This window comes from Lysobacter sp. N42 (assembly GCF_004344885.1).
Window position 1 is genome coordinate 1 of the sequence record NZ_SKFB01000022.1, and the last position, 54,000, is coordinate 54,000.

The 54,000-nt window shown below is 71.5% G+C and carries 58 protein-coding genes (1 of these 58 only partly in view); 40 read left to right on the forward strand and 18 right to left on the reverse strand.

Going from position 1 to position 54,000, the window contains the following annotated elements:
• Window positions 1-102: 102 nt before the first annotated feature.
• Window positions 103-1,047: a DMT family transporter gene (locus EYQ95_RS19070; RefSeq protein ID WP_132329328.1), complete on the reverse strand. Its 945-nt coding sequence runs from the start codon at window positions 1,045-1,047 to the stop codon at window positions 103-105.
• Between the two features lie 7 nt (window positions 1,048-1,054).
• A complete protein-coding gene (locus tag EYQ95_RS19075; protein WP_132329331.1) occupies window positions 1,055-1,966 on the reverse strand; it encodes a LysR substrate-binding domain-containing protein in 912 nt (303 codons plus the stop codon).
• 177 nt (window positions 1,967-2,143) lie between these two features.
• On the opposite strand from EYQ95_RS19075, the gene EYQ95_RS19080 reads away from it, so the two are divergent.
• Window positions 2,144-3,040, forward strand: coding sequence for a DMT family transporter (locus EYQ95_RS19080; RefSeq protein ID WP_132329334.1), 897 nt, complete (start codon window positions 2,144-2,146; stop codon window positions 3,038-3,040).
• A gap of 55 nt (window positions 3,041-3,095) precedes the next feature.
• Here the strand turns inward: EYQ95_RS19080 and EYQ95_RS19085 are convergent, their stop codons facing one another.
• From EYQ95_RS19085 to EYQ95_RS19095, 3 genes are all read right to left on the reverse strand, one after another.
• Window positions 3,096-3,998, reverse strand: coding sequence for a DUF72 domain-containing protein (locus tag EYQ95_RS19085; protein WP_132329337.1), 903 nt, complete (start codon window positions 3,996-3,998; stop codon window positions 3,096-3,098).
• Between the two features lie 94 nt (window positions 3,999-4,092).
• Window positions 4,093-4,395, reverse strand: a complete 303-nt coding sequence (locus tag EYQ95_RS19090) for a hypothetical protein (RefSeq protein ID WP_132329340.1) — start codon at window positions 4,393-4,395, stop codon at window positions 4,093-4,095.
• 145 nt (window positions 4,396-4,540) lie between these two features.
• The gene (locus tag EYQ95_RS19095; RefSeq protein WP_132329343.1) at window positions 4,541-5,134 is read right to left on the reverse strand and encodes a BON domain-containing protein; all 594 of its coding nucleotides are present in this window, start codon (window positions 5,132-5,134) and stop codon (window positions 4,541-4,543) included.
• Between the two features lie 181 nt (window positions 5,135-5,315).
• Here EYQ95_RS19095 and motA point away from each other — a divergent pair, with 181 nt between their 5' ends.
• The 3 genes from motA to EYQ95_RS19110 all read left to right on the forward strand — a co-directional run bounded on the left by motA (window position 5,316) and on the right by EYQ95_RS19110 (window position 10,399).
• On the forward strand, window positions 5,316-6,176 hold the full coding sequence (gene motA, locus EYQ95_RS19100; RefSeq protein WP_132329346.1) for a flagellar motor stator protein MotA: 861 nt from the start codon (window positions 5,316-5,318) through the stop codon (window positions 6,174-6,176).
• 10 nt (window positions 6,177-6,186) lie between these two features.
• The gene (motB, locus tag EYQ95_RS19105; RefSeq protein WP_165924791.1) at window positions 6,187-7,173 is read left to right on the forward strand and encodes a flagellar motor protein MotB; all 987 of its coding nucleotides are present in this window, start codon (window positions 6,187-6,189) and stop codon (window positions 7,171-7,173) included.
• A gap of 61 nt (window positions 7,174-7,234) precedes the next feature.
• Window positions 7,235-10,399 carry a PAS domain-containing protein gene (locus tag EYQ95_RS19110; protein ID WP_165924792.1) on the forward strand — a complete coding sequence of 1,055 codons (3,165 nt, stop codon included), beginning with the start codon at window positions 7,235-7,237 and terminating at the stop codon, window positions 10,397-10,399.
• An 88-nt stretch (window positions 10,400-10,487) separates the two neighbouring features.
• Here EYQ95_RS19110 and EYQ95_RS19115 read toward each other — a convergent pair whose 3' ends face one another.
• A complete protein-coding gene (locus EYQ95_RS19115) occupies window positions 10,488-11,417 on the reverse strand; it encodes a peptidylprolyl isomerase (RefSeq protein WP_132329355.1) in 930 nt (309 codons plus the stop codon).
• 186 nt (window positions 11,418-11,603) lie between these two features.
• Here EYQ95_RS19115 and EYQ95_RS19120 point away from each other — a divergent pair, with 186 nt between their 5' ends.
• Window positions 11,604-12,014 (forward strand): PadR family transcriptional regulator, encoded by a 411-nt coding sequence (locus tag EYQ95_RS19120; protein WP_132329358.1) that lies wholly within the window; start codon window positions 11,604-11,606, stop codon window positions 12,012-12,014.
• Window positions 12,011-12,943, forward strand: a complete 933-nt coding sequence (locus tag EYQ95_RS19125) for a sensor domain-containing protein (RefSeq protein ID WP_132329361.1) — start codon at window positions 12,011-12,013, stop codon at window positions 12,941-12,943. Before EYQ95_RS19120 ends, EYQ95_RS19125 begins: the two co-directional genes overlap by 4 nt.
• A gap of 75 nt (window positions 12,944-13,018) precedes the next feature.
• Here EYQ95_RS19125 and EYQ95_RS19130 read toward each other — a convergent pair whose 3' ends face one another.
• The 3 genes from EYQ95_RS19130 to EYQ95_RS27005 form a co-directional block, all read right to left on the reverse strand.
• On the reverse strand, window positions 13,019-14,296 hold the full coding sequence (locus tag EYQ95_RS19130; RefSeq protein WP_207916539.1) for a polyhydroxyalkanoate depolymerase: 1,278 nt from the start codon (window positions 14,294-14,296) through the stop codon (window positions 13,019-13,021).
• A gap of 44 nt (window positions 14,297-14,340) precedes the next feature.
• Entirely contained in the window at window positions 14,341-14,949 is a 609-nt protein-coding gene (locus tag EYQ95_RS19135) for a trans-aconitate 2-methyltransferase (RefSeq protein ID WP_132329367.1), read from the reverse strand.
• Between the two features lie 79 nt (window positions 14,950-15,028).
• Window positions 15,029-15,160: a hypothetical protein gene (locus tag EYQ95_RS27005; RefSeq protein WP_256432845.1), complete on the reverse strand. Its 132-nt coding sequence runs from the start codon at window positions 15,158-15,160 to the stop codon at window positions 15,029-15,031.
• A 198-nt stretch (window positions 15,161-15,358) separates the two neighbouring features.
• Between EYQ95_RS27005 and EYQ95_RS19140 the strand changes: the two genes are divergently transcribed.
• Window positions 15,359-15,547, forward strand: a complete 189-nt coding sequence (locus tag EYQ95_RS19140; RefSeq protein WP_132329370.1) for a hypothetical protein — start codon at window positions 15,359-15,361, stop codon at window positions 15,545-15,547.
• A gap of 48 nt (window positions 15,548-15,595) precedes the next feature.
• On the opposite strand, the gene EYQ95_RS19145 is transcribed toward EYQ95_RS19140, so the two are convergent.
• A complete protein-coding gene (locus tag EYQ95_RS19145; RefSeq protein WP_132329373.1) occupies window positions 15,596-15,820 on the reverse strand; it encodes a hypothetical protein in 225 nt (74 codons plus the stop codon).
• Window positions 15,821-16,036: 216 nt separating this feature from the next.
• Between EYQ95_RS19145 and EYQ95_RS19150 the strand changes: the two genes are divergently transcribed.
• Window positions 16,037-16,486, forward strand: coding sequence for a CopD family protein (locus EYQ95_RS19150; protein WP_132329376.1), 450 nt, complete (start codon window positions 16,037-16,039; stop codon window positions 16,484-16,486).
• A gap of 6 nt (window positions 16,487-16,492) precedes the next feature.
• On the opposite strand, the gene EYQ95_RS19155 is transcribed toward EYQ95_RS19150, so the two are convergent.
• Complete coding sequence (locus EYQ95_RS19155; protein ID WP_132329491.1) at window positions 16,493-18,184, reverse strand: alkaline phosphatase; 1,692 nt, start codon at window positions 18,182-18,184, stop codon at window positions 16,493-16,495.
• A gap of 157 nt (window positions 18,185-18,341) precedes the next feature.
• On the opposite strand from EYQ95_RS19155, the gene EYQ95_RS19160 reads away from it, so the two are divergent.
• Window positions 18,342-19,667, forward strand: a complete 1,326-nt coding sequence (locus tag EYQ95_RS19160) for a dicarboxylate/amino acid:cation symporter (RefSeq protein WP_132329379.1) — start codon at window positions 18,342-18,344, stop codon at window positions 19,665-19,667.
• 2 nt (window positions 19,668-19,669) lie between these two features.
• Window positions 19,670-20,158, forward strand: a complete 489-nt coding sequence (locus tag EYQ95_RS19165; RefSeq protein WP_207916541.1) for an acyl-CoA thioesterase — start codon at window positions 19,670-19,672, stop codon at window positions 20,156-20,158.
• Window positions 20,159-20,250: 92 nt separating this feature from the next.
• On the opposite strand, the gene EYQ95_RS19170 is transcribed toward EYQ95_RS19165, so the two are convergent.
• On the reverse strand, window positions 20,251-20,871 hold the full coding sequence (locus EYQ95_RS19170; protein ID WP_132329382.1) for a C40 family peptidase: 621 nt from the start codon (window positions 20,869-20,871) through the stop codon (window positions 20,251-20,253).
• Window positions 20,872-21,004: 133 nt separating this feature from the next.
• Entirely contained in the window at window positions 21,005-21,565 is a 561-nt protein-coding gene (locus EYQ95_RS19175) for a C40 family peptidase (protein WP_132329385.1), read from the reverse strand.
• Window positions 21,566-21,664: 99 nt separating this feature from the next.
• Here EYQ95_RS19175 and EYQ95_RS19180 point away from each other — a divergent pair, with 99 nt between their 5' ends.
• From EYQ95_RS19180 to hutG, 5 genes are all read left to right on the forward strand, one after another.
• Window positions 21,665-22,144, forward strand: coding sequence for a peptidylprolyl isomerase (locus EYQ95_RS19180; protein WP_132329388.1), 480 nt, complete (start codon window positions 21,665-21,667; stop codon window positions 22,142-22,144).
• 144 nt (window positions 22,145-22,288) lie between these two features.
• The gene (locus tag EYQ95_RS19185; RefSeq protein ID WP_132329391.1) at window positions 22,289-23,551 is read left to right on the forward strand and encodes a DUF418 domain-containing protein; all 1,263 of its coding nucleotides are present in this window, start codon (window positions 22,289-22,291) and stop codon (window positions 23,549-23,551) included.
• Window positions 23,552-23,645: 94 nt separating this feature from the next.
• Window positions 23,646-24,911, forward strand: coding sequence for an FAD-binding oxidoreductase (locus EYQ95_RS19190; RefSeq protein WP_132329394.1), 1,266 nt, complete (start codon window positions 23,646-23,648; stop codon window positions 24,909-24,911).
• 67 nt (window positions 24,912-24,978) lie between these two features.
• Window positions 24,979-26,328, forward strand: coding sequence for a glutathione-disulfide reductase (gorA, locus tag EYQ95_RS19195; RefSeq protein ID WP_132329397.1), 1,350 nt, complete (start codon window positions 24,979-24,981; stop codon window positions 26,326-26,328).
• Between the two features lie 27 nt (window positions 26,329-26,355).
• Window positions 26,356-27,168, forward strand: a complete 813-nt coding sequence (gene hutG / locus EYQ95_RS19200; RefSeq protein ID WP_132329400.1) for an N-formylglutamate deformylase — start codon at window positions 26,356-26,358, stop codon at window positions 27,166-27,168.
• Between the two features lie 114 nt (window positions 27,169-27,282).
• Here hutG and EYQ95_RS19205 read toward each other — a convergent pair whose 3' ends face one another.
• Complete coding sequence (locus EYQ95_RS19205; protein WP_132329403.1) at window positions 27,283-27,930, reverse strand: methyltransferase domain-containing protein; 648 nt, start codon at window positions 27,928-27,930, stop codon at window positions 27,283-27,285.
• 113 nt (window positions 27,931-28,043) lie between these two features.
• Window positions 28,044-29,954, reverse strand: a complete 1,911-nt coding sequence (parE, locus tag EYQ95_RS19210) for a DNA topoisomerase IV subunit B (RefSeq protein ID WP_132329406.1) — start codon at window positions 29,952-29,954, stop codon at window positions 28,044-28,046.
• A 188-nt stretch (window positions 29,955-30,142) separates the two neighbouring features.
• Between parE and EYQ95_RS19215 the strand changes: the two genes are divergently transcribed.
• The 9 genes from EYQ95_RS19215 (at window position 30,143) to EYQ95_RS19255 (ending at window position 37,711) form a co-directional block, all read left to right on the forward strand.
• Window positions 30,143-30,730 (forward strand): hypothetical protein, encoded by a 588-nt coding sequence (locus tag EYQ95_RS19215; protein ID WP_132329409.1) that lies wholly within the window; start codon window positions 30,143-30,145, stop codon window positions 30,728-30,730.
• Window positions 30,731-30,858: 128 nt separating this feature from the next.
• Complete coding sequence (locus EYQ95_RS19220; protein ID WP_132329412.1) at window positions 30,859-32,541, forward strand: CTP synthase; 1,683 nt, start codon at window positions 30,859-30,861, stop codon at window positions 32,539-32,541.
• A 67-nt stretch (window positions 32,542-32,608) separates the two neighbouring features.
• Window positions 32,609-33,442 carry a 3-deoxy-8-phosphooctulonate synthase gene (gene kdsA / locus EYQ95_RS19225; protein WP_132329415.1) on the forward strand — a complete coding sequence of 278 codons (834 nt, stop codon included), beginning with the start codon at window positions 32,609-32,611 and terminating at the stop codon, window positions 33,440-33,442.
• A 105-nt stretch (window positions 33,443-33,547) separates the two neighbouring features.
• Window positions 33,548-34,831, forward strand: a complete 1,284-nt coding sequence (gene eno, locus EYQ95_RS19230; protein ID WP_132329418.1) for a phosphopyruvate hydratase — start codon at window positions 33,548-33,550, stop codon at window positions 34,829-34,831.
• Window positions 34,832-34,837: 6 nt separating this feature from the next.
• The gene (ftsB, locus tag EYQ95_RS19235; RefSeq protein WP_132329421.1) at window positions 34,838-35,173 is read left to right on the forward strand and encodes a cell division protein FtsB; all 336 of its coding nucleotides are present in this window, start codon (window positions 34,838-34,840) and stop codon (window positions 35,171-35,173) included.
• Window positions 35,170-35,871 carry a 2-C-methyl-D-erythritol 4-phosphate cytidylyltransferase gene (gene ispD, locus EYQ95_RS19240; RefSeq protein ID WP_132329424.1) on the forward strand — a complete coding sequence of 234 codons (702 nt, stop codon included), beginning with the start codon at window positions 35,170-35,172 and terminating at the stop codon, window positions 35,869-35,871. The genes ftsB and ispD overlap by 4 nt, the downstream gene beginning before the upstream one ends.
• Window positions 35,868-36,347 (forward strand): 2-C-methyl-D-erythritol 2,4-cyclodiphosphate synthase, encoded by a 480-nt coding sequence (gene ispF, locus EYQ95_RS19245; protein ID WP_132329427.1) that lies wholly within the window; start codon window positions 35,868-35,870, stop codon window positions 36,345-36,347. The genes ispD and ispF overlap by 4 nt, the downstream gene beginning before the upstream one ends.
• Window positions 36,344-37,387: a tRNA pseudouridine(13) synthase TruD gene (gene truD, locus EYQ95_RS19250; protein ID WP_132329430.1), complete on the forward strand. Its 1,044-nt coding sequence runs from the start codon at window positions 36,344-36,346 to the stop codon at window positions 37,385-37,387. The genes ispF and truD overlap by 4 nt, the downstream gene beginning before the upstream one ends.
• A gap of 96 nt (window positions 37,388-37,483) precedes the next feature.
• Window positions 37,484-37,711 carry a hypothetical protein gene (locus tag EYQ95_RS19255; RefSeq protein WP_132329433.1) on the forward strand — a complete coding sequence of 76 codons (228 nt, stop codon included), beginning with the start codon at window positions 37,484-37,486 and terminating at the stop codon, window positions 37,709-37,711.
• Here EYQ95_RS19255 and EYQ95_RS19260 read toward each other — a convergent pair.
• Window positions 37,708-38,250: a Smr/MutS family protein gene (locus EYQ95_RS19260; protein ID WP_132329436.1), complete on the reverse strand. Its 543-nt coding sequence runs from the start codon at window positions 38,248-38,250 to the stop codon at window positions 37,708-37,710. The two genes, EYQ95_RS19255 and EYQ95_RS19260, sit on opposite strands and share 4 nt — an antisense overlap.
• Window positions 38,251-38,384: 134 nt before the next feature.
• On the opposite strand from EYQ95_RS19260, the gene surE reads away from it, so the two are divergent.
• The 4 genes from surE to EYQ95_RS19280 are packed head-to-tail and all read left to right on the forward strand — an operon-like array spanning window position 38,385 to window position 41,284.
• Entirely contained in the window at window positions 38,385-39,167 is a 783-nt protein-coding gene (gene surE, locus EYQ95_RS19265) for a 5'/3'-nucleotidase SurE (protein ID WP_132329439.1), read from the forward strand.
• On the forward strand, window positions 39,164-39,841 hold the full coding sequence (locus tag EYQ95_RS19270) for a protein-L-isoaspartate(D-aspartate) O-methyltransferase (protein WP_132329442.1): 678 nt from the start codon (window positions 39,164-39,166) through the stop codon (window positions 39,839-39,841). The genes surE and EYQ95_RS19270 overlap by 4 nt, the downstream gene beginning before the upstream one ends.
• Window positions 39,838-40,494, forward strand: a complete 657-nt coding sequence (locus EYQ95_RS19275; RefSeq protein ID WP_132329445.1) for an exopolysaccharide biosynthesis protein — start codon at window positions 39,838-39,840, stop codon at window positions 40,492-40,494. The genes EYQ95_RS19270 and EYQ95_RS19275 overlap by 4 nt, the downstream gene beginning before the upstream one ends.
• A gap of 19 nt (window positions 40,495-40,513) precedes the next feature.
• Complete coding sequence (locus EYQ95_RS19280) at window positions 40,514-41,284, forward strand: peptidoglycan DD-metalloendopeptidase family protein (protein ID WP_132329448.1); 771 nt, start codon at window positions 40,514-40,516, stop codon at window positions 41,282-41,284.
• 61 nt (window positions 41,285-41,345) lie between these two features.
• Here EYQ95_RS19280 and EYQ95_RS19285 read toward each other — a convergent pair whose 3' ends face one another.
• On the reverse strand, window positions 41,346-41,726 hold the full coding sequence (locus tag EYQ95_RS19285) for an Mth938-like domain-containing protein (RefSeq protein ID WP_132329451.1): 381 nt from the start codon (window positions 41,724-41,726) through the stop codon (window positions 41,346-41,348).
• Window positions 41,727-41,778: 52 nt separating this feature from the next.
• Window positions 41,779-42,087 (reverse strand): ribosome assembly RNA-binding protein YhbY, encoded by a 309-nt coding sequence (yhbY, locus tag EYQ95_RS19290; protein ID WP_243699988.1) that lies wholly within the window; start codon window positions 42,085-42,087, stop codon window positions 41,779-41,781.
• A gap of 77 nt (window positions 42,088-42,164) precedes the next feature.
• Between yhbY and rlmE the strand changes: the two genes are divergently transcribed.
• The 12 genes from rlmE to EYQ95_RS19345 form a co-directional block, all read left to right on the forward strand.
• The gene (gene rlmE / locus EYQ95_RS19295) at window positions 42,165-42,797 is read left to right on the forward strand and encodes a 23S rRNA (uridine(2552)-2'-O)-methyltransferase RlmE (RefSeq protein WP_132329457.1); all 633 of its coding nucleotides are present in this window, start codon (window positions 42,165-42,167) and stop codon (window positions 42,795-42,797) included.
• 69 nt (window positions 42,798-42,866) lie between these two features.
• Complete coding sequence (gene ftsH, locus EYQ95_RS19300) at window positions 42,867-44,759, forward strand: ATP-dependent zinc metalloprotease FtsH (RefSeq protein WP_132329460.1); 1,893 nt, start codon at window positions 42,867-42,869, stop codon at window positions 44,757-44,759.
• A 77-nt stretch (window positions 44,760-44,836) separates the two neighbouring features.
• The gene (locus EYQ95_RS26415) at window positions 44,837-44,995 is read left to right on the forward strand and encodes a hypothetical protein (RefSeq protein ID WP_165924793.1); all 159 of its coding nucleotides are present in this window, start codon (window positions 44,837-44,839) and stop codon (window positions 44,993-44,995) included.
• Complete coding sequence (folP, locus tag EYQ95_RS19305) at window positions 44,995-45,900, forward strand: dihydropteroate synthase (RefSeq protein WP_132329462.1); 906 nt, start codon at window positions 44,995-44,997, stop codon at window positions 45,898-45,900. Before EYQ95_RS26415 ends, folP begins: the two co-directional genes overlap by 1 nt.
• 360 nt (window positions 45,901-46,260) lie before the next feature.
• Window positions 46,261-47,760, forward strand: a complete 1,500-nt coding sequence (gene putP, locus EYQ95_RS19310; RefSeq protein WP_132329465.1) for a sodium/proline symporter PutP — start codon at window positions 46,261-46,263, stop codon at window positions 47,758-47,760.
• Window positions 47,761-47,767: 7 nt separating this feature from the next.
• Window positions 47,768-48,727, forward strand: a complete 960-nt coding sequence (gene miaA / locus EYQ95_RS19315) for a tRNA (adenosine(37)-N6)-dimethylallyltransferase MiaA (protein ID WP_132329468.1) — start codon at window positions 47,768-47,770, stop codon at window positions 48,725-48,727.
• A 149-nt stretch (window positions 48,728-48,876) separates the two neighbouring features.
• Window positions 48,877-49,152 carry an RNA chaperone Hfq gene (gene hfq / locus EYQ95_RS19320; protein ID WP_132329470.1) on the forward strand — a complete coding sequence of 92 codons (276 nt, stop codon included), beginning with the start codon at window positions 48,877-48,879 and terminating at the stop codon, window positions 49,150-49,152.
• Window positions 49,153-49,173: 21 nt separating this feature from the next.
• Entirely contained in the window at window positions 49,174-50,478 is a 1,305-nt protein-coding gene (gene hflX / locus EYQ95_RS19325) for a ribosome rescue GTPase HflX (protein WP_132329473.1), read from the forward strand.
• A gap of 117 nt (window positions 50,479-50,595) precedes the next feature.
• Entirely contained in the window at window positions 50,596-51,693 is a 1,098-nt protein-coding gene (gene hflK / locus EYQ95_RS19330; RefSeq protein ID WP_132329476.1) for an FtsH protease activity modulator HflK, read from the forward strand.
• Window positions 51,690-52,553 carry a protease modulator HflC gene (gene hflC / locus EYQ95_RS19335; RefSeq protein WP_132329479.1) on the forward strand — a complete coding sequence of 288 codons (864 nt, stop codon included), beginning with the start codon at window positions 51,690-51,692 and terminating at the stop codon, window positions 52,551-52,553. Before hflK ends, hflC begins: the two co-directional genes overlap by 4 nt.
• Window positions 52,550-52,738: a DUF2065 domain-containing protein gene (locus tag EYQ95_RS19340; protein ID WP_132329482.1), complete on the forward strand. Its 189-nt coding sequence runs from the start codon at window positions 52,550-52,552 to the stop codon at window positions 52,736-52,738. The genes hflC and EYQ95_RS19340 overlap by 4 nt, the downstream gene beginning before the upstream one ends.
• 294 nt (window positions 52,739-53,032) lie before the next feature.
• On the forward strand, window positions 53,033-54,000 hold the 5' portion of the coding sequence (locus tag EYQ95_RS19345) for an adenylosuccinate synthase (RefSeq protein WP_132329485.1). Its footprint extends 325 nt past the window's final position; only the first 968 of its 1,293 coding nucleotides appear in the window; it begins with the start codon at window positions 53,033-53,035; its stop codon lies off the right edge, out of view.

Sequence of the window (54,000 nt, forward strand, 5' to 3'; positions counted from 1 at the left end):
AACGACAGCTGCATCGCACTCACCCCGATCACGGTGAGGCATTGTCGCGCAATCGGGCGGAGTTGTTCAGACCTTCCCTAGGGTGCAAGGCGCCGAGCGCGTTCAGTCCACCATGCCCTTGGACTCGGACGCGGCCAGCATTTCCGGGTGGTCGAAGCGCCTGAGCCTGTGCAGCAGCGGATACGCCGCCACGGCGCCGAGGATGATCGCCACGCCGGCGTAGAACTGCACCGACAGCTCGCGCTGCTCGCCCAGCAGCAGGATCGCGAGCACGATCGCGTAGACCGGCTCGAGGTTCACCGCGAGCTGCGCCGCGAACGCGCTCATGTGACGCAGCGCCACCAGCGACAGGGCATACGGAAGCAGCGTGCAGCCCAGCGCGAGGGCGAGCAGGTACAGGCCGTCGCGGAGGGAGGGCAGCTCGAACGACAGGCCTTCGCCCGGCCACAGCAGCGCGAGCGCGGGCGCGAGCAACGTCAGCGCCAGCGTGCCCGCGCCGAGTTCGATCGCGGTCACCGTGAGCGCGTCGCCGTGCTCCACCAAACGCTTGTTGAGCGAGCCGAACAGGGCCACCAGCAGCGCCGAGAGTGTGCCCATCGCGATGCCCGCGCGCATGCCCTCGGGCACGCCACCCACCACCAGCGCCACGCCCGGCAGCACGGCGATGCCCAGGATCAGGTCGCGGGGCTGGAACCGCGTGCGCGCGAGCCAGGGCTCGACGAGCGCGGTGAAGACGGTGCCGAGCGCGATGCAGGTCGCGCCCACCGAGGCGTTCGAGAGCTTGATCGATGCATAGAACGTGAGCCAGTGCAGGGCCACCAGCACGCCGATGCCCGAATACGCCAGCACCAGGCGCGCCGGCATCGCGCGCAGCGCACGCCAGACCGAGGGAACCAGCGCCAGCACGGCGACCACGATCAGCATGCGCCACCACACCAGCGGCAGCGCGGGCAGCGTGATCAGCTTGCCCAGGATGGCGGTGAAGCCCCAGAGGACGACGCAGACGTGGATCTGCAGGAAGGCGCGGCGCGTTTCGGGTGTCGACATCCACCCATTATCGATCGTGCCAGGGGCTGCCAGGCGCTGGCGGGCGCGAAGCGAGAAGCCAGTCGACGAACAGGCGCGCGGGCTCGCGCAGGCGGCGGTGCGCGGGGTGCACGACGTGGTAGGCCCATCGCGCCGGCACCTCCGGGCCGGGCAGGCGGGCGAGCGAGCCCGCCGCCAGGAAGGGCTGCACGATGTGCTCGCGCGCGAGCGCCGGCCCGAGCCCGAGCGTCGCCGCGGTGAGCGCGCCCATCGAGTCGGTGAAGCGGTAGCGCTCGTCCAGGGCGATGCCCCGTACTTTCGCGGCGCGGAACCAGTCGGGCCAGCCCTGGCGCGCGTTGTCGGCCACCAGGGGCAGGCGCGCGATGTCGCGCGGGGTTTCGATCCCGCGAAAGCCCGGCATCGCCGGGGAGGCGACCGGGAACAGGGTCTCTCCCATCAGGTACTGGGCATTGAGCCCCGGCCACTGGCCGGGGCCGAGCCGGATGCCGAGGTCGGGGCCGCCCTCGTCGAAGCGCGTGAGCGCAAAGCCGGTCTCGATGGAGATGCGGATGCGCGGATGCGCGGCGGTGAACTCCGGCAGGCGTGGCAGCAGCCAGCCGCAGGTCAGCGAATGCAGCGTGGCGACCCGCACGAGGTCGCGGTCCTGGCTGGCGGCGCGCAGCGCGCCCATGACGTCGTCCAGGTCGGCCAGCGAGCTGCTGGCGGCGTCGGCGAGCTGGCGCCCCGCGGGCGTGAGCGCGACCCCGCGGGCGTGCCGCTGGAACAGGGCGAGGCCGAGCCGCGATTCGAGCTTGCGCACATGGTGGCTCACGGCGCTGGCGGTGAGGTGCAGCTCCTCCGCGGCATGCGCGAAGTTCTGGTGGCGGGCCGCCGCTTCGAAAGCGGCCAGGGCCGGGAGCCATTCGGCGCGCGTTCCCATGCAAGCCTCAAACGGGATTTGTGGCTGGGTCGCAAAGTATGCGCTTGTGCGGGCTCCCGTCCCGCGGACAATGCCCTCCAGGACGCAAGCCCCGCTTTCGACGAGCGCAGGATCCGGATGGCGCCGGCGCACGGGCGCGCCGAGGCTTGCCACGCCGCCGCTGCCTGGAGTTCCCGCATGGCCGTACAGCCGAGCCTCGCCACCCCGATCCCCGCACCCGCCGCCGCCCGCTGGCTCACGCCGCTGGAAATAGGCCTGCTGGGGGCCATCTGGGGCGCATCCTTCATGTTCATGCGGGTGGCGGCCGGGCAGTTCGGGCCGTTCGCGTTGGTGGAGGTGCGGCTGGCGCTGGGCGCGCTCGTGCTGCTTCCCTTCCTCTGGCGTGCGCGCGCCAGTTTCCCGCTGCGGCTGTGGCCGAAGCTCGCCCTGATCGGCGCGATCAATTCCGCGGTGCCCTTCCTGCTGTTCGCCTGGGCCGCCGAGCGCGCGCCGGCAGGCGTGGGTGCCATCTGCAATGCCATGACGGTGCTGTTCACCGCGCTGGTGGGTGCTGTGTTCTTCGGCGAGCGCATCGGCCTGGGGCGCAGCCTGACGCTGGTGGCGGGCTTCGCGGGCGTGGTCGTGCTGGCGAGCGCGCGCATCGCGGGTGCGGACGTCGGGGCGGCGGTCGCCGCGGGCGCGGGGGCGGCGCTGCTGTACGGAGTGGGCATCAACCTGGTGCGCCGCCACCTGTCGGGGCTGCCGGCCGCGGCCGTGGCGGCGGCCACGCTGTCCTGCGCCGCGCTGCTGGTGCTGCCGTTCGCGATCGGCGACTGGCCCTCGCGCGCGCCGGACATGCGGGCATGGAGTTCGGCGGCGCTGCTGGGCGTCGTCTGCACCGGCCTGGCTTTCGTCATGTACTACCGCCTGATCGCGCGCATCGGCGCGGGCCGGGCGTCGACCGTCACCTACCTCGTGCCGCTGTTCGGCGTGGCCTGGGCCTGGTGGCTGCTGGGCGAGCAGCCCACGCTGCGCATGGCGATCGCGGGGGCGCTCATCCTCGGAAGCGTGGCGATGAGCCAGCGGGCCAGGTGAGCGTGCACCGGCGCGGCGCCGCGCGAACCCCGTGGCGCGCGCCGGGCCGAAGCGGTCAGTGCGCGCGCAGCAGCCGGGCGATCATGGCCATCGCCGCCGCGGGGTTGCGCTGCTTCGCCCCGCCGATGAAGTAGACGTAGACCTCGCGCTCGCCCCGCGGCGGTGCCGGCTCGGCGGTCCGGGGCAGGTCGTCCGGCTCGCCGCCTGCGGCCCAGACACGCACGCGGTCCAGCCAGGCCTCGATCTCCGCCGTCGGATAGCCTTCGGCCACGTCCACGCGGGTCCGCATCAGCCGCAGGTAGACCACGCGCCCGGTGACGTCGGCGATCGCCGGCTGGTCGGGCGCGTCGGTGTAGGCGGTGCCCACCCCGAAGGCGCGCGCGACCTCCACGTAGCGGGGATCGACGAAACTGGGATGGGTCGGCTCGATCACGTGGCGCAGCGGCCGGCCGTCGAGCGTGCGCGGCAGCAGGTCGAGGAAGGCCGCCAGATCCTCGGCATCGAAGATGCGGCTGGGCGGCATGTGCCAGAGCACGGGGCCGAGCCGGTCGCCCAGCTCGGCCAGCCCGCCGTTGAGGAAGGCCCAGGCGGCCTTGCCGCAGCGGGCGAGCGGCCCGCGCTGGGTGATGTGCTGCGGCGCCTTGACCGAGAAGACGAACCCCGGCGGGGTCTGCTCGCGCCATTGCGCATATTCCGATGCGCGCCGCGCGCCGTAGAAGGTGCCGTTGATCTCGATGCTGGAGAAGCGCCGGCTCGCGTACTCGAGCTCGCGGCGCGCGACCAGGCCTTCGGGGTAGAAGGCATGCCGCCAGGGCGCGTAGGTCCAGCCGCCGACCCCGATGCGGATGCCGTCCACCGCGGGGACGCCCGAGCCGAACACCGGGCGTACCGACTGCCATGCGCCGCCGGCGAAAACGCCGCGGTCCGCCACGACGGTTTCGCGCGGTCGACGCTCCATCCTCAGGCCCCCCGGTCGGTCCCGCGCGTGACCACACCGGGTCCGGCCAGGGGCGTGCTGCGGCGCGGGCGGCGTGCGGAGCGCATGGGCGGCCTCAGCTGTTCCAATCCTCGTCGTGCTCGAACTCGACCAGCACGTCGAGGTCGTGGGCCAGGGCTTCCACGGCATCGCGCACCCGGCGCACGGTGTAGTCGTTCGGCGCCTCGACCTCGAGCTCGTGCACGCCGGGGCCCTGGTCGTCGGGCAGGCCCGCCGAGCTGGAGTCGTCGTCGTCGGCATGCGGCATGAGGTCGGCGACCTCCTCGACGTGTTCGATGCCGTCGATGCTCTGCAGCAGGTTGCCGATGGCGCGGGCGTCGTGGTCGCTGCCGGTCACTCGCATTCGCATCACGGGCATGGCGTTCTTCCGGTGTTCGTCGGGACGATTCGAGGCTAGGCAGCGCGCGGCAAAGGACGCGTGATGGGCAGGGCCTGCCGGGGCCGGAAATGACGACGCCCGCGGCATGCGCGGGCGTCGTCGATCCGCAAGGCGTGGAAGGGGCCTAGTCGACCCGGTCGTCCCGCGCGCGCCAGTCGGCGTTGGCCGGCGAGCTGGAGAACCCGCTGCCCTGCTGGCCGAGCCCGCTGCGCACGGCGCCACCGGTGCCGAACGAGCTGGAGCCGTCGTCCACGCGGATGCGGTTCTCGATGTCCTTCACCCCTCGCACGCCGTCGGCGATGTCCTCGGCGCGGTGCTTCATCCAGCGCTCGGGCACCTCGCCTGTGAGCAGCACGTGGCCGTCCTCCACGCGCACGAGGATTTCGGACGCATCCAGCAGTTCGTCCTCCATGAACCGCTCGTTGAGCTCCTCGGCGATCAGCGAATCGGAGCGTCCGGCGTTTTTCGGGCCGCGGCGGCGCTGCAGGGCGCGGTCGACCATGCGTCCGATCGCGCGGCCGCCTGCCACGTGCTCGAGGCCTTCGGGACCGGCGAAGTTGCCGTAGCCGCCGAGGCCGGCGGGGCCGAAGGAGTCGTCGCGGACGGTGTCGTCGCCCCAGCGGCGGTCGGTCACCGAGGGCATGTTCTCGTAGGCGCGGGCGCCGTAGTCGCGATTGGGGCCGCCATGCCGGCCCGCCTGGGTGTCCTGGTGCTTCATCGAAGGTGCCTCCTCTGGCCATGCGCAGGAGGCCATGCTGGGCGGTGGGCCGTTACCTTCGCGCCAATGGCGGGTGACCCGCGCCGACCGGTCGCTTAACGCCTGCTTCGTGACGCGCGTCTAAAGGCGGCCCGGCGCCGGCCGATACCGGACCCAGCCCCCGCCCCCTGGAGCCGCACGGATGTATCTGATCATCGGAGCCGTTGTCGTGATCGGCAGCGTGCTCGGCGGATTCATGATGGTCGGCGGCCAGGTGATGGCGCTGTGGCATCTCAACGAGGTCATCGTGATCTGCGGATCCGCGCTGGGCGCGTGGATCATCGCCACCCCCATGAAGGTCATCAAGGCGGCGCTGGCGGGCATCAAGGGCGTGCTGGGTGGCCCCAAGTACAAGCGGGCGGACTACGTCGACCTGCTCAAGCTCATCTACGAGCTGCTGGTGAAGATGCGCCGCGAAGGCATGATGGCCATCGAGGCACACATCGAGAACCCGAAGGAAAGCAGCATCTTCCAGAAGTATCCGAAGGTGCTGGCCGATCACCACATGCTCGACTTCATCACCGACTGCCTGCGCCTGATCGTGGGCGGCAGCATGGCGCCGCACGAGCTGGAGTCGCTGCTGGAGTACGAGCTGGAGACGCACCACCACGAGGCGCTGGAGCCGGCGCATTCGGTGCAGAAGGTGGGCGATGCGCTGCCGGGCTTCGGCATCGTGGCCGCCGTGCTGGGCATCATCAACACGATGTCCATCGTGGGCAGCGCGCCGCCGGCGGAGATCGGCATGAAGGTGGCGTCCGCGCTGGTGGGCACCTTCCTCGGCATCCTGATTTCCTACGGCTTCGTCGGGCCGATCGCGAGCGCGATGGAGAACCGCGCGCACGAGGACGGCAAGGCCTTCGAGGTGGTGAAGATGGCGCTGGTGGCATCCCTGCGCGGCTATGCGCCCAGCGTGGCCATCGAGTTCGCGCGCAAGCTGCTGTTCTCCGACGTGCGGCCGAGCTTCCAGGACCTCGAGGCCGACCTCAAGGCCGCCAAGGGCTGAGGACGCCGACATGGCCGCGCAGCAGCAGCCGATCATCCTCATCAAGAAAAAGAAGAAGGCGGGCGGCGGCCACCACGGCGGGTCCTGGAAGGTCGCCTATGCGGACTTCGTCACCGCGATGATGGCCTTCTTCCTCGTGATGTGGCTGGTGACCAGCACGCCGGAGGAGAAGCTCGGCGGCATCGCCGACTACTTCAAGAACCCCAGCGCGGTGAAGGGTTCGACCAGCACCGCGGTCCCCGGCCGCATGGGGCCGGGCGGGGCGGGCGACTCGCCGATCCGCATGTTCAATCAGGTGCGAAATCCGCCCGGCGCCGGGGACGCGAAGATCCCCGGCATCGGCAGCGGCAAGGACGGGCAGCACCGCAGCGACGCCGAGAAGGAGAAGCAGGACCGGCAGAAGCTCGAGGAGCTGCGCCGCGTGCTGCACAAGGCCATCGCCGCGAGCCAGGCCATGGCGCCGTTCAAGGACCAGCTGCTGATCGACATCACCCCCGAAGGCCTGCGCATCCAGATCATCGACGCGCACAACCGGCCGATGTTCGATCTCGGCTCGCCGGAGCTCAAGCCCTACACGCGGGCGCTGCTGGTGGAGCTGGCGCGATACCTCAACGAGGTGCCCAACCGCGTCGCGATCACCGGCCATACGGACACGACGCCGTATCGCGCGAAGGACGGGTACAGCAACTGGGAGCTCTCGGCCGAGCGGGCGGGCGCCGCGCGGCGTGCGCTCGTCCAGGGCGGGCTGGCCGAGGAGAAACTGGCGCGCGTTGTCGGCCTGTCCTCCTCGGTGCCGTTCAACAGGAACGACCCGGCGGACCCGAAGAACCGCCGCATCAGCCTGGTCGTCCTGAGCCAGGAGGCCGAACGCGCCGCCGCGCGCGTGGATGCGCCGCGCGCGCCGGGGGATGGCCGCGCGGCCGATCCCGAGCCGATTCCGAAGGCAGGCGCGCTGCCGGCATCCGCCCCCGCGCCCAACGCGCGCCCGGCGTCCTGATGCCGCAGCGCCCGTGCGGCGGCAGTGCGCCTGCCGCGTCCGCATGGGCCACAATCGGCCCATGCTGACCGACCGACTCCACTTCCTCGGCGGTGGCGGCGTCATGGGCGAGCGCGTGCGCTCGTTCGACTGGGCCGCCACCCCGTTGGGCCCGCCCGGGCGCTGGCCATCCGCGCTCAAGACCATCGTCTCGGTGCTGCTGGCCTCCAACCAGCCGATGTTCGTGGCGTGGGGGGCACAGCGCACGCTGATCTACAACGATCAGTACGCGGCCATCCTCGGTGCCAAGCGCGATGCGCTCGGTCGCGACTTCCTCGACGTGTGGGACGAGATCCGCGCCGACCTCGAGCCGCTGGTGGCGGCCACCCTGCGCGGCGAGCCCGTGTACAACCCGGACATCACCCTGGTGATGCACCGCCACGGATATCCCGAGGAAACGCACTTCTCCTTCTTCTATTCGCCCCTGCGCGACGATGCAGGCGAGGTCGCGGGCCTGTTCTGTGCCTGCACCGAAATCACCGCGCAGGTGAACGCCGAGCGTCGCCTCAAGGCCAGCGAGGCGCGCTACCGCGGCGTTCTCGCCAACATGGGCGAGGCCTTCGCGCTGTTCGACCGCGACTTCCGCTTTCTCGAGGTGAACGACGAGGCGGTGCGCCTGCTCGGGCGCACGCGCGAGTCGCTGATCGGGCGCACGAACTGGGAGCTCTACCCCGACACCGTCGACTCGCCGGTCGGCTGCCTGTACCGGGAAGTGGCGGCCACCGGGCGCGCCGCCACGCTGGAGCATTCCTACACCTTCGACGACGGCCGCCGCCTGTGGCTGGAACTGCGGGCCTATCCGGTCGAGGACGGCATGGCCGCCTTCTTCCACGACATCACCGCCCGCCGCGAGGCCGCCGAGGCCGCCTCGCTGGCGGCCGAGCGCGTGCAGCTGGCACTGGACGCGGGTGCGATCGTCGGCACCTGGGTCTGGTCGATTCCCGAGAACCAGTTCATCGCCGACGCCCGCTTCGCGCGCAGCTTCGGCCTGGACCAGGAGGAGTGCCGGACCGGGCTCGCGCTGCAGGCCGTGATGGATTCCATCCATCCCGACGACATGGCGCGCGTCCAGGCGGCGATCGCCGAGGCCATGGCGCGCGGCGGTGCCTACCGCTGCCAGTACCGCGTCCGCCAGGACGACGATGTCTACCGCTGGGTGGAGGCCAACGGCCGCGTGGAGATGGACGCCGACGGCAGGCCGGTGCGCTTTCCCGGTGTGCTGCTGGACATCGAGGAGCGGCGCCGTACCGAGGCCGAACGCGATCGCGCCGACGCGCTGCTGCGGGCTTTCATCGACGCCGTCCCCGGCGTGGTGTACGCCAAGGACCTGGAAGGAAGGCTGCTGGTGGCCAACCGCGGCACCGCCGAGCTGGTCGGCCGCCCGGTGGACGCCATCGTCGGCCTGACCGACCGCGAATTCCTCGCCGACCCGGACACGGCCGCGACGGTGATGGCCAACGACCGCCGCATCATGGAGTCCGGCCGCGCCGAGTGCATCGAGGAACTGGTGCAGCTGCCCGACGGCACGCCGGCCTGGTGGCTGTCGACGAAGGCGCCGATGCTCGACGGCGAGGGCCGCGTGGTGGGCCTGATCGGGTCGTCGGTCGACATCACCGACCGCAAGCGCATCGAGGACGCCCTGCGCCATTCCGAGCAGCTCGGGGCCCTCGCGCTCGAGGTGGCGCAGCTGGGAACCTGGGTCTGGGACATCGACTCCGACCGGGTGCGCCTGGACGCGCGGTCACGCCAGATCACCGGCCTGCCGCAGGAGCAATGCAGCCTGGACGCGGTGGTCGCCCGCATCCACCCCGAGGACCGTGCGCGCGTGGAGGCCGCGCTGCGCGGCGCGGCCTCTGGCACGGGCGACGGCGCCTATGCTGAGGAGTTCCGCTGGCTGCATGCGGACGGGCAGGTGGTGTGGACCATGTCGCGCGGGCAGGTGGCGTTCGCGGGCGAAGGCGATGCGCGCGGCGCGGTGTCGATGACGGGCTCGATGATCGACGTCACCGAGCGCCGCCGCATGATCGAGACACTGCGCCAGGCCGATCGCCGCAAGGACGAGTTCCTGGCCATGCTCGCCCACGAACTGCGCAATCCGCTCGCGCCCATCGGCACCGCGGCGCAGCTGCTGAAGATGGCGGCCGACGACGGCGCGCGCGTGCGCCAGGCGGCGACGATCATCGAGCGCCAGGTGGCGCACATGACCGAGATGGTCGACGACCTGCTGGACGTGTCGCGGGTCACGCGCGGGCTGGTGGAACTCGAGCGCGAGCGTGTCGACGTGCGCGCCGTGGTCGCCGCGGCCATCGAGCAGGCCGAGCCGCTGGTGCGGGCGCGTGGCCATCGCCTGGTCACGGAAGCCGGCACCGGGCCGGCGGTGGTGCTGGGCGACCGCAACCGCCTTGTCCAGGTGCTGTCGAACCTGCTCAACAACGCCGCCAAGTACACGCCGCCGGGAGGACGCATCGACCTGTCGGTGCGGCCCGATGGCGCGCAGGTCGAGATCCGCGTCAGCGACACCGGCATCGGCATGGACGAGAAGCTGCTGCCGCACGTCTTCGACCTGTTCACCCAGGCCGAACGCACGCCCGACCGCTCCCAGGGCGGGCTGGGCATCGGGCTTGCCCTGGTGCGTTCCATCGTCCAGCTGCATGGAGGCGCGGTGAGCGCGCGCAGCGACGGGCCGGGGCGCGGCAGCACCTTCGTGGTCGCCCTGCCACTGGCTGCGGCCGAGCCGGCGCCGGTCGCCGAACCCACGCGCATCCTCGCGTCGCCCCGGCCGCGGCGGGTCCTGGTGGTCGACGACAACCGCGACGCCGCCGAGACGCTGGCCGCGGTGCTGGCCCTGCTGGGCCACGAGGTCGAGGTCGCCGACAACGGCCCGTCCGCGCTCGCCGCCGTCGCCCGCCGTCGCGACTGGGATGCCTTCATCGTCGACATCGGCATGCCCGACATGACCGGCCACGAACTGGTGGGCTGCCTGCGCGGGGCGATGGGCGCGCAGCCGGCGCGCTACGTCGCGCTCACCGGCTATGGCCATCCGCAGGACCGCGCGCTTTCACGCTCGGCGGGCTTCGACGAGCACCTGGTCAAGCCCGCGGACGTCGAGCACATCCAGCGCCTGCTGGATGCGCCGCTGCCCGGCGTCGGGGCCGACGCGCCGGACCGGGCGTCGACCATCGCGTAGGCGCCTCCACGCCACTGCACGGGCCCGCCCCGACACCCGCGTTGCGGCTGTCGGGGCGGGCCGGCATCCGAACGGCCCGTGCCTCGCGTCAGCGCGTGACCGGCCTCACGGGCAGCGGGACGTTGCAGAGGTCGATGTGGCCGGCCGGCACCTTGTAGAAGTCGTCGCGGCGGTTGCGGCGCGCTTCGACAAGTTCGGCGAACAGGGGCGTGTCGGTGCGCATGGCTTCCAGCTCGATGCGCTCGGGCGCGGGGACGTCGCGCATCAGCCGCACCGAGCGGATCGGAACGCGCTGGCCCGGCTTTTCGAAGAAGCCCAGCGGCCCGCTGCCGCGCGGGATGGTCGACAGCCATTCCATGCCGTGCACGACGCGGCCGACGGTGGTGATGTTGCGGTCGAGCTGGCGGGGCGACTGGCCGATCACCACGTAGAGCTCGGCGCCGGTGCTCGAATCGAGCGCGATGTCGCGGCCGGCGCCCACCATGCCGTAGCAGTGCGCGGGCCAGTACATGCTCCGCTTCGGGTCGCGCGCGGCATAGAAGCCGTCGACGAAGCCCACCTCCGGCGCCCAGCCGTCCACGTCGGGCAGGCGCGTCCAGGCCTTGGCCAGCGCGGGCGTCCCCGGCGCCTCGGCCTCCGCCGGCAGCTTCGCCTTCGCGCTGCCCAGCGGCCTGCGCTGCGTGTCCTCCTCGGTCGGATCGCCCCACTGCACGACGAAGCCATCCTGCGAGCGGTTGATGCTCAGCCCGTTCCAGAAGCCCTCCTTCGCGAGCGTACGGATGTTGGCCACGTGTTGCGGCGCGAACTGCGGGGCGAGCTCGATGACGATGCGTCGGGTGTCGTCCAGTTCCATCAGCAGCGTGTTGCCCGGGTCCAGCGCGCGCCAGTGCTCCGCGGTCGAGGCATCCAGGATCTGCTGGGTGGTGCGTGGCTTGGCGGGGGCGGGCGTGTCGGCGGCATGCGCGATCGCGCCGGCGAGGACGAGTGACAGCGCGAGGGCAGGGCGCGAGGCGGGCATGGCGGGCTCCGGTGTTGACCGGCCGATTCTGGACCAGCGGCCGGCCGTTGGGGCGGTCGCCGGCGTGCCCCGGCCGCTCGGCCCGGGGGACGGCGGCCGGATCGGAGCCGGCGCCATGACTTCTGGCAGCTTCGCTATATCGAAGTCGCCACTAGCATGGCCTCCAACCTAGGACGAGCACCGCCCATGTCCGATCCCGACGTCCACCTGCGCAAGTTCCAGAAGGAACTCAGCGCCGGCACCGTCTCGCTGGCCCTGCTGGCCGTGCTGGGCGAGGCCGACGAGCCCATGTACGGCTACCAGATCGCCAAGCGCCTGGAGCGCCTGGAAGGCGTGCTGGCCGGCAAGCAGAGCGCGCTCTATCCCGTGCTGCGCGGCCTGGAGGGCGCCGGCCTGCTCGACAGCTTCGTCGAGCCCTCCGTCTCTGGCCCGCCGCGCCGCTACTACCGCATCACGCCGGCCGGCCGCGGCGTGCTCTCGCACTGGGCCGCGGCCTGGCGCGCCACCCGCGATTCCGTCGACGCCGTGCTCGGCCCGCTGGCCGAAGGCGCTCCGCTTTCCACCGACTCCGTCACCGACCCGGGGACTTCCGCATGAACGCCCACTTCCACGCCGACCCCCTGCGGCCGCCGGCCACCATCGCCGAGTACCTGGACCGCCTGCGCGCGGCGCTCGCCGGCGCCGACCCGGCGCTGGTGCAGGACGCGCTCTACGACGCGGAGGACTACCTGCGCTCGGAGATGGCCGCCAACCCCGGCCGTTCCGAGGCCGAGGTCATCGCCGCGGTGGCGGGCAGCTATGGCGCACCGGACGAGGTCGCCGACATCTACCGCGACACCGAGGTACGGGTGCAGACGGCCCTGCAGCCGCCGAAGCGCCGCAAGCCGCGCACCACGCTCGGCCAGTTCTTCGGCGTCGCGCTGGAGCCGCGCACGTACGCAGCGCTCTTCTACATGCTGCTCTCGCTCGCCACCGGCATCTTCTACTTCACCTGGGTGGTCACCGGTGCCTCGCTCTCGCTCGGCCTGTCGGTGCTGATCATCGGCGTTCCCTTCGCGATCCTCTTCTTCGGATCCGTGCGCGTGCTTTCGCTGGTGGAGGGGCGGCTCGTCGAGGCCATGCTCGGCGAGCGCATGCCGCGACGGCCGCTCTATGCGTCGACCAACGCCACGCTGATGGGTCGCATCGCGGAGATGTTCACCGACCCGCGCACCTGGGCCACGATGCTCTACATGCTGCTGATGCTGCCGCTGGGCATCCTCTACTTCACCCTCGCGGTGACGCTGCTTTCGGTCTCGTTGGCCTTCATCTTCGCGCCCGTGGTCGTGCTGCTCGAATCGGTGGGGCTCCTGGTCTTCAGCAGCGACATCGAGGTCGTGGGCCAGCCCTACCAGATGCCGTTCCTGTTCCTCGGCGGGGTGCTGCTGTTCTTCGGCACGCTGCACATGGCGCGCGGCATCGGACGCCTGCATGCGCAGCTGGCCAAGCACATGCTGGTGCAGGCGGGCAGCCGCCACGTCGGCTGACCGGGCGCACATCGGCAACGCGAAAGGGCGCCCCGGGGCGCCCTTTCGTCGTGTGGCTGCCGGCGACCGCGGGGTCTACGTCGCCGCGTGCCTTGCGAAGAACTCGCGCAGCTTCGGATACACCTGGGTGCGCCAGCGGCGCCCGCTGAAGATGCCGTAGTGGCCCGCGCCGTCGACCACCAGGTGCTGGCGGTCCTTCGCGTCGATGCCGGTGCACAGCGCATGCGCCGCGCGCGTCTGGCCCTGTCCCGAGATGTCGTCGAGCTCGCCCTCGATGGTGAGCAGCGCGGTGTTCCTGATCTTCGAGGGATCGACCTTCTGCCCGCGTACCTCCCACTCGCCCCTGGGCAGCAGGTGCTGCTGGAAGACGATGCGCACGGTGTCGAGGTAGTACTCGGCCGGCATGTCGAGCACGGCGTTGTACTCGTCGTAGAAGCGGCGATGCGACTCGGCGTCCTCGAGGTCGCCCTGCACCAGGTGCTGGTAGAAGTCCCAGTGCGACTGGAAATGGCGCTCCGGGTTCATCGCCACGAAGCCCATGTGCTGCAGGAAGCCCGGATACACGCGGCGGCCGGCACCCGGGTAGGGCTGCGGCACCGGGTGGATCACGTTGGTCTCGAACCACCACAGCGGCTTCTGCGCGGCCAGATCATTCACCTGCGTGGGGTTCTGGCGGGTGTCGATCGGCCCGCCCATCATCACCAGCGAACGCGGCGTGGCCTCGCCGCGCGCGGCCATCAGCGAGACCGCGGCCAGCACCGGCACGGTGGGCTGGCAGACGCTGACTACGTGCAGCCTGTCGGCGCCGATGTGGCGGATGAACTCCTCCACGTAGGCGATGTAGTCGTCCAGGTGGAAGGGTCCTTCGCTGGCGGGGACCATGCGCGCGTCCACCCAGTCGGTGATGTAGACCTTGTGGTCGCGCATCAGCGTGCGCACGGTGTCGCGCAGCAGCGTGGCGTGGTGCCCGGAGAGCGGGGCGACGACGAGCACCGGCGGGTCGTCGCGGAAGCGGTCGATGTCGTCGGCCTGGTCGGCGAAGCGCTTGAAGCGCAGCAGCCGGCAGAACGGCTTGTGCAGCTCCACGCGCTCGACCACCGGGTAGGCGCGGCCGTCGATCTCCAGCGAGTGGATGCCGAACTCGGGCTTCTCGTATTCCTTGCCGACGCGGTAGAACAGCTCGTAGCCGGCCGACACGCGCTGCGCGCCCGGCATCGACGACAGCCAGCTGCCCGGCGTGCCGAAGGCCTTGCTCATCGCATCGGCCCAGTAGGTCATCGGCGCGAGCCAGGCCCGGCCGAGTTCGTGCATCTGGTAGAGCATTTGGCGACTCCCCCTGTTGCGCCGCAGCATACCCCCGCGGTTCCACGCGGGACCGTGAAACCCGTCCGCCTTGTTCAGCCCGCCGTCTCCAGCGCCGAGGCCGCGTGGGCCAGGCCCGGGCCGAGGTAGAGGTGCGAACCCAGCGCGACGAAGCCGGACCGCGCGAAGCGTTCGCGGTAGAAGCGCCCCGGGCGGCGCCGGAAGCCGGCGGTGTCGCCGTCCACCGCGTCCTCGCGGGTGAAGGTCTCGAGGAAGGCGATGCCGCCGCAGAGCGCGGCCAGGCCCGGCAGGCCGCGGTCGAGTTCGCGCGTGTCGAGGTAGTGCATCACGTCGCTGCAGACCAGCAGGTCCGCGGGCGGGCAGGGGCGCAGGGCGGCGAAGTCGCCGAAGGCCGCGCGATGCACGTTGCGCCGCGCACCGAAGCGCGCCACCGCGTACTCGCTGCTGTCGAAGCCGAGGTAGCGCGCCTTCGGCCGCAGCTTCGCCAGCACGGGCTGCCAGGCGCCCTCCCCGCAACCGATGTCGAGCACGCTGCGGACCGGGCGCTCGAGCCAGTATTCCGCGGTGGCCACCGCGAGCGCGACCTTGCGCGCCAGGCGCGCCCGCCCGCCGATGGCCTCGCTGCGCAGGGCCGGGTCGCGGTACCAGCGTTCGAAGTAGTCGCGGTCGTACTGCTTGCTCATGGGCGGCGTCTGCGCAAGGCGCCGCATGCTACCGCGGGCGGCACCCGGCCCGCGGGCGCCTGGCGGCGCCGGGCGTGGCTCAGCGCCGTCCGCGCTTGCCCTTGGGCCTGGACGACAGCACCGAGTTCAGCACGCCCCGCGGCCCGCCGGCCCGGGTGAGCGCGCGGGTGATGGCATAGGTCGCGACGAGCTTGACGATGGCACGAAGCATTGCGGATCTCCGGATGCGGCATCGCATGCCGCGGCGCGCGCAGTATGCGGTGCGCGTGTATGCGCGGTGCCAGTGCGAGGCGCGGGGCTGAACGGATGCCGCATGCCATGGGCCGCATGCTCCGGCATTCACATCCGTTTGAAATCGCGCTGCCTAGCGTCGCGGCACGCATCCGCTTCGCGAATACGGGGAACCACCATGAAAGACACCGCCCGCTACCTGCAGTCCGACACCGCCACCGCCCGTCCGCGCTCCATGCCGGTCTGGGCCGCCGCGGATTTCGACGACGCACGCCGCTACGCCTACACCGAAGGCTGGGACGACGAGGACGCCGAGCTGGGCTGGGTGGATGCCGAGGTCGTCAGCCGGCCGCGTCGCCTGCACTGAAGCGCGGTCGCGTCACCCGCGGGGACGCGCGCTGGATGGCGCGACCCGTCAGAGCCTGGGCGCCTCGTCCGGACGCCGGCCGACCAGCTCCTGGTAGCCCTCGGGGTCGACATAGAGGTGACGCGCGGCGCGAAGCCCCAGACGTGACCGCCCCAGGGTCAGCTCGGTGGCGTCGGGATCGCAGTCGAGGACGTCGCAGAGCGCCTGCCACTTCGCCGGCGTGACCGGAATGAAGCCCTCGGGCGGCAGGATGGGAGCGAATCGGGAAGCCATGCCCGCATTGTCCGGGCCGGGGTCTCAGCGCCCGCGACCCCGTCTTCACCCGGCGGTCGAAACCGCCTGTTCAGCCGGCCGGCTCATGAACCGCCGCCCTGCGGGGCCACCGGCCCGGGCCGGCGATGCTGCCGGCGAGGCATAAGCGGCCGTTGCGGTGCAGGCCCGGCGCCGCCCGCCGCTATCATCGCCGGCTCCCCACCGACCGAGCACGCCATGGCCTACCTCTGGACCAAGACCTTCCACCTCGTCTTCGTGATGGCGTGGATGGCCAGCGTCTTCTACCTGCCGCGCATCCTGGTGAACATCGCCGAGGCCGGCGGCGACGGCGCGGTGCGCGAGCGGCTCGTGCTGATGGGCCGCAGGCTCTACCGCTTCGGCCACATCGTGTTCGGCATCGCGCTGGTGCTGGGCGTGGTGCTGTGGCTGGGCTACCGGGTCCTGCCCGACTTCCAGACGATGGTCGCCCCGGGGACCGGCTGGCTGCACGCCAAGATCGCCCTGGTGGTCCTGATGTTCGTGCTCTACATCGTCACCGGTCGCTGGCTCAAGCGCGCGGCGGCCGGCGGCGCGCTGCCCTCGGGCCGCGCGCTGCGCTGGTTCAACGAGATCCCGCTGCTGCTGCTGGTCGCGGTGGTCTGGCTGGTGCTCGCCAAGCCGTTCTGACCGCGCTCAGCGCGTCGGCAGCTTCGGGAGCTCCACCGGCACGCCGTTGGCATCGCAGCCGCCGGCGCGGCAGGCCGCCTCGCGCAGGCGCGGGGTGGCCTGCAGGAGGATGTGGTAGACCGCGTTCTGCTCCAGCGTGCCGCGTACCGCGGCGCTGCCGGGGCCGCGGGCCCAGATGCCCACGTCCTCGCCGCCATGCGATTCGTTCGACAGCGGGAAGATCGCTTCCTGCAGGTAATGCGGCGCTTCGGTGTCGACGTCGGTCAGGTTCGGACGGCCGGAGGCCGGCTGCACGCCGCCGGTAAGGTGCGGATGGCGCTTGGGGCCTTCCGGCTGCTGGTCGGTCGCGCCCACATAGCCCGGGCCGTTGGCGTAGTTGAGCGTGGTGTAGGGCAGGCCCAGGCCGTCGAGTGCGTAGCCGGCATCGCCGTCGCCCTCGCCGCTGCTGCCGCGCACCTTGCCGAGGATGGGATTGCCGCGCATCGGATAGCCCGAGAAGCTCAGCGTGTGCGCGTGGTCGGCGGTCACGAGGATGAGCGTGTCGTCGGGCGACGTCGCCTCGGCCGCCGCCTGCACCGCGCGGCTCAGCGCGATGGTGTCGGTCAGCGCACGGTAGGCATTGCCCTCGTGGTGGGCATGGTCGATGCGCCCGCCTTCGACCAGGAGCACGTAGCCCTGCGGATTGCGCGAGAGGCGTGCGATGGCCGCGCGCGTCATGGCGGCCAGATCCGGTTCCCCGGCCGGGTCGGCGGCGCGGTCGTGCTCGTAGCGCATGTGGCCGGGCTCGAACAGCGCCAGGAGCGGCGCATCGGCCGGCGCGGCCTCGAGCTGCTTCGTGTTCCAGACGTAGTGGCCGGCGGGGTGCGCCTGCTTCCACGTGGCGACGAGGTCGCGCCCGTCCAGGCGCAGGCCGCGCTTGTCGTCGTACTCGGGGTCGTCCTGCTCGACCGTCATGAAGCTGCCGCGGCCCCCGCCCATCAGCACCTTGAGGCGGCCGACGAAGGGCGATTCCACCAGCTGGCGGGCGATGTCCGTGCAGCCGGCCTCGCGCGCGGCGGGCGGGAGCGAGGCGTCGTTCTCCCAGTTGCGGTCGGGGGCGTGGGTGAACGCCGCTGCCGGCGTGGCATGCGTGACGCGCGTGGTGGTTACGATGCCGGCGTCCAGCCCGCTCGAGGCGGCCAGCTCCCACAGCGTGGCCAGCGGCGCCCCCAGCGCCTTCGCGCAGTCCCCGCGCGGGGACTCGGGTGCCACGGAGACCACGCCGGCGCGCGTCTTCACGCCGGTGGCCATGGCCGTCATGGTGCCGGCCGAGTCCGGGGTCTGCGCGTCGGTGTTGTAGGTCTTGCTCAGCGCGGTGTGCGGGAAACGCTCCCAGGACAGCTGGTTCTCCTCGCCCGCGCCGCCCGCGCGCTGCCCGTCGAGGATGCGCGCGGCCGCGACGGTGGTCAGGCTCATGCCGTCGCCCACGAACAGGATGACGTTCTTCGCCCTGCCGCCCATCGCGCCGCGTGCGGCGGCCTGCGCAGCGCCGTCGCGGTACCACCAGGCCGCGGATTCGCCGCCGGGTCGCTCGATGCGCGGCACGTCGATGGCGACGGACGTGGCGGGCGCCACGCCGGCGGGGGAGGTGGCGCAGCCGGCCACGGCCAGGGCGAGGAGGGCGCCGGCGAGGGGCGCGCGGGAAGCGGAGGCGGTCATCGGGCGGGAATCGGGGAAACGACGCCGCATTATGACGACATGGCGTTTCATCCATGCGCGCGAGGTTGCAAAGGTGGCACGCTGAAGCCGCGGGCGCGGTGTCGCGCGCCCATGCCCGGCACCGGTAAGGTGCCCGATTGGACACATGAGGACGCCCATGGCGCTGGTGCGAGGCTGGCTGAGGATCCCGTTCTGGCAGCGCGTGCTCGCCGGCTTCGCGCTGGGCGCGCTGGCGGGCTGGGCACTGGGCCCCACGGCGGAGGCCTGGTTCGGCCCGCTGGGCACGCTGTACGTCAACCTGATCAAGATGATCGCGGTGCCGCTGGTGTTCTTCGCGGTGATGAATGCCGTGGCCTCGCTGCACGGGCAGAAGTCGGTGGCCGCGCTGGGCGGTCGCACGTTCGCGTGGTTCGCCGCCACCGCGGCGCTGGCGGTGCTGGTGGGGCTGTCGGTGGGCTGGCTGATGCAGCCGGGCGCGGGCGTGAGCGGGCTCACCGCCGATCCCGACTACACGCCGAAGGCGCTGCCGCGCGTGGTCGACGTGCTGCTCAACATCGTCCCCACCAACCCGTTCCAGGCGCTCGCGGGCGTGGCGATCGGCAAGGATGCCGACGGCGCCAGCGCGGTCGTGCCCGGTGCGAGCACGGTGCTGCAGGTGATCTTCTTCGCCGGGCTGGTGGGATTTGCGCTGGTGAAGCTGGGCGAGCGCACGGCAGGGCTGCGCACGCTCGTCGGCGAGGCCAGCGACACGATGATCCAGGTCACGCGCTTCGTGCTCGAGTTCACGCCGATCGGTACCTTCGGCCTGATCGCGGGCCTGGTCGGCGCCTACGGCTTCGGCAAGCTGCTGCCGCTGGGCACCTTCGTGCTGGCGCTGTACGTGGCCTGCGCGCTGCACATCGTGGTGGTGTACGGCGGGCTGCTGCTCGCGCATGGCCTCAACCCCGTGAAGTTCTTCAAGGGCGCGGCGCCGGGCATGCAGATCGCGTTCGTGAGTTCGTCGAGCTTCGCGTCCATGCCCGCGGCGATCCGCTCGGTCACGCACAACCTCGGCGTCAACCGCGACTACGCGGCCTTCGCCGTGCCGCTGGGCGCGAGCATCAAGATGGACGGCTGCGGCGCGATCTATCCGGCGCTCACCGCCATGTTCGTGGCGCAGTACTTCGGCATCGACCTGTCCGCGACGCAGCTGTTCACCATCCTCGTGGCCTCCGTGCTCGGCAGCTTCGGCACCGCGGGCGTGCCGGGCACGGCCATCGTGATGGTCACCCTGGTGCTGTCGGCGGCGAACCTGCCGCTGGAGGGCATCGCCTTCCTGGTCGCCATCGACCGCGTCCTCGACATGATGCGGACGATGACCAACGTGACCGGCCAGATGCTGGTGCCGGTGCTCGTCGCGCGCGAGACCGGGCTGCTGGATACGAAGGTCTACGACGCCGGGCTGACCGAGGTCGGCGTCGCGCCCGAGACGGAGACGCCCTGAGCATGCCCGACCGCGAACTCGTGCTGCGCTTGCTCGCCGAGCCCGGCGACGTGAACTACGGCGGCAAGGTGCACGGCGGCGCGGTGATGAAGTGGATCGACCAGGCCGGCTACGCGGCGGCCGTGGCCTGGAGCGGCCGCTACTGCGTCACCGTCGCGGTCGGCGGAATCCGCTTCGTCGCGCCGATCCGCATCTCCGACCTCGTGACCCTGCGCGCCAAGCTCGTGCACACGGGCACCAGCAGCATGCACTTCGCCGTCGAGGTGCATGCCCGCGACCCGAAGGACGGCCCCGCCGGCGACCGGCTGTGCACGCACTGCGTCATCGTCTTCGTGGCACTGGATCAACCGGAAGGGCGGCCGGTGCCGGTGCCGGCGTGGACGCCCGACACGGAAGAGGACCGGCGCCTGGCCGACTACGCGCGCGACGTCATGGCCCTGGGCCGCGGCATCGAGCCCCTCCTCGAGCGGGCGCCCGCAGCAGGAGGCTAGAACGCCGAAGGCCGCCCGGGGGCGGCCTTCGAGGTGCGGCGCGCCGGCGCCCGGAGGCGGCCTGCGCGCATACATATATATGCGTGTTCGGGTCAGATCCCGGCGACGCGGCGGCCCTGCAGGAACTTCGCGCCCCAGTAGCCGGTTTCGAGGGTGGAAACGGTGACGTCGCGGCCAGTGCGCGGGGCGTGCACGAACTTGCCGTCGCCCACGTAGATGCCCACGTGGTCGACCGTGCCGGACTTGCCGAAGAACACCAGGTCGCCCTTGACCAGCTGGGCCTTGCTGGCCACCAGCTCGCCGGTCTTGGCCATCTCGCGCGATACCCGCGGCAGCTCGATGCCCAGCGCGTTGCGGAAGACGTAGCCGACCAGGCCGGAGCAGTCGAAGCCGCCCTCCGGCGAGGTGCCGCCCCAGCGGTAGGGCGTGCCCAGAAGCGCCAGCGCGCGCGACAGCACCGACTGCACGCGGTTCGGCGGCGTGGCGGCCTCGGCGCGGCTGCCGCCGACCAGACGATTGATGTCCGTGGCCAGCATCAGGGCGCGGTCGGACATGCTCATGGAATTGGTGGACGCCGGGCGGCCCGCCTCGGTGGTCGCCGCCACCGCGGCGGTGGCCGTCGCGTCCTGCGCGAAGGCCGGCAGGGCGCCGAGCGCCAGGACACCGGCCAGGATCCAGCGGGTGAAGGTTCGGTTGGGGTTGCGTCCCGTCATCACCGGGGCCTCACAAGTTCGTCACGGGGCCATCATGCCCGCCGAACCGGTCCAATTGGTTAGCAACTCGTTAGGTGACCGTTAAGGCGCTGCGGACGCGGTCGCAGAAAACGGGTCAGACAGGTGACGGCGGCTATTGGAGGAGCCGGCGCCCGCCCTGGAAGTGCTCGCGCCAGTAGGGGCCGTCCACCCGGTCCAGCCGCACGGTGCCGCCGCTGCTGGGCGCGTGCACGAAGCGGCCCTCGCCCACGTAGATGCCCACGTGGTTGACGCTCCCCGCCGGCCCGAAGACCACCAGGTCGCCGGCGGCGATGCCCGTGGGCCCGACCGGCGGGCCCAGCCGCGCCAGCTCGGCGGTAGTGCGGGGAAGCGCCCGGTCGAGCATGTCGCGGTAGACGTAGGCTACCAGGCCGCTGCAGTCGAAGCCGGACTCGGGCGTGTTGCCGCCGAAGCGGTAGGGCGTGCCCACCAGCGAGAGCGCGCGCATCAGCACCGCGTTGGCGGCGGCAGGGTCCTGCGGGGCGACGGCGGGCCATGTCGCCGGCAGCGCGACCCGCCCCGGCACCGGCGCCGGCCTGACGGCCGAGCCGCCGCCGCAGCCCGCAAGCGCCGCCGCGAGCGCGAGCGCCACGCCCGCGCGCAGGCGCTTGGCTGGCATGCCCGTGGCCTTGTCCGGATAATGCGCGTTCCCCATCGGCCGGTACTTTGCAGCCCGCGAAGCGGCGCTTCAACACCGTCCGTCCAGCCCGACCGGGCGCCCTTCCGCCCCGCGCGGCTGCGAGACACCTTCCTGATGAACATCGAAAAGAACAGCGTCGTCCGTTTCCACTACACCGTCTCCGAGCAGGGCCAGGCGCCGATGGAGTCCTCCGAAGGCCGCGAGCCGCTCGCCATCCTGGTCGGCCACGGCAACATCATCCCGGGCCTGGAGGAGGCGATGATGGGCAAGGCGGCGGGCGACAAGTTCGAGGTCGACGTGCCGGCCGCGCAGGCCTACGGCGAGCGCCGTGACGGCCTGACGCAGCGCATCCCCAAGAAGCACTTCGAGGGTCAGCCGCTGCAGCCGGGCATGCAGGTGGTGCTCAACACCAACTTCGGCCCGCGCGCGGTGACGATCGAGAAGGTCGGCATGACCGTGGTCGACGTCGACCTCAACCACCCCATGGCCGGCAAGGACCTGCACTTCGCCATCGAGATCGTCGAGGTGCGCGAGGCGGCCGCCGAGGAGCTCGAGCACGGCCACGTGCACGGCGAGGGTGGCCACCACCACTGAGCCGGCGCCGCGGCGTCGCTCCGGACGGCCCGCTTCGGCGGGCCGTTCGCGTTTGCGCCGCCGCGCGTCGGGCCGTGACGTCCGGCGCATAGGCGGATCGGCGCCGGGGCGGCATGCTGCGAAGGTCTTTCGGGGAGGAAGGGCGTGAACGCAACGACGCTGCTGGAACCGGTCGCGCCCGGCGAGCGCATCCAGGCGATGGACGTGCTGCGCGGATTCGCGCTGCTCGGGATCCTGCTGATGAACATCGAGGCCATGGGCGGGCCGCTTTTTGCCGGCATGACCGGCACCGACCTGTCGCTGCAGGGCGCCGACCGCGCGGTGGACGCGCTCGTCTACATCCTCGTGCAGGGCAAGTTCTACACGCTGTTCTCGCTGCTGTTCGGAATGGGCTTCGCGGTGATGATGGAGCGTGCCGCGCGCGCCGGCCGGCCGTTCGTGCGCCTCTACCTGCGGCGTACGCTGGGCTTGCTGGCCATCGGCCTCGTGCATGCGCTGCTGGTGTGGTCGGGCGACGTGCTGGTCACCTACGCGCTGGTGTCCCTGCCGCTGCTGCTGTTCCGCAACGCCCCGGAGCGCTCGCTGCCGTGGTGGGCGGTCGTGATCTACCTGGTGCCGGTGGGGCTGATGGGCCTGTTCGGGCTGATGGGCTCGCTGGCGCAGCTTGAGCCTACCGCCGCTGCCGAGTTCCAGAAGGCGCTCGACCAGCAGGCGGCCGGCCATGCCGCCACGATCGAGGCGCAGCGCCTGGCCTACGGCAGTGGCGACTTCCTCGCCGCGACCGCCCAGCGCGCGCGCGACACGCTGTCCATGCTCGGCTTCCTGCCCTTCTTCGGCGCGCACGTGCTGGGCATGTTCGTGCTGGGAAGCTGGTTCGTGCGCAGCGGCGCGATCGCGAGGCCGGCCGCGTTCCCCCGGCTGTACGCGGGCTTGCGATGGGCCGCGCTTCCGCTGGGCCTTGCGCTGATGCTGGCATCCTGGTGGCTCGAGCCGCAGATGGCCGCCGACCGCGCGGACCTGCGCATGGCCACGGCCTTCGGGCTGCACGCGGCCGGCAGCCTGCTGATGATGCTGGGCTACCTGGCGTGGATCGTGCGGGCACTGCATTCGGCCGCCGGCGCGCGCCTGCTCGGCCTGTTCGCCCCGGCAGGCCGCATGGCGCTGACCAACTACCTGCTGCAGTCGCTGGTGTGCACGCTGGTGTTCTACGGCTACGGGCTGGGCCTGTTCGAGCGCATGCCGCGTGCATGGCAGCCGGTGTTCGTGGTCGCGCTGTTCGCCGCGCAGGTCGCCTTCAGCCGCTGGTGGCTCGCGCGCCATGCGCACGGCCCGATGGAGCGCCTGTGGCGCGCCTGGACCTATCGCGGCGAGCCGCGCCCGGGTGGCACGGTGGCCGGAACGGCCTGAGCCGCCCGGCCGGTTCCGCCCGCGGCCCGGCGGCCCGACAATGGCGGGCCCGCCGCGTCGCGTCGGGGTCCTTCGCATCCGGAGCCGCGCATCGATGTCAGCCACGCAAAGCGACGTGCTCGTGGTCGGCGGCGGCGTGATCGGCCTGTCGGTCGCGCTCGCGCTGGCCGAGGCGGGCCGGCACGTGCGCATCCTCGAGGCCGGCCGGGTCGGCGGCGGCAGCTCGCATGGCAACTGCGGCACGATCACGCCCAGCCATGCGCCGCCGCTGTCGGCACCCGGCGTGCCACTGAAGGCGCTGCGCTGGATGCTTACGCCGGACGCGCCGCTGTACGTGAAGCCGCGCTTCGACCCCGTGCTCTGGAGCTGGCTTGTGCGCCTGGCCGCACGCGCCAATCCCCGCGACTGGCACGCCAGCGCGCTGGCCAAGGGCGCGCTGCTCAACGATTCGCGCGCCCGGCTCGAGGCCTGGATCGCGCGCTACGGCATCGACGCGGAGTTCGTCGAATCCGGCCTCGACTACGTCTATCGCGACGCGGCCGCGTTCGAGCACGGCCAGCGCGAGATCCCGCTGCTGCGCGAGCTCGGTATCCAGGCGCAGGCGATCGACGCCGCGACCTACCAGGCGCAGGAGCCGGCGCTCAAGCCGGGCATCGCCGGTGCATTGCACTTTCCGGGCGACGCCATGCTGAGGCCCGACCGCTACGTCGCCGGGCTCGCGCACACCGCCGCCGCCCGCGGCGTCGACATCCGGGCGCAGTGCGCGATGCAGGCCGTGCGACGCGACGGCGCCCACTGGCGCGTCGACACGCCGGACGGGCCGTTCACGGCCGGCGAGCTGGTGCTCGCCACCGGCGCCTGGTCGCGCCTGGAAGCCGGCGCGCTCGGCCTGTCCTGGCTGCGCCGTGCGGTGCAGCCCGGCAAGGGCTATTCCATCACCTACGACGCGCCGGCACTGGCGCCGCGGCGCCCGCTGGTGCTGCGCGAGCGATCGGTCTGCGTCACCGCCTGGGCCAGCGGCTTCCGGCTGGGCAGCACGATGGAGTTCTCGGGCTTCGACGCGAGCCTCAATGCACGCCGCCTGGCCGCGCTCGAACGCGGCGCAGCGGAGTACCTGCACGTGCCCACCGGTCCGGCGGTGCGCGAGCGCTGGTACGGCTGGCGGCCGATGTGCGTGGACGACGTTCCCATCCTCGGCCCCGTGCCGCGGCGCGATGGCCTCTGGCTGGCCACCGGCCACGGGATGATGGGCATGGGCATGAGCGCGGGCACGGGGCAGCTGCTGGCGGACCTGATGACGGGCCGCGCCCCGGCGATCGACCCCGCGCCCTACAGCCCGGCGCGCTTCACGCGGGGCTGATGCACGCGGTCACGCCGGCGTGCCGCCGCGGCTGGCAGTCTTGCGCCAACGACAGGACGGAAGGGCGATGACGACTGACTTCGACCTCATCGTGATCGGCGGCGGCTCCGGCGGCCTGGCCGGGGCATTCCGCGCGGCCGAGCATGGCGCACGCGTCGCACTGCTCGAGCCGAACGCGCTGGGCGGCACCTGCGTCAACGTGGGCTGCGTGCCGAAGAAGGCGATGTGGCTGGCGGCCGAAGTCGCCGGCCGGCTGCGCATGGCGGAGACGCTGGGCTTCGGCCGGGCGTCGGCCGCGCTGGACTGGCCCGGGTTCGTCGCGCACCGCGAGCGCTACATCGAAGGCATCCATGCCAGCTACCGGCGCCGCCTCGACGCCGCCGGCATCGCGCTGATGCCGCATCGCGGCCGCCTGCTCGACGCGCGGCGCGTGCAGACCGATGCGGGCATGGTCCTCAGCGCCTCGCACATCCTGCTGGCCACCGGCGGCCTGCCGTCCCGGCCGCCGATCCCCGGCGCGGAGCTGGGCTCGGTTTCCGACGACTTCTTCGCCTGGCGCGCGCCACCGGCCACCGTGGCCATCGTCGGCGGCGGCTACATCGCCGTCGAACTCGCCGGCGTGCTGCAGGCACTGGGCAGCCGCGTGACCCTGCGCGTGCGCGGCCCGCGCCTGCTGGAGGGCTTCGATGCCGACATCACCGCCCAGCTCGCCGACGACTACCGCCAGCACGGCGTCGATATCCGCTTCGGCACCGCGACGCGTGCGCTCGACGGCGAGCCCGGCGCGATCCGCTGCCAGGACGGGCAGGGCGACTGGAGCGAGCCGGTGGAGCAGGTGCTGTTCGCGACGGGGCGGCGCCCGGCCAGCGCCGGCCTCGGGCTGGAGGCGGCGGGCGTGGCCGTGGACGCGCGCGGCCACGTGCCCGTCGATGCCTTCGGCGCGACCGCGGTGGCCGGCATCTACGCCGTTGGCGACCTGACGGCCATGCCCGCGCTCACGCCCGTGGCCATCGCCGCGGCACGCCGGCTGATGGACCGCGTCTTCGGCGGCCGCGAGCGGCGTGCCCTCGAGTTCGAGGCCATGCCCACCGTGGTCTTCTCGCATCCGCCGATCGGCCAGGCCGGCCTGACCGAGGCCGCCGCGCGCGAGCGTTTCGGCGACGGGGTGCACGTGCTGCGCGCCGGCTTCCGCCCGATGCTGCATGCCCTGGCCGGCTCGCCGCAGCGCAGCCTGTTCAAGCTGGTCTGCGTGGGCCCGGAGCGGCGCGTGGTCGGCGTGCACCTGCTGGGCGAGGCGGCGGACGAGATGCTGCAGGGCTTCGCCGTCGCGCTGCGCGCGGGCGTCACGCTCGACGACCTGCACGATACGATCGCCATCCATCCCACCAGCGCCGAGGAAGTCGTGCTGATGCGCTAGCCGCGTTGACGCGATCGGCCCGAACGCATGAGCGACGCCATCGTCAGCACCGAGACCTACACGCTCCACCGCGGCCGCGTGCCGCTGCTGGTGAGCCTGCCGCATGACGGCGGCGCGATCCCGCCCGGGCTCGCCGCGCGCATGGCCGAGTGCGCGCGGGGCGCGCCCGACACCGACTGGCACGTCTCGCGGCTCTACGCCTTCGCGCGCGACGAGCTGGGCGCGTCGATGCTGGTCCCGCGCTTCTCGCGCTACGTGGTCGACCTCAACCGCCCGCCGGACGATGCCTCGCTGTATCCCGGCCAGAACACCACCGGCCTGTGCCCGGTGCAGTGCTTCAGCGGCGAGGCCATCTACCTCGACGGCCAGGCGCCGGACGCCGCCGAGATCGCCGCGCGCCGCGAGCGCTACTGGCGGCCGTACCACGAGGCGCTGGCGGCCGAACTCGCGCGCCTGCGGGACGCGCACGGCCGCGTCGTGCTCTGGGAAGCCCATTCCATCCGCGGCAGCGACCTGCCGTTCCTGTTCGACGGCCGCCTGCCCGACCTCAACCTCGGCACCGCGGCCGGCGCGAGCTGCTCGCCGGCGTTGCAGGCAGGCCTGGAAGCCAGGTTGGCCGCGCAGGGCCGCTACGACTGGGTCGTCAACGGGCGCTTCAAGGGCGGCTACATCACCCGCCACTACGGGCGGCCCGCCGAGGGCATCGACGCCGTGCAGCTGGAGGTGAGCCAGCGCATCTACATGGACGAGTCGACCTTCGCCTACGACGCCTCGCGCGCGGAGCAGGCGCGCGAGGTGATCGGCGCGCTGCTGCGCGCCTGCCTCGCGCCCGAGGGCTGACATCCGGCTGAGGCGTCAGGTGAAGGATCCTGGCGGCTGCCAGTTCTTCAGCCCGGCCGATGCCGGGGCGTCATGGAGCATCGCGACGAAGCCGCCCGCTCGCCGGGCGGCAGTTCAATCGGGTTTGACCGCCTCGAACTCCCACAGTAGGTAGGGCATGTCGTCGGCACGCGCCTTGCCCCGCACGCGCCGGATGACGTCGCGCAGGCTATGCGCGATGCGGCGCAGGCCGGCCGGCTGCGCGCGGTTTTCGCTCGAGCCGGCGATCGCGCTGTAATGGTCGTCGATTCGCACGCGCTCGGCGCGTAGCAGCCGGTAATGACCGATGAAGCCGTACATCCGCCCGGGCGGGTTGTCGCCGGTGAAGTACTCGTGCGTCGTGTCGGTGAGGATGTTGACGTGCGTGGGGTCGCTGAACGCCGACGGGTGCGGGTACGCTGGCGTGAGCGCGTAGAGCCGGCCGCCAGGCTGTAGCACCCGCCAGATCTCGTTCATGAGGCGGATGAACGGAAACGTCGTCCCCGACCCGTCGACGGTGGGGAGGATCCGCGGCATGTGCTCGAGAAAGTCGAAGGCCGAGACGGACGCGAAGCTTCCGTCGTCGTAAGGAATCGGCTGCGTCGCGAGATTGGCGGCCCGAAGCTCGAAGCCGGCCGCATCGCCCAAGGCGCGGATGTCCACGCCACAGACTTCGGTGCGGCCATACGGATTGCGCGGGAACTTGCCGCACCCCAGGTCGAGATGGCGATCGGAGCGGGACATGGCGCGGCTCGATGGAAACCAGGCGCGATGCTAGAGCATCGCGCCCCGCGCATGACGCGCAATGGCGGGGTCTTCGCAGGCGCCTGGCGGGATGCTCCGCGATCCGCGCCGGATCACACCTCCAGCGTCGCCAGGTCGCCCTTGCTCTCCAGCCAGGCCTTGCGGTCGGACGCACGCTTCTTTGCCAGCAGCATGTCCATCAGCGCCAGCGTGGCGTCCTGGTCGTCCACCGTGAGCTGCACGAGGCGGCGGGTGTCGGGGTGCATGGCCGACTCGCGCAGCTGCTGCGGGTTCATCTCGCCCAGGCCCTTGAAGCGGGTGACCGAGATCGCGCCCGTGGGCGCGCCCTTCTTCTTCTGCGCGCGGTCGCGCTCGATGCGATCGAGCAGAATGCGCTTTTCTTCCTCGTCGAGCGCATAGAACACCTGCTTGCCGATGTCGATGCGGAACAGAGGCGGCATCGCCACGAAGACATGGCCCGCGGCGACCAGCGCCGGGAAATGCTTGAGGAACAGCGCCGACAGCAGCGTGGCGATGTGCAGGCCGTCGGAATCGGCGTCGGCGAGGATGATGATCTTGCCGTAGCGCAGGCCGGAGATGTCGTCCTTGCCCGGGTCGCAGCCGATGGCGACGGCGAGGTCGTGCACTTCCTGCGAGGCGAGCACGCTGCCGGAGGCGACCTCCCACGTATTGAGGATCTTGCCGCGCAGCGGGAGGATCGCCTGGAAGTCCTTCTCGCGCGCCTGCCGCGCGCTGCCGCCGGCCGAGTCGCCCTCGACGAGGAACAGCTCGGTGCGCGAGAGGTCCTGCGAGGCGCAGTCGGCGAGCTTGCCGGGCAGGGCGGGACCCTGCACGACCTTCTTGCGCACCACCAGCTTCTCGGTCTTCAGGCGCGCGGCGGCGCGCTCGATCGCCAGCTGCGCGATCTTCATGCCGAGCTCGACGTGCTGGTTCAGCCACAGCGAGAACGCATCGTGCGCGGCGGACTCGACGAAGCCGGCGGCCTGGCGCGAGGACAGGCGCTCCTTCGTCTGCCCGGAGAACTGCGGGTCGGTCATCTTGATCGACAGCACGAAGGCCACGCGATCCCACACGTCCTCCGGCGCCAGCTTCACGCCGCGCGGCAGCAGGTTGCGGAAGTCGCAGAACTCACGCAGGGCATCGGTGAAGCCCGAGCGCAGGCCGTTGACGTGCGTGCCGTGCTGCGCGGTGGGAATCAGGTTGACGTAGCTCTCCTGCACCAGCTCGCCTTCCGGCACCCAGGCCGCGGCCCAGTCGACGACCTCGGTTTCCTTCGCCAGGTGCCCGACGAACAGCGTCTGCGGCAGCACCTCGCGCTCGCCGAGCTCGCCGCGCAGGTAGTCGCGCAGGCCGTCCTCGAAGTACCACTCGTCGCGCTCGCCCGTCGCCTCGTCGACCAGGCGCACGGTCAGGCCCGGGCAGAGCACGGCCTTGGCGCGCAGGAGGTGGCGCAGCGCGCGCGCGTTGAACTTCGCGCTGTCGAAATACTTCGGATCGGGCCAGAACTGCACGCGGGTGCCGGTGTTCTTCTTCCCGACGCTGCCGATGACCTCCAGCGGCGAATCACGGAAGCCGTCCTTGAACGTCATCCGGTACTCGTTGCCGTCGCGCCTGATCCGCACGTCCACCTTCGTGCTCAGCGCATTGACGACGCTGACGCCCACGCCGTGCAGGCCGCCGGAGAAGGTGTAGTTGTTGCCGCTGAACTTTCCGCCCGCGTGCAGGCGCGTGAGGATCAGCTCGACGCCCGGGATCTTCTCCTCCGGGTGGATGTCCACCGGCATGCCGCGGCCGTCGTCCTGCACCGAGCAGGAGCCGTCGGCATGCAGCGTGACCTCGACGGTCCGTGCATGGCCGCCCAGGGCCTCGTCGACGGAGTTGTCGATGACCTCCTGGGCCAGGTGGTTGGGACGGGCGGTGTCGGTGTACATGCCCGGGCGGCGCTTGACCGGGTCCAGCCCGGACAGCACCTCGATGTCGGCGGCGTTGTATCGCTTGTTCATTAGTCGAAATGCTAACAGAGCGCGTCGCAGCCGCTCAGACCACGCGCGAGGCTGAACGGCCGCTGGCGTAAACGGGCCGTTATTCACCCGGGGGCAACGGCGGCCACCCGTACGGTGCGCCGCGTGCCGGCCGTGCGGCATCCGATGATGCGAGCCGGCGCGGTGCTTCCCCCACAAAGGAGTGTTCGATGAAGAACCGTACCCTCGCCGTTTCCGTCCTTGCGGCCGCACTCGTCGCGCCGGCCGCGTTCGCCCAGACCGCGGTCGGTGCCAAGGGCGCAGTCCCCGCGGTCGCCCCGACGGCGGCCACCAAGCCGGCCACCACGCCGGTCCGCGATGGCGCGCGCAGCGGTTCGCAGGCCGCCACCCAGGCGAGCGACCGCGCCACGCAGGCCGTTTCGACGAGCCCGACGGCGACCGCCACTTCCGCCGTGACGGCCGACGCCACGGTCGCCACGCCGGCCGTCACGGCCGGTACCGCCGTCGACGCCTCGGTGGCGACCGGCACCTCCGCGGACACGGCGGCCACTACTGCGGACCTGCCGGCCCGCGCCGACGCGCAGGGTGCGGCGAACGCGAGCGCGCAGGCCGTCGAGGCCGTCTCCGGCAACCCGACCGCCGCCGAGCGCTCGGCCGTCACCGCCGGCGCGACCGCCGACGCCGACGCGCTCGCGGGCACCGGCCAGGCCGCGTCGGAGGAGGACGCCAAGCAGGCCCGCATGGACGAGCTTGCCGCCAAGAAGGCCAAGCGCGAGGCGCGCAGGAAGCACAAGTGACGCCCTGATCCGCGCGACATCCACGCCCCGGCCCGTGCCGGGGCGTTTTTCGTGCGCGGTTCGCGGAAGGCCGGTCGCGGCCTGCGCCGACGCCCTGTAAACTACGGGTTTCCTGCGCCCCCGACCCCATGACGTCTCCAAGCCATGTAACGCCGCTCGTGTTCGTCACCGGCGGCGTGGTGTCCTCGCTCGGCAAGGGCATCGCGGCGGCTTCGCTCGCGGCCATCCTCGAATCGCGCGGCCTGCGCGTGACGATGATGAAGCTCGACCCGTACATCAACGTCGACCCGGGCACCATGAGCCCGTTCCAGCACGGCGAGGTGTACGTCACCGACGACGGCGCCGAGACCGACCTCGACCTCGGCCACTACGAGCGCTACGTCCGCACGCGGCTGTCGCGCAAGAACTCGATCACCACCGGCCGCATCTACGAGTCGGTGATCCGCAAGGAGCGCCGCGGCGACTACCTCGGCGGCACCGTGCAGGTGATCCCGCACATCACCGACGAGATCAAGCGCGCGATCATCGAGGCCACCACCGGCTTCGACATCGGCCTGGTGGAGATCGGCGGCACCGTGGGCGACATCGAGTCGCTGCCCTTCCTCGAGGCCATCCGCCAGCTGCGCAGCGAGCGCGGCCCCGAGTCGACGCTGTTCATGCACCTCACGCTGGTGCCCTGGATCGCGGCCGCCGGCGAGCTCAAGACCAAGCCGACCCAGCACTCGGTGAAGGAGCTGCGCTCCATCGGCATCCAGCCCGACATCCTGCTCTGCCGCAGCGAGCAGCCGCTGCCGGACTCGGAGCGTCGCAAGATCGCGCTGTTCACGAACGTGCCCGAGCGCGCGGTGATCTCGGCGGTCGATCTGGACAACATCTACAAGCTGCCGCGCTTCTTCCACGACCAGGGCCTGGACGACATCGTGATCCGTCGCCTCGGGCTGCAGGCCGGCCCGGCGGACCTGTCGGAGTGGGATGCGGTGCTCGACGCCAGCGAGCACCCGGTGGACGAGGTGACGATCGGCGTGGTCGGCAAGTACGTCGACCACCAGGACGCCTACAAGTCCGTCGCCGAGGCGCTCAAGCACGGCGGCCTGCGCCAGCGCACGCGCGTGAACCTCAAGTGGATCGAGTCCAGCGACGTGGAGAAGCAGGGCGTGTCCGCGCTCGCCGGCGTCGACGGCATCCTGGTGCCCGGCGGGTTCGGCGACCGCGGCTTCGAGGGCAAGGTGCTCGCCGCGAAGTTCGCCCGCGAGTCGGGCGTGCCGTATTTCGGCATCTGCTACGGCATGCAGGCGGCGGTGGTCGACTATGCCCGCAACGTCTGCGGCCTTGCCGGCGCCAACAGCACCGAGAACGACAAGCACTCCCCGCATCCGGTGATCGGCCTGATCACCGAATGGCGCACGTCCACCGGCGACGTGGAGCGCCGCAGCGAGGACAGCGACCTCGGCGGCACCATGCGCCTGGGCCTGCAGGACCAGCGCGTGAAGCCCGGCACGCTGGCGCACGAGATGTACGGCGCGACCGTCGTCGGCGAGCGCCATCGCCACCGCTACGAGTTCAACAACCGCTACCGCACCCAGCTCGAGGACGCGGGGCTGGTCATCTCCGCCAAGTCCATGGATGACCTGCTGGTGGAAATGGTCGAGCTGCCGCGCGATCGCCACCCGTGGTTCCTGGCCTGCCAGGCGCATCCCGAGTTCCTGTCGACGCCGCGCGACGGCCACCCGCTGTTCGTCGGCTTCATCCGCGCCGCGCGCGAACACAGCGCGCAGGCAGGCGGCCGGCTGCTGAAGGAAGCGAGCGCCTGATGGCGGGCGCGCCGTTCATTTTCCCCCTCGCGCCGCGCCCCCGCGGCGCGATGCACTGGAGCACTGCATGAACCTCTGCGGATTCGAGGTCGGCCTCGACAAGCCGTTCTTCCTCATCGCCGGCCCTTGCGTCATCGAATCGATGGAACTGCAGATGGAGACGGCCGGGAAGCTCAAGGAGATCACCTCCGAACTGGGCATCCCCTTCATCTTCAAGTCCAGCTTCGACAAGGCCAACCGCACCTCCGTCAACGGATTCCGCGGCCCGGGCATGGAAGCGGGCCTCAAGGTGCTTGCCGAAGTGAAGCGCCAGCTGGGCGTGCCGGTGCTGACCGACGTGCACGAGTACACGCCGATCGACGAGGTCGCCAGCGTGGTCGACGTGCTGCAGACCCCGGCCTTCCTCGTGCGCCAGACCGACTTCATCCAGAAGGTCTGCAGCGCCGGCAAGCCGGTCAACATCAAGAAGGGCCAGTTCCTCGCCCCCTGGGACATGAAGCCCGTGGTGGAGAAGGCCCGCGCGACCGGCAACACGCAGATCATGGTCTGCGAGCGCGGCGTGAGCTTCGGCTACAACAACCTGGTGAGCGACATGCGCTCGCTCGCCGTGATGCGCGAGACCAATTGCCCGGTCGTGTTCGACGCCACGCATTCGGTGCAGCTGCCGGGCGGGCAGGGCAGCTCGAGCGGCGGCCAGCGCCAGCACGTGCCGGTGCTCGCGCGGGCGGCGGTCGCGGTCGGCATCGACGGCCTCTTCATGGAAACGCACCCCGATCCGGACAAGGCGCTCTCCGACGGCCCGAACGCCTGGCCGCTGCCGAAGATGCGCGCGCTGCTGGAAACGCTGAAGGCGCTGGACGAGGTGACCAAGCGCAACGGCTTTCTCGAGCAGGATTTTTGAACTGGCCACGGATGGACACCGATGACACGGATCAAGGCAGCGATCGATCCGTGTTAACCGCGTGAATCCGTGGCTGCACCGCCCTTTCCAGATCACAGGACCGCAATGACCAGCATCGCCAAGATCCATGCCCGCGAGATCCTCGACAGCCGCGGCAATCCCACGCTCGAAGCGGAAGTGACCCTCGCCGACGGCAGCTTCGGCCGCGCGATGGTGCCCTCGGGCGCTTCGACGGGTACGAAGGAAGCCGTGGAGCTGCGCGACGGCGACAGGACGCGCTACCTCGGCAAGGGCGTGACGCAGGCGGTAAAGAACGTCAACACCACGATCGCGCAGGCGCTCGCCGGCTTCGATGCCGCCGACCAGGCCGGGCTGGACCGCCGCCTGATCGACCTCGACGGCACCGAGAACAAGGGCCGCCTCGGGGCGAATGCGCTGCTGGGCGTCTCGATGGCGAACGCGCATGCGGTCGCCATGTCCAGGCGCGTGCCGCTGTGGCAACACCTTGCGAACGGGCGCGAAGTGGCTCTCCCGGTGCCGATGATGAACATCATCAACGGCGGCGCGCATGCCGACAACAACGTCGACCTGCAGGAGTTCATGGTGCTGCCGGTCGGCTTCGACCGCTTCTCCGAGGCCCTGCGCGCGGGCACCGAGATCTTCCACGCGCTCAAGAGCGTGCTCAAGGGTCGCGGCCTGTCGACCGCAGTGGGCGACGAGGGCGGCTTCGCGCCGGACCTGCGCAGCAACGAGGAAGCGCTGGAAACCATCCTCGAAGCGATCGGCAAGGCCGGCTACCGCGCCGGCGAGGACGTGCTGCTGGGCCTGGACGTCGCCTCCAGCGAGTTCTTCGAGAACGGCAAGTACAACCTGCAGGGCGAGGGCAAGCGCCTGACGCCGGAGCAGTTCGTCGACTTCCTCGCCGACTGGACCCAGCGCTACCCCATCGTGACCATCGAGGACGGCATGGCCGAGCACGACTGGGCCGGCTGGAAGCTGCTCACCGAGCGCATCGGCGGAAAGGTGCAGCTGGTCGGCGACGACCTGTTCGTGACCAACCCGAAGATCTTCCGCGAGGGCATCGACCAGAAGGTCGCCAACGCCATCCTCATCAAGGTCAACCAGATCGGCACGCTGACCGAGACGCTGGAAGCCATTGCGATGGCGGACGCGAACCGCTACGCCGCGATCGTTTCGCACCGCTCGGGCGAGACCGAGGACACCACCATCGCCGACATCGCCGTGGCCACCACCGCCACGCAGATCAAGACCGGCTCGCTCTGCCGCAGCGACCGCGTGGCCAAGTACAACCAGCTGCTGCGCATCGAGGAGCAGCTCGGCGGCGCGGCGCGCTACGCCGGCCGCGACGCGTTCGTCTCGCTGCGCTGACGCGACATGGCCCGCACCCACCGCGGCGTGCTGATCCTGCTGGTCGTGCTGGCGATGCTGTTGGCCGGCCTGCAGGCGCACCTGTGGCTGGGCGAGGGCGGGCGACGCGCCGTGGAGGCGCTGGAGGCGCAGGTCGCCGGGCTCGAGCGCGAGAACGGCGGGCTGCGGCAGCGCAACGATGCGCTGGCCGCGGAGGTCGAGGACCTCAAGTCCGGCGAGGCGGCGGTGGAGGAGCGCGCGCGAAGCGAGCTCGGCATGATCCGGCCGGGCGAAGTCTTCTATCGCGTGGTCGATCGCGAGTCCACGGCCGGGACACCCGCCGCGCCCGCGCCCTCGCCATGACGCGGCCGGTCTGGGCCGTCGTGCCCGCCGCGGGTCGCGGCCGGCGCTTCGGCGGCGACGTTCCCAAGCAGTACCTGCAGGTGCACGGCCAGCCGCTGCTCGCATTCGCGCTGGATGCGCTCCTGGCCGAGCCGCGGATCGCGGGCGCGATCGTCGCGATCGGCGCGGAGGACGCCTGGTGGCCGGGCTGGACGGCGCGCGCGGGCAAGCCGGTTCTCACCTGTACCGGTGGCGCCGAGCGGGCCGACTCGGTGCTGGCCGCCCTCGACGCGCTGGAGGCGCAAGGGCATGGGAGCGCCCTCGTGGCCGTGCACGACGCGGCGCGGCCGAACCTCGACGCGGCGGATATATCGCGCCTGCTCGACGCGGCGCTCGCCGACGACGCCGGCGCCATTCTCGCCGCGCCGGTACGCGACACGCTCAAGCGCGGCGAGCATGGTCGCATCGCCGCCACGCAGCCGCGCGAGGCCCTGTGGCGCGCGTTCACGCCGCAGGCCTTCCCGCTGCCTGCGCTGCGCGCGGCACTGGCCCGCTGCCGCGAGCTCGGCGTGCTGCCCACCGACGAGGCCATGGCCATGGAGCTCGCCGGCATCCGTCCGCGCCTGGTCGAAGGCCGCGAGGACAACCTGAAAGTCACCACGCAGGCCGACCTCGCTCTGGTCGAGTTCCTGCTCGCGCGAAGGGGCGCCAGCGCATGAACATCCGCATCGGCCAGGGCATCGACGTGCATGCCTTCGGCGAGGGCGACCACGTGATGCTCGGCGGCGTGCGGATCCCGCACGCGCGCGGTGTCGTCGCGCACTCGGACGGCGACGTCGTGCTGCACGCGCTCTGCGACGCCATCCTCGGCGCACTGGCGCTGGGCGACATCGGCCGCCATTTCCCGCCGTCGGACGAACGCTGGCGCGATGCCGACAGCCGCGACTTCCTGCGCCACTGCGCGGCGCTGGCCGGGGAGCGCGGCTGGCGGGTGGGCAACGTCGACGCCACCGTGCTCGCCGAGCGCCCGAAGGTCGGCCCGCATGCGCAGCTCATGCGCGAGCGCATCGCCGAAGACCTGGGCGTCGACGTCGATGCGGTCTCGATCAAGGCCACGACCACCGAGCGCCTGGGGTTCACCGGCCGCGAGGACGGCATCGCGGCGATGGCCGTCTGCCTGCTGGTGCGCGCATGAGCGCAGCGCGGCAGCCGCGGGCGCATGGCGATGCGGTGCTGGCGGCGCGCTTTCGCGAGCGCCACGAGGATTTCGTGGTCGAGGAGATCGCGGGCTTCGAGCCCAGCGGGCAGGGCGAGCACCTGCTGCTGACGATCGAGAAGCGCGGGCTCAACACCGCCGAGGTCGCGCGTCGCCTCGCCGCCTGGGCCGGCGTGCGCGACGTGGCGATCGGCTATGCGGGCCTCAAGGACCGCCACGCCGTCACCCGGCAGCGCTTCAGCGTGCACCTGCCCGGGCGCGACGCGCCGGACACCGCCTCGCTGGAAGGCGAGGGCCTGCGCGTGCTGTCGAGCGCGCGGCACTCGCGGAAGCTGCCGCGCGGCGCCCTGGCGGGCAATCGCTTCGAGCTCCTGCTGCGCGAGGTGCAGGGCGACCGCGAGGCGATCGCGGGCCGGCTCGAAGCGATATCGCGCGATGGCGTTCCCAACTACTTCGGCGAACAGCGGTTCGGCCGCGCCGGCGACAACGTCGAACAGGCGCTGGCGATGTTCGCCGGCCGCCGCGTGCGGCGGGAGGAGCGCAGCCTGCTGCTGTCGGCGGCCCGCTCGGAGCTGTTCAACCGCGTGCTGGCCGCGCGCGTGGCCGAGGGGTCGTGGAACACGGGGCTGGAGGGCGAGGTGTGGATGCTCGACGGCCGCCGCAGCGTGTTCGGGCCGGAATCGCCCACGCCCGAGCTGCAGGCGCGCTGTGCGGGCTTCGACATCCATCCCACCGGACCCCTGTGGGGGCGGGGCGAACCCCGCACGCAGGGGGGCTGCCGTGGCCTGGAGGATGCCATTCTCGCGGCGGGTGACGCCCCCGCGCTGCGCGCGGGCCTGGAAGCGGCGGGCCTGGAGCAGGAGCGGCGCGCGCTGCGCATGCGACCGGCGGCGCTGGCCTGGCAGTGGGAGGCCGACGGCCTGCGCCTGGCCTTCGAACTGCCGCCCGGGGCCTACGCCACCACGGTGCTGGCCGAGCTCGGCGACCTCGAATCCGGCCGCGTGCACCGCTCGTCGTAAAGCGCGGCGGGGCGGATCGACGGGAGCCGTGGCGGGCGTATAACCGGTTCGACGCCCGCACCGGGCGGGCGCCATGGACCCGCCGGGAGGCTTCCCATGTCCCGTTCCGCCTGCTTCTGCATCGTCCTCGCGCTCGCGGCGATCTCCGCGGGCTGCGCCACCACCTCCGAATCGACCGCGCGCGCGGCGCCGGCCCGCTGGAGCGGGCAGACGATCGTGCAGGATCACGCCTACATCCAGCAGGTGGAAACCATCGCACGCCGGCGCGGCATCGATGTCACCTGGGTGCATCCGCCGGTCAAGCGCCGGTCGCGCGACGACTAGCGCTTCGCCAGCAGCACGATCACGGCGCCGGTACCGCCCTGGGCGGGTGGCGCGGAATGGAAGCCGAGCACGTCCGAGCGGTGCCGGAGCACGCGGTCGACCATGTTCTTGAGGATGGGCGCGCCACTGGCGTCGAGTTCGTCGGCGCCACGGCCCTTGCCGTGCACGATGCGCACGCAGCCCAGCCCGTGCCGGCGTGCGTCGGCCAGGAACTCGCGAAGCAGCGATTGCGCCTGCGCCGCCGTGAGCCCGTGCAGGTCGATCTCCTCCTGCGCCGACAGCTCGCCGCGCCTGAGGCGCGCGAACGTGGTGGGTGGCAGGGCCTCGCTGCGGTGGCTGAGCACGTCGCCCGCGCCGAGCAGTTCCTCGTCCATCGCCAGCCGGAACTCCGACCGTGCCTCGGCCTCGTCGCGCTCGGCCATGCGCGCGCGCGGCCGCGGCCTGGGCGGGGCCGGCGGCGCAGGCGGCGCATTCACCGGCCGCACCGGGCCGACCGCGCTGCGGAAGAGGTCGGCGTCGTCGTCGTCGCGCTCGTGCATGGCGCCAGCGTAGCCGCAACCCCGCGCGCCCGGTGCGACGGCGTGGCGGGTGCGCGAAAGGCCGCCGCGGGGCATCGGCTATCATGGCCCCCCGCCGTCGCCGGCGGTGTCCTCCACCCGGCGCCACGAGATCCATGCGAGTCCTTGTCAGCAACGACGACGGCGTCGACGCGCCCGGTATCCGCATCCTCGCGGAGACCCTGCGCGGCGCCGGCCACGATGTCCTCATCGTCGCCCCCGACCGCGACCGCTCCGGCGCGAGCAATTCGCTCACGTTGGACATGCCCGTGCGCGTGCAGCGGCAGGACGAACGCACCTGGCGCGTGCACGGCACCCCGACCGACTGCGTCCACGTGGCGCTGACCGGACTGCTCGACCGGCTGCCCGACATCGTCGTGTCCGGCATCAACAACGTCGGCAACCTGGGCGACGACGTCATCTATTCCGGCACCGTCGCCGCCGCGGTGGAAGGCCGCTTTCTCGGCTACCCGGCCGTGGCGGTATCGCTGGCCACCGCCGACGGCGTCGGCCGACACTACGCAACGGCCGCGCGGGCGGCGGTGGAGATCGTGGCGCGCCTGCTGGTCGACCCGCTGCCGGCCGACACCATCCTCAACGTCAACGTGCCCGACGTGCCCTGGGAGGCCATCCGCGGCTTCGAGGCCGGGCGCCTGGGCAATCGCCATCGCTCCGAAGCCTGCGTCAAGCAGGTCGATCCCCGCGGGCGCGAGTGGTTCTGGGTCGGCCCGGCCGGAGCCGAGCAGGACGCAGGCCCCGGCACGGACTTCGACGCGGTCCGCCGCGGCTGCATCTCGATCACGCCCATCCAGGTCGACCTCACGCGTTACCAGGCCCTCGAGCAGGTGGCCAGCTGGGTGGGCGGCCTGGCCGGGGCGCTGGGCCGCGCGGAGACATGAGCATGCGCATCGGACGCCGCCCCGAAGCCCTGGGCACGGGCCTCACCTCGCAGCGCGTGCGCGACCGGCTGGTCGAGCGCCTGCGTGCGAACGGCATCCACGACGAGCGCGTGCTGGAAGCGATCCGTACGATGCCGCGCCACTTGTTCGTCGACGAGGCCCTCGCCACGCGGGCCTACGAGGACACCGCGCTGCCGATCGGCCACGGGCAGACCATCTCCCAGCCCTGGGTGGTCGCGCGCATGACCGAGGCGCTGCTGGCGTCGAACCCGAAGAAGGTGCTGGAGATCGGCACCGGCTCGGGCTACCAGGCGGCGGTGCTGGCCGCACTGGGGCTGGACGTGCACACGGTCGAGCGCATCGGCGAGCTGCTGCGCGTGGCGCGCAAGCGCTTCCGCCAGCTCGGCATGACCGTGCGCAGCAAGCATGACGACGGCCGCGCCGGCTGGGCCGAGAACGGGCCCTTCGATGCCATCCTCGTCACCGCGGCGGCGCCGGCGCTGGTGGACGAGCTCAAGGCGCAGCTCGCGCCCGGTGGCGTGCTGATCGCGCCGGTGGGTCAGGCGAGCGCGCAGTCGCTGCTGCAGGTGCGCAGCCTGCCCGAGGGCGGCTTCGACGAGCAGGTGCTCGCGCCGGTGGTCTTCGTGCCCCTGCTTCCGGGAGTGGTCGATTGAACGCGAGGAACCCCGTCGCCGCGCCGGCCGGTGACGACGAAACCCTGGGCGAGCAGCTCGAACGCGTGATCCGCGACCTGCCGGAGGACTCGCTCACCCTGGGCGAACTGCTCGACGTGTTCGGCGACGAAGGCCTGCTGCTGCTGACGATGCTGCTCACCCTCGTGTTCCTGATCCCGGTCTCGATTCCCGGGGTGAGCACGGTGTTCGGCGCGGCCATCCTGCTGGTGGGCATCAGCCGGGTGCTCGGGCGGCCGCTGTGGCTGCCCTCGCGCATCCGCCACCGCGCACTGCCGGCCGCGAAACTGCGCCCCGGCCTGCAGCAGGGCATGAGCTGGGTCCGGCGCCTGGAGCGCATCAGCCGCCCGCGCCGGCTGCCGGGCCTGGTCGAGGGGCGCACGCGCCTGCAGCTGACCAATCTCGCCTTCATCCTCGCCGCGCTGCTGCTGATGGCCCCGTTCGGCTTCGTGCCGTTCAGCAATACGCTTCCCGCGCTCGCGCTGCTGCTGTATGCAGTGGGCATGGTGCAGCGCGACGGTGGGGCGGTCCTGCTCGGCCATCTGGCCAACATCGCGACGATCGTCTATTTCGGAGTCCTCATCGGGGGCGGCGGCATGGCGATCCGCGAGCTGTGGCAGCGCTTCGCCGGCTGATGCGGGAGGACGGGAAACGATGACGACGGCGCGGTGGCTGCTGGCAGCGGGATGCGTCCTGGCGCTTGCGGCATGCTCGAGCTCGGTGGTCCGCACGGGCTCGCCGCCCAGGCCCGTGGCACCGGCCGTGTCCAAGCCGCGCCCCGGCGGCACCGTGCTGGTGCAGCGCGGGGACACTCTTTACTCGATCGCCACGCGCAACGGCATCACCGTGCTCGACCTCGCCACCTGGAACGGGCTGGCGCCGCCGTACACGATCTATCCGGGACAGCGGCTGAGGCTGTATCCGGGGGGCGGTCGCGGCAGCCGGCCCGTTGCCGCCGCGCCCACGCGGCGCGCGGACGCCGGCGCCAAGCCCCCCGCGCGCGTCACGCCGGCCGCGCCTGCGGCGTCGGCGCCCCCCGAACCGGCCAGCAGCGGTTTTCCCTGGCGCTGGCCCGCGCAGGGGCAGCTCATCGGCCGCTACGTGGCCGGCGAGCCGACGCGGCAGGGCATCGACATCGCCGGCACCGCCGGCGCGCCCGTGCGCGCGGCGGCCGATGGCACGGTGGTCTATTCCGGCGCCGGGCTGGTCGGCTATGGCGAGCTGGTCATCATCAAGCACAGCGAGAACTGGCTCTCGGCCTACGGCCACAACCGGCGGCGGCTGGTGAACGAGGGGCAGCTGGTGAAGGCCGGCGAGCAGATCGCCGAGATGGGCCGCAGCGGCGCCCCGCGCGACATGCTGCACTTCGAGATCCGCTACAACGGCCGGCCGGTCGATCCCCTGCGCTACCTGCCCGCCCCGTAGCCAGCAGGCCAGGCGCGCCCGGCCGCGCCAAGCGATGGCGGCGGCTGCGGTCCGGCGCGGGCTAGGCCCCGTTGGACAGCACGAAGCCCGCCACCACGCGCCGGCCTTCGCCGGCCAGCACGTTGAACGTTCGGGCGGCGGCGGCGTTGTTCATCACCTCGAAGCCGATGCCGGCCTGCAGGCAGGCGGCCTGGGTCACGGCGGGCGCGAAGGCCTGCCGGTCCCCGCTGCCGAGCACGATGAGTTCGGGACGCAGCGCCAGAAGCGGCTGCAGCAGGTCCGGCGTCAGCAGCCCGACGGCGGCGGCGGGCCAGTCCTCGATCAGCGCATCCGGCGCGAGGATGAAGCTGGACGTCAGACGGCGGTCGTTGACCAGCGCGCAGCTGCCGTCGGCGGCACGCAGCACGTAGGCATGGTCGGGTTGTTCGAGGACGAGTTGCATGGGCTCACCTGCGTCGACTCTCGGCCGCGCGGGCGTTAGGGCGCGTGAACGCTCACGGACGAGGCAGGATGATCTGCCGCTTCTCCCGGCTCGGCCGGTACAGCACGGCGGTATGGCCGATGCGCTGCACCAGGGCGGCGCCCGTGCCATCGACGATCGCGTCGATCAGCCCGGCGCGCGCCTCGCGGTCGTCCGCGGCGACCTTCACCTTGATGAGCTCGTGGTCCTCGAGCGCCTGGCCGATCTCGGCCACCACGGCCGGTGTCACCCCCTTGCCGCCGACCTGCAGCATCGCCTTCAGGCCATGGGCCTGGCCGCGGAGGAATCGGGTCTGCGCTGCGGTGAGGCTGATCGCGGTCAAGCGTACGTTCCGGGTGCGGGGAGGGGCGCAGGGTATCATGCGGTCTCGCGCCTCCCGCCCGGCGCTCCACGACGCCGATGCCGACGCGCAGCAAGTCCAGCCATCGCTGGCTCAAGGAACACTTCTCCGATCCCTATGTGAAGAAGGCGAAGGCCGAGGGCCTTCGTTCGCGCGCCGCCTACAAGCTGGAGGAACTGGTCGAGCGCGACCGGCTGCTGCGCCCGGGGATGGTCGTGGTGGACCTCGGCGCGGCGCCCGGAGGCTGGTCGCAGTGGGTCAGGCAGGCGCTGGGCGACTCCGGCCGCGTGATCGCGCTGGACATCCTCGCCATGCCCCCCTTGGCCGGCGTCGAATTCCTTCATGGCGATTTCAGGGAGGATGAAGTCCTATCGCGTCTGGAATCGGCCTTGAACGGGCAGCCCGTGGACCTTGTCCTCTCGGACATGGCCCCCAACATGAGCGGAGTGGACGCGGTGGACCTGCCGCGGGCGATGCACCTGGCGGAGCTGGCGATGGACTTCGCCGACCGCCACCTGCGCGTCGGCGGCAACTTCCTGATCAAGCTGTTCCAGGGCGTGGGTTTCGACGATTACGTGCGCGAGCTGCGCCGGCGGTACGACAAGGTGGTCATCCGCAAGCCGGCCGCCTCGCGCAAGCGCTCCCCCGAGGTCTATGCGCTCGCGCAGGGCCGACGGGCGGAGATGAAGTGATGGCCCGCATCGCCGATAACGCGGCGATGGGGTGGTGGTGAACCGGCCGCAAGGCCAATGGGCAGAGTGATGAACGATTTGGCCAAGAATCTGTTGCTGTGGGTGGTGGTCGCCGTCGTGCTGATGGTGGTCTTCCAGGCCTTCGGGCCGCGCAGCACGCCGCCGGAGACGCTGGCCTACGACCAGTTCGTCCAGCAGGTGCAGACCGATCGCGTGAAGAGCGTGACGATCGAGGACGACCGCACCACGATCAAGGGCGAACGCAAGGACGGCTCCTCGTTCACCACGTACGCGCCGAACGACAAGGACCTGGTCAATGACCTGCTCAACCACGACGTGTCCGTGGTGCAGGAGCCGCCGGCCACCGGGCCGTCGCCGCTGGCGCTGTTCCTCAACATCTTCCCCTGGCTGCTGTTCATCGGCATCTGGGTGTACTTCATGCGCCAGATGCAGCAGGGCGGCAGCAAGGGCGCGATGAGCTTCGGCAAGTCGCGCGCGAAGATGCAGGGCGAGAACGAGGTCAAGGTGACCCTCGCCGACGTGGCCGGCTGCGACGAGGCCAAGCAGGAAGTGGGCGAACTCGTCGAGTTCCTCCGTGATCCGTCCCGCTTCCAGAAGCTCGGCGGCAAGATCCCGCGCGGCGTGCTGATGGTCGGTCCCCCGGGTACCGGCAAGACGCTGCTGGCGCGCGCGATCGCCGGCGAGGCCAAGGTGCCGTTCTTCTCGATCTCGGGCAGCGACTTCGTCGAGATGTTCGTGGGCGTGGGCGCTTCCCGCGTGCGCGACATGTTCGACCAGGCCAAGAAGCACGCGCCCTGCATCATCTTCATCGACGAGATCGACGCGGTCGGCCGCCACCGCGGCGCCGGCCTCGGCGGCGGCCACGACGAGCGCGAGCAGACGCTCAACCAGCTGCTGGTCGAGATGGACGGCTTCGAGGGCGGCGAGGGCGTGATCGTGATCGCCGCGACCAACCGCCCCGACGTGCTCGACCCGGCGCTGCTGCGCCCGGGCCGCTTCGACCGCCAGGTCGTCGTGGGCCTGCCCGACGTGCGCGGCCGCGAGCAGATCCTCAAGGTGCACATGAAGAAGCTGCCGCTGGGCGAGGACGTCGACGCGATGACCGTCGCGCGCGGCACGCCGGGCTTCTCGGGGGCGGACCTCGCGAACCTCTGCAACGAGGCCGCGCTGTTCGCCGCGCGCGAGAACGCCAAACAGGTGCACATGGAGCACTTCGACAAGGCGCGCGACAAGATCCTGATGGGCGCCGAGCGCCGCTCGATGGCGATGAGCGAGGACGAGAAGAAGCTCACCGCCTACCACGAGGCCGGCCACGCCATCGTCGGCCGCATGGTCCCGGAGCACGACCCGGTCTACAAGGTCACGATCATCCCGCGCGGCCGTGCGCTGGGCGTGACCATGTACCTGCCCGAGGGCGACAAGTACTCGTACAACAAGGTCGCGCTGGAGTCCCAGCTGTCGTCGCTGTACGGCGGCCGCGTGGCCGAGGAGCTGGTGTTCGGGCCGGACAAGGTCACCACGGGCGCGTCCAACGACATCGAGCGCGCCACCAAGATGGCCCGCAACATGGTCACCAAGTGGGGCCTGTCGGACGAGATGGGGCCGATCGCCTACTCCGAGGACGAGGACGAGGTCTTCCTCGGCCGCTCGGTGACGCAGCACAAGAACGTCTCCGACGAGACGGCGCGTCGCATCGACGAGGTCGTGCGCGGCATCCTCGACCGCAACTACGCGCGCACCAAGAAGATCCTCACCGAGAACATCGACAAGCTGCACGCGATGGCCGAAGCCCTGCTCCAGTACGAAACCATCGACGCGCCGCAGATCGACGCGATCATGGAAGGCCGCGAGCCGCCGCCGCCGAGCGGCTGGGGTCGCGGCGGCCCGGCGGTCGAGCAGCCCAAGCCGATTACGCTGGGCGGCCCGGCGCCGACGACCTGACCGCGATTGCCAGTGCACCCCGGAAAGGCCAGAGTTCGCTCTGGCCTTTTTCGTTGGCGCGCCGCGCCGGGTACTGCATGGCTGACAAACCCTCCGCCGCCGCCTGGCTGCCGACCGGCAGCGCCCTGGGCGTTCCGATCGGCCGGGTCATGGGCAGCCCGCCGCCCGGCCTCGCATCCGGCGTGACGGGTGGCGTGCGTGCCGGTGCCTTCGCGCGTCGCCGGGAGGAGCGCTGATGTTCGACATCGCGCCCCGCCTCGACTGCGCCGGCCGCGTGCTCGTGCTCGACCGCCCGCGGGTGATGGGCATCGTCAACGTCACGCCCGACTCGTTCTCCGACGGCGGGCTGCATGCCGATACCGACGCCGCGGTCGCCCATGCGCTGCGCCTGGTGGAGGAGGGCGCGGACATCCTCGACGTGGGCGGCGAATCCACGCGTCCCGGCGCGGACGAGGTGCCTTTAGCGGAGGAACTGCGGCGCGTCGTGCCGGTGATCGAGCGCCTTGCGCGCGAAACGCAGGTGCCGATCAGCATCGACACCTCCAAGCCCGAGGTCATGCGCGCGGCCGTCGCGGCGGGCGCGGGGATGATCAACGACGTGTACGGCCTGCGGCGCGAAGGCGCACTCGAGGCCGCGGCCTCGCTCGGCGTGCCGGTCGTGCTCATGCACATGCTCGGCGAGCCGCGCTCCATGCAGGCTTCGCCGCAGTACGACGACGTGGTGGCGGACGTGCACCGCTTCCTGGCCGAGCGCATGTTCGCGGCCGAGATGGCCGGCATCGACAGAAAGCGCCTGGTCGTCGACCCGGGTTTCGGCTTCGGCAAGACGCGCGAGCACAACCTGGCGCTGCTGGCGAACCTGGATGCTTTCGCGGACCTCGGTGTTCCGCTGCTGGCCGGGCTTTCGCGCAAGCGCAGCATCGGCGAACTGACCCGTCGCGAGGCGCCCGCCGATCGCGTGCACGGCTCGGTCGCCGCGCACCTGCTGGCGGTGGATCGCGGCGCGCGCATCGTGCGCGTGCACGACGTGGCCGCGACGGTGGACGCGCTGGCCGTATGGCGGGCGGTGGACGCTCAGCCGCGGCGACGCAAGGCCACCGGCGCTGCATCCCCGACGCTGCGCTGGCCCGACGAGGACTGAGCAACGCGCGACGTACCGCGTGGGACGTGCGCATCCGCGCGCGCCAGACGGCGCGTACGGGCCGGCGCGACTTTCGTGCAGGGCATGCAGGCTGCGCATGCCGCGGTCGCATCGCGCCAGGTGGATGCACAGGCCGGAGACGCCTCGCGCGTCAAGCCCATGTCGATGCGCTCGATCGCACGCAAAACGCGGCGTGCGTTACCCACACCGGCTGTGGATAAGCGTCGGGGTCGTGCTGTGGATAAGCGGCGCGGGCCCAGAATCCATGCCGGCCCGCGTTGCCGTGGCGAGAAATTGTCCAGCCACTGTGTGCCTTGACGGCTGCGGTAAAGTCGCGCAGGGAAACATCCTGGAAACCGCATGACCACCAGCACGCCGCTCGTCGTCACCTTCGGGCTCTATCTCGTTGCCATGGTGGTGATCGGCTTCGTGGCCTGGCGATCCACGCGCAGCTTCGACGACTACATCCTCGGCGGCCGCTCGCTGGGCAGCCTCGTCACCGCGCTGTCGGCGGGTGCATCCGACATGAGCGGGTGGCTGCTGATGGGGCTGCCGGGCGCGCTGTTCCTGGCCGGCGTGTCCGAGTCGTGGATCGCCTTCGGGCTGGTCGCCGGTGCCTGGGCGAACTGGAAATTCGTGGCCGGGCCACTGCGCCTGTACACCGAGCGCACCGGCAATTCGCTGACGCTTCCGGACTACTTCACGCACCGCTTCGAGGACGGCAGCCGGGTGCTGCGCGTGCTCGCCGGCGTGGTCATCCTGGTGTTCTTCGCGGTGTACTGCGCCAGCGGCATCGTGGCCGGCGCGCGCCTGTTCGAGAGCGTGTTCGGCGTGCCCTACGCCGAGGCGCTGTGGTGGGGCGCGGCCGTCACCATCGTCTATACGCTGGTGGGCGGCTTCCTGGCCGTGAGCTGGACCGACACCGTGCAGGCCACGCTGATGATCTTCGCGCTGCTGCTCACGCCGGTCATGGTGATGCTGGCGGTCGGCGGCCCACGCGAGAGCATGGCGCTGGTCGAGCAGGTGGACCCGGCGAAGCTGGACTGGTTCCGCGGCGGCGAGCTCGGGCTGGTGGGCATCGTCTCGCTGCTGGCCTGGGGGCTGGGGTATTTCGGCCAGCCGCACATCCTGGCGCGGTTCATGGCGGCCGACAGCCTGGCCACGATCCCGCGCGCGCGCCGCATCGGCATGGCGTGGATGATCCTCTGCCTGCTGGGTGCGATGGCGGTGGGCTTCTTCGGCAATGCGTACTACGCGCAGCACCCGGAACTCGCCGGGCCGGTGCGCGAGAACGCCGAGCGCGTGTTCATCGAGCTCTCGCAGCAGCTGTTCAATCCGTGGGTCGCGGGCATCCTGCTGTCGGCCATCCTCGCGGCGGTGATGAGCACGCTGTCGGCCCAGCTGCTGGTCTGCTCCAGTGCGATCACCGAGGACTTCTACCGCGGGTTCCTGCGCCGCGACGCCAGCCAGCGCGAGCTGGTCTGGGTGGGGCGCGCCGCGGTGCTGGGCGTGGCGCTGCTGGCGATCTGGATCGCGCGCGATCCCGACAGCCGCGTGCTCGGCCTGGTGTCCTATGCCTGGGCGGGCTTCGGCGCGGCCTTCGGGCCGGTCGTGCTGGTCTCGCTGTTCTGGGCACGGATGACGCGCAACGGCGCGCTGGCGGGCATGGTGGCCGGCGCGGCCGTGGTCATCCTCTGGAAGCAGTTCTTCGCCGATACGGGGCTTTACGAAATGATCCCCGGGTTCATCGCGGGCACGGTCGCCGTCGTGGCCGGCAGCCTGCTCGATCGCGCGCCCTCGCAGGCGATGACCGCACGCCACCTGCAGGTGCGCGCCGCGCTGCGCGAGAACGGATACTGACCGCGACGTGCCGATCCACGCCCGCCCACCGGCCATCGCGCTCATGGGGCCGACGGCCTCGGGCAAGACGGCGCTCGCGGTCGACTGGGCGCGGCGGATCGGCGGCGAGGTCGTCAGCGTCGACTCCGCGCTGGTCTACCGCGGCCTCGACATCGGCGCGGCCAAGCCCAACGCCGCCGAGCGCGGCGGCATTGCGCACCACCTGATCGATATCCGCGATCCCTGGCAGCCGTACTCGGCGGCGGAGTTCGCGGTGGACGCGCGGCGCGCGGTGGAGGGCATCGTCGCGCGCGGTCGCATCCCGATCCTCGCGGGCGGCACGGGCCTGTACTTCCACGCGCTGCTGCGCGGCCTGGCGCCGATGCCGGAAGCCGATGCCGGCGTGCGCGCGGGGATCGAGGCCGAGGCCGCCGCGCGCGGCTGGGCTGCGCTCCATGCCGACCTCGCACGGGTCGACCCGGAGGCGGCCGCGCGCATCCACTCCACCGACGCCCAGCGCATCCAGCGCGCGCTGGAAGTCTGGCGGGTCAGCGGGCGCAGCATCAGCGACTGGCGCCGCGAGGCGCCGCGCGAGCGCTTTCCCTGCCGGGTTCTCAAGCTGGTGGTGGCGCCCGCGCAGCGCGCGGTACTGCACGAGCGCATCGCCCGGCGCTTTGACGCGATGCTCGCGGCCGGCTTCCTGGACGAGGTCCGCCGCCTGCGCGCGTTGCCGCAGCTCGCCTCGCATCCGCGCCCGCTCGACCTGCCGGCCCTGCGCGCGGTCGGCTACCGCCAGGCCTGGGAGCACCTCGACGGGCGCTTCGACGCGGGGCAGCTGCGCGAGCGTGGCATCCACGCGACCCGCCAGCTGGCCAAGCGCCAGCTCACCTGGCTGCGTGGAGAACTCGACGCGCGCTGGTTCGACCCCGCGGCCGACCCGGCACGGCTGGATGCGGCGCTCGCCGCCTTCCTCGGGCGCCCCGGCTAGCGATCGCCGTCGCGCTTGCACGCGCCGACCACGGTGAATCAGCCACTTTGCGCTACCATCGGGCCGTCGCTGCGGTGGGGACAACCCCGCGACGCGGACCGATGCTTCCCGTCGGCCGCCCATAACGAGAACTAGAGTGGGGAAAGACAATGTCGAAGGGGCAATCTCTGCAGGACCCGTTCCTGAACGCACTGCGCCGGGAGCGGGTGCCGGTTTCGGTCTACCTCGTCAACGGCATCAAACTGCAGGGCACGATCGAGTCCTTCGACCAGTTCGTGGTGCTGCTGCGCAATACGGTCAGCCAGATGGTCTACAAGCACGCGATCTCGACCGTGGTGCCGGCGCGCAACGTGCGCGTGGGGCCCGGCGGCGGCTACGTGCAGCCGACCGACGGCGAGGGCGGGCAGGAGACGCCGCCCGAATGACGATGCGGCAGGAGGTGGGGCTTGTTTGAACGCTCGAAGAAGGGCGAGCACGCGCTGCTGATCCAGCCGCACGCCGGCCCGCTGGACGAGGCGGTGCTGGAGGAATTCCAGGAACTCGCGCGCTCGGCGGGGGCGACCATCGCCACCGTCGTGACCGCGCGCATCGATCGTCCCAACGCGGCGATCCTCATCGGTACCGGCAAGCTCGAGGAAGTCCGCGCGGCGCTCGCGGCCACGGGCGCCGACCTGGTCATCGTCAACCACCCGCTGAGCCCGGGCCAGGAGCGCAACCTCGAGCGCGAGCTCAAGTGCCGCGTCATCGACCGCACGGGCCTGATCCTCGACATCTTCGCCCAGCGTGCGCGCTCGCACGAAGGCAAGCTGCAGGTCGAGCTCGCGCAGCTGCGGCACATGGCCACGCGCCTGGTGCGCGGCTGGACCCACCTGGAACGCCAGCGCGGCGGCGCCATCGGCCTGCGCGGCCCGGGCGAAACCCAGCTGGAAACCGACCGTCGCCTGCTGCAGAAGCGGCTCGAACAGCTGTCCAAGCGCCTGGACAAGGTGGAAGTGCAGCGCGCGCAGATGCGCCGCGCGCGCCTGAAGGGCGAGCTGCCGCGCGTGGCGCTCGTGGGCTACACCAACGCGGGCAAGTCCACCCTGTTCAACGCGCTGACCGGTGCGGAGGCCTATGCGGCCGACCAGCTCTTCGCCACGCTGGACCCCACCGTGCGCCGCATCGAACTGCCCGGCGGCAGCGTGGTGCTGGCCGATACGGTGGGCTTCGTGCGCGACCTGCCGCACGAACTGGTGGCCGCGTTTCGTTCCACGCTGTCGGAGGCGCGCGAGGCCGACCTGCTCCTGCACGTCGTCGATGCCGCCGACCCGCTGCGCACCGAGCGCATCGCGCAGGTCGATGCCGTGCTCAAGGAGATCGGCGCCAGCGACATCCCCCAGCTGCTGGTCTTCAACAAGATCGACCGGCTCGAGGACACGGCGCCGCGCCTGGACCGCTTCGTCGAGGAACGCCAGCGCGTGTGGCTGTCGGCCCGCGACGGCACCGGCCTGGACCTGCTGCGCGAGGCGCTGGGCCAGACCCTCGGGCTGGAGCGCGTGACCGGCCGCATCCACCTGCCCACCGAGGCCGCGCGCCTGCGCGGCCGGCTGTACGAGATCGGCGCGGTGCGAGCCGAGCGGGCGGAAGAGGACGGCTGGACGCTGGACCTCGACCTGCCACGGAGCGAGGCGCGCCGGATCGCCGCCTCCGCGGGTGGCCACCTGCTGAACCCGCTGGTTCCCGAACCGCCTCCCGACGCCGGCCTTGCTTGAGGCCGCTGGACCCCCCACCTAGAATCCGACCCACCCGTCGGCGTCCTGCCGCCAGCCCTTGTCCGAGCGCGCCCGCGCCGGCCCGCGGCGGCTCCGCGCGCCCCCTCAGGAGCAGGCATGGCCTGGAACACCCCCGGCAGTGAAAACGGCGACCGCCCGGGTCGCGGGCGGCTCAGGCCGCGCGGCTTCGGCCCACAGGATCTCCTCGACCGCCTGCGCGACCTGTTCGACGGCGGCAACGGTCCATGGCGCTGGCTGCCGGTGCTGCTGGGCCTATGGCTGCTCTTCAGCTCGTTCGTGCTGATCGCCGAGCAGCAGCGCGGCGTCGTGCTGCGCTTCGGCCAGTTCGCGCGGATGATGGAGCCCGGCCCGAACCTCAAGTTCCCCTGGCCGATCGAGCGCGTCATCAAGGTCAACGCCACGCAGATCAAGACCTTCTCCGACAACGTGCCGGTGCTGACCGCCGACGAGAACATCGTGCAGGTCGAGATCAACGTGCAGTACCGCATCTCCGACCCGCAGCGCTATCTGTTCGGCACCCGCGATGCCGACGCCGTGCTGACCCAGGCCGCGCTGTCGGCGGTTCGCGAGCTGGTGGGCCGGTCGACGCTGGACAACGTGCTGGGCGCGCGCAACGCCATCGCCGTTGCCGCGCGCACCAACCTGCAGCGCTCGCTCGACGCCTACCGCACCGGCATCGTCGTCACCGAACTCAACCTGCCGAACGCGCGCCCGCCGGAGGAGGTCAAGCCGGCCTTCGACGACGTCAACTCGGCGCAGCAGGACAAGGACCGCGTGATCAGCGAGGCGCGCGCCTACGCCGCCAAGGTCGTGCCGGAGGCGCGAGGCGACGCCGCCCGCGTGCGCACCACCGCGGAGGGCTACAAGACCGCCGCCATCGCCCGCGCCACCGGCGACGCGCAGCGCTTCTCGCTGCTGGTCGAGCAGTACAAGGACGCGCCCGACGTCACCCGCAAGCGCCTGTGGCTGGACACGGTGCAGGACGTGCTTGCGCAGAACCGCACGATCGTCGGCGGCGATTCGCGCCAGCTGATCTACGTGCCGATGGCGCCGGCCGCCGGCAACGCCGCGCAGTCCGCGCCGCCCACCGGCCCGCTCGTCACGCCCGACGTGCTGGCGCCGGTCACCGCCACCGATAGCGCGCGCTCCGGACGTACCGGGCGCGAGCCGCGCAGCACGGAGTCCGGCCGATGAGATATTCCATGTGGATCGCCGCCGCCGTCGCGGCCCTGTTCGCCCTGATGGGTTCGGTCTTCGTCGTGCACGAGGGCCACAGCGCGATCGTGCTCAACCTGGGCCGCGTCGCCCGTGCCGACCTCGGCCCCGGCCTGCACTTCAAGGTGCCGCTGCTGGAAACTGCGCGCGTCTTCGACCGCCGCCTGCTCGTGCTGCCCGCCGAGCCCGAGCGCTACCTCACCTCCGAGCGCAAGGACGTGAGCGTGGACTTCTTCGCCGTGGGCCGCATCGAGAACCTGCGCGCGTTCTACCGCGCGACGGGCGGCGACGAGAAGACCGCGGTCGAGCGCCTGGCGCCCATCATCAAGGACGCGCTGCGCAACGAGATCAACAGCCGCACGCTGTCGGAGGTGGTCTCCGGCGATCGCTCCAAGATCGTCGGCCAGCAGCTCGACACCATCAACCGGGGCGCGGCCACGCTGGGCATCCGCATTGCCGACCTGCGCATCAAGCAGATCGACCTGCCGACCGACAGCCAGGTGATCCGCGACGTGTACCGGCGCATGAGCGCGCAGCGGCAGCAGGTGGCCAGCCGCCTGCGCGCCGAGGGCGAGGAACAGGCGCAGCAGATCCGCGCGAACGCCGATCGCGACCGCGCGGTGATCGTGGCCGAGGCCGAGCGCGATGCGCAGCGCCTGCGGGGCGAGGGCGATGCCGAGGCCACGCGCCTGTATGCCCAGGCCGCGCAGCGCGATCCGGCCTTCTTCGCCTTCCAGCGCAGCCTCGATGCCTACCGCAAGTCCTTCGCCGACGGCAAGACGGTGATCGTGCTGGACCGTGACGATCCGTTCCTGCAGTACATGCGCTCGGATCGATGACCCGCGAGCTGTTGTCGGCGCTGTGCCTGGTCGCCGTGCTCGAGGGCCTGTTCCTGTTCGCCTGGCCCGAGGGCTGGCGACGCACCGCCGAGCGGCTGTACGCGCTCAGCGGCCGTCAGCTGCGCATCCTGGGCGGCATGTTCGTCGGCACGGGCCTGCTGCTGCTCTGGCTGGTGCGGCAGTGACCGACGGCCGGGGTGGCCCCCGGCCGGCGAAACCCGGATAATGCACAAAAGCCGGCCGGGGACACCCGCCGGCTTTTTCCGTGTGCGGGCCGTCGATCCGGCCGCCGCGGCCTTTCCGCCCCGACGGGGCGACATTCGGAGTGCGCGATGGGTCAGTCAGTGCTGGTGTTGGGCGCTCAATGGGGGTGAGAGCGAGTGCTTGCGCGGCACTGCCGCGCGCTCGCTCGAACGCCATGCGCGCCGCGCATGGCGGGTCGCCCTGGTACACGGGGCCATGAACTTGGAGAAGCGGTAATGGGTCAGTCTGTAGTGGTGCTGGGCGCGCAGTGGGGCGACGAGGGCAAGGGCAAGATCGTCGACCTGCTGACCGAGGAGATCGGCGCCGTCGTGCGCTTCCAGGGCGGCCACAATGCCGGCCACACGCTGGTCATCGGCGGCAAGAAGACCGTCCTGCACCTGATCCCGTCGGGCATCCTGCGCCCCGACGCGCTGTGCCTGATCGGCAATGGCGTGGTGCTGCACCCGGGCGCGCTGCAGAAGGAGATCGCCGAACTCGAGGGCAATGGCGTCGAGGTGCGCTCGCGCCTGAAGATCTCGCCGGCCACGCCGCTGATCATGCCCTACCACATCGCGCTGGATCAGGCGCGCGAGAAGGCCGCCGGCGGCAAGGCGATCGGCACCACGGGCCGCGGCATCGGCCCGGCCTATGAGGACAAGGTGGCGCGCCGCGGCATTCGCGTGGCGGACCTGCACTATCCGGCCGAACTGGCCGAGAAGCTGCGCGCCGCGCTGGACTACCACAACTTCGTGCTGACCAAGTACCTCGGCGTGGACGCGGTGGACTACCAGAAGACGCTCGACGAGGCGCTGGCCTTCGGCGAGTACGTCGAGCCGATGAAGGCCGACGTCGCCGGCATCCTGCACGAGCTGCGCAAGCAGGGTAAGCGCGTGATGTTCGAAGGCGCCCAGGGCTCGCTGCTCGACATCGACCACGGCACGTATCCCTACGTGACGTCCTCGAACACCACCGTCGGCGGCGCGCTGGCCGGCACCGGCGTGGGCGCGGACGCGATCGACTACGTGCTTGGCATCGCCAAGGCCTATGCCACGCGCGTGGGCGGCGGCCCGTTCCCGACCGAGCTGCACGACGAGATCGGTCAGGGCATCCGCGACCGCGGCCAGGAATACGGCGCCACCACCGGCCGTCCGCGCCGCTGCGGCTGGATGGACATCGTCGCGCTCAAGCGCGCCGTCGCCATCAA

Bases quoted from the DNA above. Each gene is read 5' to 3' on its own strand.
- EYQ95_RS19070 (WP_132329328.1), bottom strand. From the start codon at position 1,047: ATGTCGACACCCGAAACGCGCCGCGCCTTCCTGCAGATCCACGTCTGC.
- EYQ95_RS19075 (WP_132329331.1), bottom strand. From the start codon at position 1,966: ATGGGAACGCGCGCCGAATGGCTCCCGGCCCTGGCCGCTTTCGAAGCG.
- EYQ95_RS19080 (WP_132329334.1), top strand. From the start codon at position 2,144: ATGGCCGTACAGCCGAGCCTCGCCACCCCGATCCCCGCACCCGCCGCC.
- EYQ95_RS19085 (WP_132329337.1), bottom strand. From the start codon at position 3,998: ATGGAGCGTCGACCGCGCGAAACCGTCGTGGCGGACCGCGGCGTTTTC.
- EYQ95_RS19090 (WP_132329340.1), bottom strand. From the start codon at position 4,395: ATGCCCGTGATGCGAATGCGAGTGACCGGCAGCGACCACGACGCCCGC.
- EYQ95_RS19095 (WP_132329343.1), bottom strand. From the start codon at position 5,134: ATGAAGCACCAGGACACCCAGGCGGGCCGGCATGGCGGCCCCAATCGC.
- motA (WP_132329346.1), top strand. From the start codon at position 5,316: ATGTATCTGATCATCGGAGCCGTTGTCGTGATCGGCAGCGTGCTCGGC.
- motB (WP_165924791.1), top strand. From the start codon at position 6,187: ATGGCCGCGCAGCAGCAGCCGATCATCCTCATCAAGAAAAAGAAGAAG.
- EYQ95_RS19110 (WP_165924792.1), top strand. From the start codon at position 7,235: ATGCTGACCGACCGACTCCACTTCCTCGGCGGTGGCGGCGTCATGGGC.
- EYQ95_RS19115 (WP_132329355.1), bottom strand. From the start codon at position 11,417: ATGCCCGCCTCGCGCCCTGCCCTCGCGCTGTCACTCGTCCTCGCCGGC.
- EYQ95_RS19120 (WP_132329358.1), top strand. From the start codon at position 11,604: ATGTCCGATCCCGACGTCCACCTGCGCAAGTTCCAGAAGGAACTCAGC.
- EYQ95_RS19125 (WP_132329361.1), top strand. From the start codon at position 12,011: ATGAACGCCCACTTCCACGCCGACCCCCTGCGGCCGCCGGCCACCATC.
- EYQ95_RS19130 (WP_207916539.1), bottom strand. From the start codon at position 14,296: ATGCTGCGGCGCAACAGGGGGAGTCGCCAAATGCTCTACCAGATGCAC.
- EYQ95_RS19135 (WP_132329367.1), bottom strand. From the start codon at position 14,949: ATGAGCAAGCAGTACGACCGCGACTACTTCGAACGCTGGTACCGCGAC.
- EYQ95_RS27005 (WP_256432845.1), bottom strand. From the start codon at position 15,160: ATGCTTCGTGCCATCGTCAAGCTCGTCGCGACCTATGCCATCACCCGC.
- EYQ95_RS19140 (WP_132329370.1), top strand. From the start codon at position 15,359: ATGAAAGACACCGCCCGCTACCTGCAGTCCGACACCGCCACCGCCCGT.
- EYQ95_RS19145 (WP_132329373.1), bottom strand. From the start codon at position 15,820: ATGGCTTCCCGATTCGCTCCCATCCTGCCGCCCGAGGGCTTCATTCCG.
- EYQ95_RS19150 (WP_132329376.1), top strand. From the start codon at position 16,037: ATGGCCTACCTCTGGACCAAGACCTTCCACCTCGTCTTCGTGATGGCG.
- EYQ95_RS19155 (WP_132329491.1), bottom strand. From the start codon at position 18,184: ATGACCGCCTCCGCTTCCCGCGCGCCCCTCGCCGGCGCCCTCCTCGCC.
- EYQ95_RS19160 (WP_132329379.1), top strand. From the start codon at position 18,342: ATGGCGCTGGTGCGAGGCTGGCTGAGGATCCCGTTCTGGCAGCGCGTG.
- EYQ95_RS19165 (WP_207916541.1), top strand. From the start codon at position 19,670: ATGCCCGACCGCGAACTCGTGCTGCGCTTGCTCGCCGAGCCCGGCGAC.
- EYQ95_RS19170 (WP_132329382.1), bottom strand. From the start codon at position 20,871: ATGACGGGACGCAACCCCAACCGAACCTTCACCCGCTGGATCCTGGCC.
- EYQ95_RS19175 (WP_132329385.1), bottom strand. From the start codon at position 21,565: ATGGGGAACGCGCATTATCCGGACAAGGCCACGGGCATGCCAGCCAAG.
- EYQ95_RS19180 (WP_132329388.1), top strand. From the start codon at position 21,665: ATGAACATCGAAAAGAACAGCGTCGTCCGTTTCCACTACACCGTCTCC.
- EYQ95_RS19190 (WP_132329394.1), top strand. From the start codon at position 23,646: ATGTCAGCCACGCAAAGCGACGTGCTCGTGGTCGGCGGCGGCGTGATC.
- gorA (WP_132329397.1), top strand. From the start codon at position 24,979: ATGACGACTGACTTCGACCTCATCGTGATCGGCGGCGGCTCCGGCGGC.
- hutG (WP_132329400.1), top strand. From the start codon at position 26,356: ATGAGCGACGCCATCGTCAGCACCGAGACCTACACGCTCCACCGCGGC.
- EYQ95_RS19205 (WP_132329403.1), bottom strand. From the start codon at position 27,930: ATGTCCCGCTCCGATCGCCATCTCGACCTGGGGTGCGGCAAGTTCCCG.
- parE (WP_132329406.1), bottom strand. From the start codon at position 29,954: ATGAACAAGCGATACAACGCCGCCGACATCGAGGTGCTGTCCGGGCTG.
- EYQ95_RS19215 (WP_132329409.1), top strand. From the start codon at position 30,143: ATGAAGAACCGTACCCTCGCCGTTTCCGTCCTTGCGGCCGCACTCGTC.
- EYQ95_RS19220 (WP_132329412.1), top strand. From the start codon at position 30,859: ATGACGTCTCCAAGCCATGTAACGCCGCTCGTGTTCGTCACCGGCGGC.
- kdsA (WP_132329415.1), top strand. From the start codon at position 32,609: ATGAACCTCTGCGGATTCGAGGTCGGCCTCGACAAGCCGTTCTTCCTC.
- eno (WP_132329418.1), top strand. From the start codon at position 33,548: ATGACCAGCATCGCCAAGATCCATGCCCGCGAGATCCTCGACAGCCGC.
- ftsB (WP_132329421.1), top strand. From the start codon at position 34,838: ATGGCCCGCACCCACCGCGGCGTGCTGATCCTGCTGGTCGTGCTGGCG.
- ispD (WP_132329424.1), top strand. From the start codon at position 35,170: ATGACGCGGCCGGTCTGGGCCGTCGTGCCCGCCGCGGGTCGCGGCCGG.
- ispF (WP_132329427.1), top strand. From the start codon at position 35,868: ATGAACATCCGCATCGGCCAGGGCATCGACGTGCATGCCTTCGGCGAG.
- truD (WP_132329430.1), top strand. From the start codon at position 36,344: ATGAGCGCAGCGCGGCAGCCGCGGGCGCATGGCGATGCGGTGCTGGCG.
- EYQ95_RS19255 (WP_132329433.1), top strand. From the start codon at position 37,484: ATGTCCCGTTCCGCCTGCTTCTGCATCGTCCTCGCGCTCGCGGCGATC.
- EYQ95_RS19260 (WP_132329436.1), bottom strand. From the start codon at position 38,250: ATGCACGAGCGCGACGACGACGACGCCGACCTCTTCCGCAGCGCGGTC.
- surE (WP_132329439.1), top strand. From the start codon at position 38,385: ATGCGAGTCCTTGTCAGCAACGACGACGGCGTCGACGCGCCCGGTATC.
- EYQ95_RS19270 (WP_132329442.1), top strand. From the start codon at position 39,164: ATGAGCATGCGCATCGGACGCCGCCCCGAAGCCCTGGGCACGGGCCTC.
- EYQ95_RS19280 (WP_132329448.1), top strand. From the start codon at position 40,514: ATGACGACGGCGCGGTGGCTGCTGGCAGCGGGATGCGTCCTGGCGCTT.
- EYQ95_RS19285 (WP_132329451.1), bottom strand. From the start codon at position 41,726: ATGCAACTCGTCCTCGAACAACCCGACCATGCCTACGTGCTGCGTGCC.
- rlmE (WP_132329457.1), top strand. From the start codon at position 42,165: ATGCCGACGCGCAGCAAGTCCAGCCATCGCTGGCTCAAGGAACACTTC.
- ftsH (WP_132329460.1), top strand. From the start codon at position 42,867: ATGAACGATTTGGCCAAGAATCTGTTGCTGTGGGTGGTGGTCGCCGTC.
- EYQ95_RS26415 (WP_165924793.1), top strand. From the start codon at position 44,837: ATGGCTGACAAACCCTCCGCCGCCGCCTGGCTGCCGACCGGCAGCGCC.
- folP (WP_132329462.1), top strand. From the start codon at position 44,995: ATGTTCGACATCGCGCCCCGCCTCGACTGCGCCGGCCGCGTGCTCGTG.
- putP (WP_132329465.1), top strand. From the start codon at position 46,261: ATGACCACCAGCACGCCGCTCGTCGTCACCTTCGGGCTCTATCTCGTT.
- hfq (WP_132329470.1), top strand. From the start codon at position 48,877: ATGTCGAAGGGGCAATCTCTGCAGGACCCGTTCCTGAACGCACTGCGC.
- hflK (WP_132329476.1), top strand. From the start codon at position 50,596: ATGGCCTGGAACACCCCCGGCAGTGAAAACGGCGACCGCCCGGGTCGC.
- hflC (WP_132329479.1), top strand. From the start codon at position 51,690: ATGAGATATTCCATGTGGATCGCCGCCGCCGTCGCGGCCCTGTTCGCC.
- EYQ95_RS19340 (WP_132329482.1), top strand. From the start codon at position 52,550: ATGACCCGCGAGCTGTTGTCGGCGCTGTGCCTGGTCGCCGTGCTCGAG.